The organism is Pseudoalteromonas sp. OFAV1 (assembly GCF_021532595.1).
In the GTDB taxonomy this organism is placed as follows: Bacteria; Pseudomonadota; Gammaproteobacteria; order Enterobacterales; family Alteromonadaceae; genus Pseudoalteromonas; species Pseudoalteromonas lipolytica_C.
The window spans coordinates 1-57,393 of the sequence record NZ_JAKGBG010000031.1 but is presented as its reverse complement, the minus strand read 5'-3'; the positions used below and the strand labels follow the sequence as shown (position 1 = coordinate 57,393).

Annotated in this window: 49 protein-coding genes; 18 read left to right on the top strand and 31 right to left on the bottom strand. The window is 36.6% G+C overall.

What is annotated here, in order from left to right:
• Positions 1–179: 179 nt before the first annotated feature.
• Complete coding sequence (locus L1267_RS15985) at positions 180–527, bottom strand: hypothetical protein (protein ID WP_235383412.1); 348 nt, start codon at positions 525–527, stop codon at positions 180–182.
• A gap of 124 nt (positions 528–651) precedes the next feature.
• Between L1267_RS15985 and sbcB the strand changes: the two genes are divergently transcribed.
• Complete coding sequence (sbcB, locus tag L1267_RS15980) at positions 652–2,358, top strand: exodeoxyribonuclease I (protein ID WP_235383411.1); 1,707 nt, start codon at positions 652–654, stop codon at positions 2,356–2,358.
• A gap of 96 nt (positions 2,359–2,454) precedes the next feature.
• On the top strand, positions 2,455–2,727 hold the full coding sequence (locus L1267_RS15975) for a hypothetical protein (protein WP_235383410.1): 273 nt from the start codon (positions 2,455–2,457) through the stop codon (positions 2,725–2,727).
• Positions 2,728–2,792: 65 nt separating this feature from the next.
• On the opposite strand, the gene L1267_RS15970 is transcribed toward L1267_RS15975, so the two are convergent.
• Genes L1267_RS15970 through L1267_RS15955 form a run of 4 tightly spaced genes read right to left on the bottom strand, consistent with a single transcriptional unit; the run spans position 2,793 to position 7,771 of the window.
• Complete coding sequence (locus tag L1267_RS15970) at positions 2,793–5,525, bottom strand: DotA/TraY family protein (RefSeq protein WP_235383409.1); 2,733 nt, start codon at positions 5,523–5,525, stop codon at positions 2,793–2,795.
• 13 nt (positions 5,526–5,538) lie between these two features.
• Positions 5,539–6,018: a hypothetical protein gene (locus tag L1267_RS15965; protein ID WP_235383408.1), complete on the bottom strand. Its 480-nt coding sequence runs from the start codon at positions 6,016–6,018 to the stop codon at positions 5,539–5,541.
• A gap of 9 nt (positions 6,019–6,027) precedes the next feature.
• Positions 6,028–6,621, bottom strand: a complete 594-nt coding sequence (locus L1267_RS15960) for a hypothetical protein (protein WP_235383407.1) — start codon at positions 6,619–6,621, stop codon at positions 6,028–6,030.
• Between the two features lies 1 nt (position 6,622).
• Positions 6,623–7,771 (bottom strand): hypothetical protein, encoded by a 1,149-nt coding sequence (locus L1267_RS15955; protein ID WP_235383406.1) that lies wholly within the window; start codon positions 7,769–7,771, stop codon positions 6,623–6,625.
• A 454-nt stretch (positions 7,772–8,225) separates the two neighbouring features.
• On the opposite strand from L1267_RS15955, the gene L1267_RS15950 reads away from it, so the two are divergent.
• The 6 genes from L1267_RS15950 to L1267_RS15925 all read left to right on the top strand — a co-directional run bounded on the left by L1267_RS15950 (position 8,226) and on the right by L1267_RS15925 (position 13,475).
• Positions 8,226–8,690: a hypothetical protein gene (locus L1267_RS15950; RefSeq protein WP_235383405.1), complete on the top strand. Its 465-nt coding sequence runs from the start codon at positions 8,226–8,228 to the stop codon at positions 8,688–8,690.
• Position 8,691: 1 nt separating this feature from the next.
• The gene (locus L1267_RS15945; protein ID WP_235383404.1) at positions 8,692–9,210 is read left to right on the top strand and encodes a hypothetical protein; all 519 of its coding nucleotides are present in this window, start codon (positions 8,692–8,694) and stop codon (positions 9,208–9,210) included.
• A gap of 7 nt (positions 9,211–9,217) precedes the next feature.
• Positions 9,218–10,675, top strand: coding sequence for a hypothetical protein (locus tag L1267_RS15940; protein ID WP_235383403.1), 1,458 nt, complete (start codon positions 9,218–9,220; stop codon positions 10,673–10,675).
• A 15-nt stretch (positions 10,676–10,690) separates the two neighbouring features.
• A complete protein-coding gene (locus L1267_RS15935) occupies positions 10,691–10,984 on the top strand; it encodes a hypothetical protein (protein WP_235383402.1) in 294 nt (97 codons plus the stop codon).
• A gap of 11 nt (positions 10,985–10,995) precedes the next feature.
• The gene (locus L1267_RS15930) at positions 10,996–11,988 is read left to right on the top strand and encodes a hypothetical protein (RefSeq protein ID WP_235383401.1); all 993 of its coding nucleotides are present in this window, start codon (positions 10,996–10,998) and stop codon (positions 11,986–11,988) included.
• Between the two features lie 197 nt (positions 11,989–12,185).
• Entirely contained in the window at positions 12,186–13,475 is a 1,290-nt protein-coding gene (locus L1267_RS15925) for a hypothetical protein (protein ID WP_235383400.1), read from the top strand.
• 34 nt (positions 13,476–13,509) lie between these two features.
• Here the strand turns inward: L1267_RS15925 and L1267_RS15920 are convergent, their stop codons facing one another.
• The 6 genes from L1267_RS15920 to L1267_RS15895 all read right to left on the bottom strand — a co-directional run bounded on the left by L1267_RS15920 (position 13,510) and on the right by L1267_RS15895 (position 23,612).
• Positions 13,510–14,466 (bottom strand): IS1595 family transposase, encoded by a 957-nt coding sequence (locus L1267_RS15920; RefSeq protein WP_235383399.1) that lies wholly within the window; start codon positions 14,464–14,466, stop codon positions 13,510–13,512.
• Between the two features lie 103 nt (positions 14,467–14,569).
• On the bottom strand, positions 14,570–15,529 hold the full coding sequence (locus L1267_RS15915; RefSeq protein WP_235383398.1) for an HrgA protein: 960 nt from the start codon (positions 15,527–15,529) through the stop codon (positions 14,570–14,572).
• Complete coding sequence (locus L1267_RS15910; protein WP_235383397.1) at positions 15,522–16,784, bottom strand: restriction endonuclease subunit S; 1,263 nt, start codon at positions 16,782–16,784, stop codon at positions 15,522–15,524. Before L1267_RS15910 ends, L1267_RS15915 begins: the two co-directional genes overlap by 8 nt.
• Positions 16,781–18,937, bottom strand: a complete 2,157-nt coding sequence (locus L1267_RS15905) for an HsdM family class I SAM-dependent methyltransferase (protein WP_235383396.1) — start codon at positions 18,935–18,937, stop codon at positions 16,781–16,783. The genes L1267_RS15910 and L1267_RS15905 overlap by 4 nt, the downstream gene beginning before the upstream one ends.
• A 129-nt stretch (positions 18,938–19,066) precedes the next feature.
• Positions 19,067–22,324, bottom strand: a complete 3,258-nt coding sequence (locus L1267_RS15900; protein ID WP_235383395.1) for a DEAD/DEAH box helicase family protein — start codon at positions 22,322–22,324, stop codon at positions 19,067–19,069.
• Between the two features lie 706 nt (positions 22,325–23,030).
• Positions 23,031–23,612, bottom strand: coding sequence for a hypothetical protein (locus L1267_RS15895; protein WP_235383394.1), 582 nt, complete (start codon positions 23,610–23,612; stop codon positions 23,031–23,033).
• Positions 23,613–23,982: 370 nt separating this feature from the next.
• Here L1267_RS15895 and L1267_RS15890 point away from each other — a divergent pair, with 370 nt between their 5' ends.
• On the top strand, positions 23,983–24,381 hold the full coding sequence (locus L1267_RS15890; RefSeq protein ID WP_235383393.1) for a hypothetical protein: 399 nt from the start codon (positions 23,983–23,985) through the stop codon (positions 24,379–24,381).
• 224 nt (positions 24,382–24,605) lie between these two features.
• Here the strand turns inward: L1267_RS15890 and L1267_RS15885 are convergent, their stop codons facing one another.
• The 14 genes from L1267_RS15885 to L1267_RS15820 all read right to left on the bottom strand — a co-directional run bounded on the left by L1267_RS15885 (position 24,606) and on the right by L1267_RS15820 (position 37,033).
• On the bottom strand, positions 24,606–24,785 hold the full coding sequence (locus L1267_RS15885) for a hypothetical protein (RefSeq protein WP_235383392.1): 180 nt from the start codon (positions 24,783–24,785) through the stop codon (positions 24,606–24,608).
• A gap of 41 nt (positions 24,786–24,826) precedes the next feature.
• The gene (locus tag L1267_RS15880) at positions 24,827–25,384 is read right to left on the bottom strand and encodes a hypothetical protein (RefSeq protein ID WP_235383391.1); all 558 of its coding nucleotides are present in this window, start codon (positions 25,382–25,384) and stop codon (positions 24,827–24,829) included.
• 44 nt (positions 25,385–25,428) lie between these two features.
• Positions 25,429–26,217 (bottom strand): hypothetical protein, encoded by a 789-nt coding sequence (locus L1267_RS15875; protein WP_235383390.1) that lies wholly within the window; start codon positions 26,215–26,217, stop codon positions 25,429–25,431.
• Between the two features lie 2 nt (positions 26,218–26,219).
• A complete protein-coding gene (locus tag L1267_RS15870; RefSeq protein ID WP_235383389.1) occupies positions 26,220–26,759 on the bottom strand; it encodes a hypothetical protein in 540 nt (179 codons plus the stop codon).
• 11 nt (positions 26,760–26,770) lie between these two features.
• Positions 26,771–27,949 carry a type II secretion system F family protein gene (locus tag L1267_RS15865; RefSeq protein WP_235383388.1) on the bottom strand — a complete coding sequence of 393 codons (1,179 nt, stop codon included), beginning with the start codon at positions 27,947–27,949 and terminating at the stop codon, positions 26,771–26,773.
• Positions 27,950–29,551 carry a GspE/PulE family protein gene (locus L1267_RS15860; RefSeq protein ID WP_235383387.1) on the bottom strand — a complete coding sequence of 534 codons (1,602 nt, stop codon included), beginning with the start codon at positions 29,549–29,551 and terminating at the stop codon, positions 27,950–27,952.
• A 15-nt stretch (positions 29,552–29,566) separates the two neighbouring features.
• Entirely contained in the window at positions 29,567–31,180 is a 1,614-nt protein-coding gene (locus tag L1267_RS15855; protein WP_235383386.1) for a hypothetical protein, read from the bottom strand.
• A 9-nt stretch (positions 31,181–31,189) separates the two neighbouring features.
• Positions 31,190–31,654, bottom strand: a complete 465-nt coding sequence (locus L1267_RS15850; RefSeq protein WP_235383385.1) for a hypothetical protein — start codon at positions 31,652–31,654, stop codon at positions 31,190–31,192.
• A 135-nt stretch (positions 31,655–31,789) separates the two neighbouring features.
• Positions 31,790–32,200, bottom strand: coding sequence for a hypothetical protein (locus L1267_RS15845; protein ID WP_235383384.1), 411 nt, complete (start codon positions 32,198–32,200; stop codon positions 31,790–31,792).
• A gap of 220 nt (positions 32,201–32,420) precedes the next feature.
• On the bottom strand, positions 32,421–32,939 hold the full coding sequence (locus L1267_RS15840) for a hypothetical protein (protein WP_235383383.1): 519 nt from the start codon (positions 32,937–32,939) through the stop codon (positions 32,421–32,423).
• A gap of 167 nt (positions 32,940–33,106) precedes the next feature.
• Positions 33,107–33,463, bottom strand: coding sequence for a hypothetical protein (locus tag L1267_RS15835; protein ID WP_235383382.1), 357 nt, complete (start codon positions 33,461–33,463; stop codon positions 33,107–33,109).
• Complete coding sequence (locus tag L1267_RS15830) at positions 33,456–34,079, bottom strand: hypothetical protein (protein ID WP_235383381.1); 624 nt, start codon at positions 34,077–34,079, stop codon at positions 33,456–33,458. The genes L1267_RS15835 and L1267_RS15830 overlap by 8 nt, the downstream gene beginning before the upstream one ends.
• Positions 34,080–34,088: 9 nt before the next feature.
• Complete coding sequence (locus L1267_RS15825; RefSeq protein ID WP_235383380.1) at positions 34,089–36,596, bottom strand: DNA topoisomerase; 2,508 nt, start codon at positions 36,594–36,596, stop codon at positions 34,089–34,091.
• 8 nt (positions 36,597–36,604) lie between these two features.
• The gene (locus L1267_RS15820) at positions 36,605–37,033 is read right to left on the bottom strand and encodes a lytic transglycosylase domain-containing protein (protein WP_235383379.1); all 429 of its coding nucleotides are present in this window, start codon (positions 37,031–37,033) and stop codon (positions 36,605–36,607) included.
• A gap of 85 nt (positions 37,034–37,118) precedes the next feature.
• On the opposite strand from L1267_RS15820, the gene L1267_RS15815 reads away from it, so the two are divergent.
• Both L1267_RS15815 and L1267_RS15810 read left to right on the top strand, forming a co-directional pair.
• A complete protein-coding gene (locus L1267_RS15815; RefSeq protein WP_235383378.1) occupies positions 37,119–39,257 on the top strand; it encodes an ATP-dependent helicase in 2,139 nt (712 codons plus the stop codon).
• 96 nt (positions 39,258–39,353) lie between these two features.
• Positions 39,354–39,527, top strand: coding sequence for a hypothetical protein (locus L1267_RS15810; RefSeq protein ID WP_235383377.1), 174 nt, complete (start codon positions 39,354–39,356; stop codon positions 39,525–39,527).
• Between the two features lie 51 nt (positions 39,528–39,578).
• On the opposite strand, the gene L1267_RS15805 is transcribed toward L1267_RS15810, so the two are convergent.
• Genes L1267_RS15805 through L1267_RS15790 form a run of 4 tightly spaced genes read right to left on the bottom strand, consistent with a single transcriptional unit; the run spans position 39,579 to position 43,894 of the window.
• Complete coding sequence (locus L1267_RS15805) at positions 39,579–40,814, bottom strand: hypothetical protein (RefSeq protein WP_235383376.1); 1,236 nt, start codon at positions 40,812–40,814, stop codon at positions 39,579–39,581.
• 50 nt (positions 40,815–40,864) lie between these two features.
• Entirely contained in the window at positions 40,865–42,118 is a 1,254-nt protein-coding gene (locus L1267_RS15800; protein WP_235383375.1) for a hypothetical protein, read from the bottom strand.
• The gene (locus tag L1267_RS15795; RefSeq protein ID WP_235383374.1) at positions 42,096–43,328 is read right to left on the bottom strand and encodes a hypothetical protein; all 1,233 of its coding nucleotides are present in this window, start codon (positions 43,326–43,328) and stop codon (positions 42,096–42,098) included. Before L1267_RS15795 ends, L1267_RS15800 begins: the two co-directional genes overlap by 23 nt.
• Before the next feature lie 17 nt (positions 43,329–43,345).
• Positions 43,346–43,894, bottom strand: coding sequence for a hypothetical protein (locus L1267_RS15790; RefSeq protein WP_235383373.1), 549 nt, complete (start codon positions 43,892–43,894; stop codon positions 43,346–43,348).
• Between the two features lie 79 nt (positions 43,895–43,973).
• Between L1267_RS15790 and L1267_RS15785 the strand changes: the two genes are divergently transcribed.
• From L1267_RS15785 to L1267_RS15770, 4 genes are all read left to right on the top strand, one after another.
• A complete protein-coding gene (locus tag L1267_RS15785; protein ID WP_235383372.1) occupies positions 43,974–44,444 on the top strand; it encodes a hypothetical protein in 471 nt (156 codons plus the stop codon).
• On the top strand, positions 44,432–44,800 hold the full coding sequence (locus L1267_RS15780) for a hypothetical protein (RefSeq protein WP_235383371.1): 369 nt from the start codon (positions 44,432–44,434) through the stop codon (positions 44,798–44,800). Before L1267_RS15785 ends, L1267_RS15780 begins: the two co-directional genes overlap by 13 nt.
• A 9-nt stretch (positions 44,801–44,809) precedes the next feature.
• Positions 44,810–47,008, top strand: coding sequence for a DEAD/DEAH box helicase (locus L1267_RS15775; protein WP_235383370.1), 2,199 nt, complete (start codon positions 44,810–44,812; stop codon positions 47,006–47,008).
• Positions 47,009–47,232: 224 nt separating this feature from the next.
• Positions 47,233–48,387 carry a hypothetical protein gene (locus L1267_RS15770; protein WP_235383369.1) on the top strand — a complete coding sequence of 385 codons (1,155 nt, stop codon included), beginning with the start codon at positions 47,233–47,235 and terminating at the stop codon, positions 48,385–48,387.
• A gap of 21 nt (positions 48,388–48,408) precedes the next feature.
• On the opposite strand, the gene L1267_RS15765 is transcribed toward L1267_RS15770, so the two are convergent.
• Complete coding sequence (locus L1267_RS15765; RefSeq protein WP_235383368.1) at positions 48,409–49,512, bottom strand: hypothetical protein; 1,104 nt, start codon at positions 49,510–49,512, stop codon at positions 48,409–48,411.
• A gap of 83 nt (positions 49,513–49,595) precedes the next feature.
• Between L1267_RS15765 and L1267_RS15760 the strand changes: the two genes are divergently transcribed.
• Positions 49,596–50,240 carry a hypothetical protein gene (locus tag L1267_RS15760; protein WP_235383367.1) on the top strand — a complete coding sequence of 215 codons (645 nt, stop codon included), beginning with the start codon at positions 49,596–49,598 and terminating at the stop codon, positions 50,238–50,240.
• A 39-nt stretch (positions 50,241–50,279) separates the two neighbouring features.
• On the opposite strand, the gene dnaE is transcribed toward L1267_RS15760, so the two are convergent.
• Complete coding sequence (gene dnaE, locus L1267_RS15755) at positions 50,280–53,909, bottom strand: DNA polymerase III subunit alpha (RefSeq protein WP_235383366.1); 3,630 nt, start codon at positions 53,907–53,909, stop codon at positions 50,280–50,282.
• 123 nt (positions 53,910–54,032) lie between these two features.
• On the opposite strand from dnaE, the gene L1267_RS15750 reads away from it, so the two are divergent.
• Together L1267_RS15750 and dnaQ are read left to right on the top strand one after the other, a co-directional pair.
• Positions 54,033–55,340 (top strand): replicative DNA helicase, encoded by a 1,308-nt coding sequence (locus tag L1267_RS15750; RefSeq protein ID WP_235383365.1) that lies wholly within the window; start codon positions 54,033–54,035, stop codon positions 55,338–55,340.
• Positions 55,341–55,377: 37 nt separating this feature from the next.
• Positions 55,378–56,112, top strand: coding sequence for a DNA polymerase III subunit epsilon (gene dnaQ, locus L1267_RS15745; protein WP_235383364.1), 735 nt, complete (start codon positions 55,378–55,380; stop codon positions 56,110–56,112).
• The last annotated feature ends 1,281 nt before the right edge of the window (positions 56,113–57,393 follow it).

Below are 57,393 nucleotides of genomic sequence, written 5' to 3'. Positions count from 1 at the left end.
AAACGAATACCGGTTAACAAATCGCCCTCTATTTAACTGTATGCATATACAGTACATAATAATTCCTACTTCATTAAAGTCAAGACCGTTCGCCTTGACTCGCAGCTAAAGCAGGCGAGAATGTGGCAAACATTTGTTCAAACATGAGGCCCATAAAACAATGTCGCTTGCTGATTTTTTTATTCGTAGAACAAATCAATCAACTCATCAAGAATATCTTCAGATGAATTAAACTCTTGGTCGTCTTTTTTAGGTAGAGTATTACTTGCATTCACACTTGTGTTAGCCATCAACTTTCTTTCCTTTACCATTTCACTAGCTACAAGCTCCAATGATTCACCAACCAAGTCGCGGCATATAGATTTAGCAACAACATATAACTTTTGCTTTGTCAGCCTACCATTAAGCTTTGATTGCAAAAATGAAAGAGACTTGTTTTTTAGAATAGACTCAGTAATTACAAGAATATCTTTACTGTTCAAGCTGTATTTGACTATAAGCTTCTCGTAACCAATATCTCTACTCATACTGATACCTTAATTTGATTTAATGATTAATTATCTTACCTAATACTACCACTTAGCAATTCTATTTTATGGGGAGTACAACAATTATTGTGATATAATTAACTCATAAAATATAAGGAAAATTATGACCAATCTTTATACAAATCCAGAAAGATACGTATTTTACGATATCGAAAGTTCGTCTCCTTATTCGAAGTCAACTCAAATACTTCAAATAGCGTTAATTGAAACGGACTCAGAACTTAATATTTTATTAGATGAGAATAACCAACCAAGGGAGACTATGTTTTATGTTCGAATGCGCCCTGACATGATACCTGAGCCCGGTGCATTCCTAGTACATAAAATAGATCCTGAACTCATTGGGAGTAAAAAAAGTAACTTAAACTATGTGCCTGATGGTCCTGTTCTTTCTGAGCTAGAAGCAAACCAAAAAATATCTCAGATTATGACAAGAACGCCAAATACTTGTATCGCTGGTTATAATAGTATTGCTTTTGATGACGAGGTAGTTCGTCATAGTTTTTACCGTAACATGTTGGAACCGTACAGGCATGAATGGGCCAACCAAAATCACAGAACGGATATTTTAAAGGCTGTTCAAATTGTCAGAATGTATGCGGAAAATACTTTAATATGGCCGATTGGCAATGATGGAAAGCCATCTTTAAAACTAGAAATGTTAAGTAAAGAAAATGGATTAGTTCATGAAAAAGCTCATGATGCATTAAGTGATATTTACGCCACGATACACTTGGCAAAATTAATTAAAGATCGAAAACCTCAAATATGGGATAAATTCAAAAATCTATCTGACAAAAGGCATGTCAATCGACTGTTAGAGTCTGAAATGCTTGCTGTTACACAGATGTTTATTTCTAAGGATAAGTATAGCACTTCGTTAGTTTTCCCTATTTGCAATGACACTAAGAATAAAAGCAAGTACTACGCTCTGGATTTGACTGGCAATATTTCTGAAATATTATCTATGAAAAATGAAGATATTTTAGACTACATGTATTCAAAAAAGGAGGACAAGCTTAAAAAGTACCCTAATTTGAACTTTGAAATAAGAACAATAACGGCGAATAAATTACCAATAATTTCATCAGGAATTGATGAAAGTAGTGTGTCGTTCGAAAAAATTTGTATGAAAATAGGCAGTAACCCAGACATTGTAAGGAGCAACTTAAATCTAATTAGAGAGCGTAGAAATGAATTTTTTCTTAAAGTTTCAGAGTTATTCAAAAATGAGAAAGAATATGAAAAAGACCCTGCTTACACTGGACTATATAACGAGTTCCTTGATAATCAAGAACAACGTACCAGAAGTAACTTTGCTATAGACTTGAGTAAAGGTGCTGATATTGACTGTTTTGACTTTGCTAATAAATGCATTAAGAACAAAGAAAAAAACTTAACATTGATGATAGTTATGAAATGGGGCAGTTATACCGGCAACTTTACTGATATTAATAAGCTTAGCCCAACCGACTCAAATGAATTAATCCTCTACCGCAACTTTGTCCACGATAATTTAATGGGAAATGGAATTGGAATGTCATTAGAGAGCTTTAAGATTGAGGTTAAATCACTACTAGATTCAAGGGACCTAGAGCATAAAGATAAGGTTATGCTTGAAAAGTTAAGGAATGAAGTTGATTTTATGGCCGAAAGATTTAGCAATCTCAATCGAATATTATCACCGCAGGTTAGACTAGAAGCTGAAACACATAGAAATGCTAACTTTTATAAGTACGAAGATTATAATTCTCTTTTTACAAATAAAACTGAGCCAGATATAAGTCAAAGTTGTGGCGTTGGTCTATAGGTAAATTAAATAAATGATCTAAAAAAAAGATCATTTATTTTTAAAATCTTCTTTTTTTGAACTATATACCTTATTATCACCAAAAAGGAGAAAGCCATGACATCAAAAGTTCACGCAGAAGATCTATATCTTCTTTATTTATTCATTTTTTTAGGCGTAGTTCTTAGTTTTAATGCGGAGATCAAGTCTGCTGTTTTATTTTTACTTTATGAACTACTACACATCCTTTCTTACTTAGAGATAAGCGGAAGGTCTACTATGGATGCAATCCAACACATTGAAAGGAAAGGTATAGATACTTATCTAGCTATTTTTTCTTTGGTTGTCTGTTTTTTCTTATTATTGAAAAGCAAAAGGATAGTTTTCTAAATATTTTGATGGCTTTCTCTTATCCCTATGTCAAGTTATTGACATAGGGATATTAATTTTAGCCTTTACTCTTTACCTTTAAGCTCTTGAGCTCTTCTTAAGTCATCCCTTCTTGATTTGGCTGCACTCATCATAGAGTTTGATGCTTGTTCCATACTAGTTCCGCTTTGCTCTACCGTAGAAGATAATGACTCAGTTCCTTTTTGTCCAAATTCACGGTCACCACCGCCACCAATCCAACCTAATATTGCTGATGGAAGTGTATCCATAACAATGATGCTTTTACTTAGTATTTGATGTAAAACAGTTATGAAAATGATAATAATAGCAAATGTAGAAAATAAGCCATCACCAACATAAGTCTCTGCCTGAGGCCAAAATAAAGATAAGAATATGACGTAAGTAATCTTTGATATGTATATCGATGCGAATAGTCCGATAATCATTAAAGACGGTCTAAGTAGTACTGATGCAAGCATTTTTATTGCTGCTTCCATTCTCTGACCGGATATACCTTCACCCTCAGGTGTTGCTGCCATAATAACTGCTAATGGAGTTGCTACAACAGCCTCAATAACGATTAATACATATGCTGATACTAGCGTCACCCAGAGAATTACAGGCATCATCGGCAAGTAATAAGCTAAGGTCCAAGCCATTGCAGTAATCATAGCAATTAGTGCATATAGAACAGGCAAGAAACTTGACAGAACACCATAGAGTAAGCCTGCTCCAATACCTGTTGCTGTGCCAGTAGGAACAAAGAAGTTCACGACGTTGTTACTTACAGAACCTTGAATATAGTCTGTTGTTTTTATCGTAACGTTCATTATTGTTGCAATCGTAAATGTGATTGTTCTTATGGTCATCATGCCATGACCTAGTGATACAGCATCCTGATAAGGTGTCACCATACCGATATTTACAGCATCTTGGTCAATTCTTGATATAGAGGCTCCAAAATCTAAGGCACTCACTATATTTAGAACTGACTGAGAAATCATATTACTTTGTCTTTTAACAAAACCATTTGGATCACCTGAAGAAAGAGTGTTATTTACTGAACTTAAAGCTGTATTTCTAGCTGTAGTAAATCTTGAGCTCAACTCTTTTTTATTCTCATCTCTGTCGATGTTATCTGTATAAAATTCGCGATATGCTGAATCATTTTCGTAAGCAACTTTGAAGTATTTATCTATTAAGGCAGCTGATGCTGTTAAAAACTTCTGTTCTATACATTGTGATGAATCTTCATCATCATCAGGATCACAGCCAGCTGATGGCATAGCAGGCGATGTAGAAGCTAAGCTTGCGAATGATGACGAACCCAATGAGATGTAGTCAGACATTTTAAAGAATGCACCCCCGGCCATTATCCAACCGCCCTTGGTTATTCTTTTATACTCTTCATCTGATGAACTAAAATTATTTTCAATTTCGGTAATCTCATCAAATTCATCTGAAATATCGATATCTTTACCTTCAAGCTTATCAACGCCTAATGAACTAACATAGACTTTTTCTACATTATCTAAGTATGAATTTATGAACACTTCGGTAAGAAGAAGGAAGTTATCTGAACTCCGATTATTGTATATTTTACGCCTTAGATTTTTAGTTACATTCGAGTTAGACATTGAACCTCCAACGTTAGTTGTTGAAGACTCTTGAATAAGCATAAGAATTATATCGTCAAATCCTTTTCTCATAGTAATGTTGGTTCCATTATTTAATGGATCATGACTTGTCATATTACTGTCATTTTCATCTTTCCAACTACCGGCTAAGTTCTGCGCATGGTTATACACGGCTGTAAAGTACTCTAAAATACTTTTTTGATTTTCGGCCATTAACTTACGACGCTGCTCATTCATTGCTAGCATACGGTCAAGAGCTTTTGTCTCTTCACCATCTTCAACTAAATCTTCTGGGATACTAAACTCAATGGCACCACATTTACCGTCAGCAAATTCAATTCGAGTTATTAAATTATCTTCTTTTACGCTAGATAGATTTGCAAAGTCAGATACATCAAGACCACCACGAGTAAATTCTCTAATTTGTGAGCTACTTTGATTACCTACATATCGACTATGACTATTTTGAATCCCATCTTCTTGGAATATTGTGATAAATGATTTTGTATCCGAGTCAGCATCATCCGCATGAGAACTAATATACAGGTAACCGGCTGAACAAAATGCCATTGAAGATATATCGTATGCTGATTTGTAAGGGTAACCAGCGGTAGATAGTACCTCTTGTTTATTGGGTACTGAGAACATGTCTCTTACAGTTGTTTCCCATAGAAAGGTGGCACATGTCGATGCTATTATGATTAACTTAATTACTAGTACTTGAGCAGTAGAAAGAGTATAGGCCCCTGCACTAGTAGGAATTATAAGACCATATGCGCCAGCTGTTCTTATTGGCAACCATGCAGCACTCCAACTCTTACCTAGAACTTCACCTGAAGTCGCAGAGTTAATTACAGATGCTAAAATAACGTATGAGGTTATTACAATACCAAAAATTATAGCTAGATAGTTCGCAAATCCAGCGGCCATACTGAGAGTAGTTACTTCATTTATATCTGAAGCATTATTTTCAAATATAAATGACCCCCACATATATTCTAGTATTGAGTGGAAGTAGTCATTATCGTTTTTATCTGTATTCAGCAAATCAACAACACTTGCAGCTGCCAAATCCACATCACTAGACGAACTAGCAGCAAAGCTTGACGAAGATAGTGCTAGTAACAAGACTAGAAAAAATGGTTTTAGTATATTGGCCATAACCTGACACCTTTTATAATTTTTTAATATCTTTATTTGGCATCAATATTCTTAAATTAGAAAATGACATCGCTATAAATTTTTTTATCGGGAAATCAACCCTTTCAAATCTGTTTTCCCAATTCTGGAAATACAACCTTGCTAAATAATTTTTATAACACATTGTAACATATGCGACTAAAAAGAAGCCCGAAAGGCTTAATGAGGTCAATATATTCATGAAACCATCTGACACTAGTGAAAAATAAAGAGAATATACAAAGAAAATTCCGATTATTACCTGATTAAGATATAAGTTTTCGAACCTACTTTTAAATTCATGCTTAGTTGTACTTTTTGCTACTGGTAGTTTTTCGACTTGAACTTCTTTATTTGTTAAATGATTAAAATCATTCTTTAGGCCAGAGTAGCTATCTTTACGTTCTTTGAATGTTCTTTTCAAAACATCAACTGGTTTTGATATTTCTGTAAAAACCTTACCTAGAATACCCATTTTATTCTCCTAAGGTGCGCAAAACAGTGTAGTGCCAAATGTATTGCCGACCAAGCAACCAAAGTCATTAATATTCATTGATATGTAACCGGCAACCATGAAAATTATTGCTGACTTCACAGGAGTCTTTCCCTGAGGGTTGGCAATATCACCTGCATCTTTTAGTAAATAAATACCTTTTGTGAATGCACCTACACCAATGAGATACATAAAGCCTATTACTAAAGCGGCCGACTTTGGCGGAATTAGTTGAGATGAGCCAATACCACCAGAACTAACGCTGATTCCATTTTCAACGATATCTGATAGCGCTGATTTATCCAGATAAAGGGTGCCAACACTTATATCTTTAATTTGGTTTGTATCGCGTAAATCTATGGTATTGTCCATCGCTTGGTACAAAGTACCTGAAATAATAAGAAGAGTGCCTGTTATAAATGTTGAAACATTTCGACCAAAAGGAAAGTTTTGAGGTGACTCAGTCTGTTTGTAAAACCCATATATACCAATACCTGTAAGGAAAATACCTACAACGGCACCACCTTCAATTATCAGCGCAACAAATGCGCTGAACTCGGTTAGTATATAATCAATACTGCTCATACTAGTTGACCTTATTAACTTCTAACGACAAGATAGCGGCTTGAAGCATCTCTTGTTTAAGCATCGACTTGTATTGTAGTACTGCCATATGAGCTAAAAAGCCATCGATTACTGCCGATTCGCGTAAAACTTGATCTGGATTTAAAGAATATTGTTTACCATCAGAATCAACTTTTCTTGGATCTGTATTTGATACTTTCTTAATCCATTCAGGACTTAAATATCGCTCTGTAATAAACATTTCTAACCTTTGCATTTCTGAAAGGTAGCCTGCGCCTGAATTGGTTCCGCCCGGTACGAAGTCGATTGGCTTTTTCATATTCATTGAGTCAGTCATAATTCTTTGGGCCATTCCCAATAAAAGATCTTTTCTGAATTCAATTAACAAAGACTTTTTACCATTAGCTGTAACAGACTCGAGGCTAGCTAATGGCCTTTTTCGTAGAACAGGTTCTGTAATTAATTGAATTTGCTGTCTTGCAGCTTGATACTGTTCTGAATCAAGACCTGAAATTGAATCTTGAACAAGCAAAGACGGATCACTACACCAACTAGCATCACTTAGATGCTTAGGGTTATTAATATTTTCATCTCTATCCAAATCACGCTTTAAAAGTAATTGGCATAACTCAATTTTTTGTTCAGCATCAGCTTGAATTGCAGTGTTTTGTGTCTGTATGTCAGAGTACATAACAGCTTTACGAGCAATGTTTTGGTTGTTGTCTGGATCCGCAACAGGATCAATACATGTGTCCGTTACACCTGTGGCACCATTAACAACTGCATTAACTCGGTTACTGATTGTTTCTGCAATATCAACATCAGCAACAGTATTACATGTATCAATTGGAGCCAATGAATTTGCCACTTCATGATTTCTTGCAGCTTCTTCTAAATCCTGCTCTGCCTTAATTTTTGTCATTTCTTTCGCAGATTCTGCATTCTCCGATTTAATGAACAATGCTTTTTCGAGCTGACGTTTCATCTCTTCTTGCAGAGCTTGCTCGATACGAGAAGTGATTGCTTCCATATTTTGTGTAATAGCTTCAGCTAAATTAAAACTATCAAATGTTGGGTATGTTGCTTTACTCGGAGCACTAAAAATCATTAAGGCTGTAGCTGTGCTTAAAAATATCTTTTTTAATTTCATAAAATCACCATAAATTATCGTGTGCGCCAGATTCGAACTCTGGATTTTCAAATCTTTCTAATCCGAGGCTCTGTTCTAAGCTAACGGATGTGTAATCATCTTCATAAACATTCGTATTAAAGTTACTAACTCCCAAGACAGAAACGGCCTTTAATCTATCTCTTATTGACGACAAAGTGCTTTCAGTTTTATTTGTGAAATTATTTTTAACGTAATTAAGATCAACAGCTCTAGTGGTATCAAAGTCCACGTAATGAGCGAAATTTGTGAATTGTCTTAGTTGAGTCATAAACATCTTTTTCTAATAAATTAGACATATACCTAGACTATCATTTTCAAAATCTCTCATTTGGGAAAAAAGTGGCAAAAATCTACATTTTTAAGAAAAACTAGAGAAATCACATATTCTGAGGTGATATGATAAATTTAATGTAAGTAAGGTAATTTATGTTTTATGAAACACTATTTTGATAAAGAAACTCAGAATATCTTTTGGGAGAACTTATCGCCAGATATTCGAACATTTCTTGATTCTCTAGAGGAAAGAGAAACTTGGACCTATCAAGTAAAAGAATTCGAGTCTTTGTTTCTTAGTATGGCGGGAGCTTTACCAAAAATTATTCAACTCCCATTGTCTGAAGAACATAAAAGCCTTGTTCAAAAACTTATACCAGTTTTAGTATCTATGCCGTTACGTCAATGTATATCAGCAATTGCCTATCTAGATAAGTACGGACAAAGTGACTCCAATCCTGTTGGCTGGGGAATTCTATGCTTCATTGAGGCCAAAAATATATCACAAAATGAAGACGATCCCCTTTACCCGTATTCTAGAAATTTGTGTGAAAGAATTAATACATTCACAAGAAACAGCATCTGTGTGGAATTGTTCGAACATATAAAAAGTGAAGGTCATTAAAATGAAAGCAAATAAATTCAATATTCTTGCGTTAGCTATCGCGCTCTCTACAGCAGGAATGCTTCACACACCATCAGCTGAAGCAAGTGTTTACTGTAATACCAAGAAAAAGCTACAAGGCACTAAGGACGTATTTAAGGATTACTGTAATAGTGAAGCGTTAGTAAATACAGATGCGCCAAATCCAGAAGCTGAAGAAGGTGATCCCGGTTGGACTAGTTGGTTTTTCGAAGTGCCTGAAGACCAGCGTTGTGACTTAGGGCTCCAGTTTCCTGATTTAAGTTTAGACCTCGACTTTGGCCTTGATAAATTAAATGTATGTAATGTCCTAAAAAAAGTCTCTGAAAATGCAGTAGGTCAAGTTAATGAAGAGTTTGATAAGATCGAACAGGGTATTGATGATTTTGAAGATGCTGCAAATGATGCTGGCACAATTGATATCGACAAACTATCAGATGAAGTTGACAGAGAATTTCAAGAATTTTTAAAAAACAACAAAAATAGCGGAAGCGGCGGCTAGTATCCTAATGGACAATACAGAAAAAAAAGTATTAGCAATCTATGAGTCTCCTAATAAGCACAACCTTTTTAAGAGACTTTTTAGAGAAGCCGGGATTTCGTGCGACTTTGCGTATACACAAGGTCGAATTTTTGATTTACCTGTTAATAAATTAGGCCTACACAAAGACGGTAATATGGATATCGTACCGGTAGATCAGAAAAGATTTAACTATCTTCAAAGTAAAATTAATGACTCAGACATAGTTCTTTGCTTAACAGATATGGATGAAGAAGGTGAGTGGATTGCAGATTCAATAAAACGTATCTGTTTTAACAGTCAAGATACGAACTTCTTACGATTAAAACTTAATGAATACACGAAAGATTCTTTAATTAATGCCTTAAAATCAAGTACAGAAAGCCTCAACCATGATGCAATCTCTGTTGCCCAAAGTAGAAGATATATCGATAGATTGATAGGATATGCTGATAATGATGATAAAGATTGTACACGAGGTCGAGTACTCTCCCCTTTTATTCAAAGTATATACGAAGACCCTATTCAATTAAGAAAGAAAGTCGAATTAAAAGCTGATAATACTTACATTTCATTTAAAACTGCATTGCCTGACAGTGTAGTTGTTGATGTTATTAGCACTAACTTACAAGAAATAAACAATAGTAACGCCATATCTGTTGAGCCTAGAAACTCATTGCCTAATACATACGAGTGTTTGCAGTATCAACTAACTCGATTGCAATCAAGTAATATAGATGATGCCGCTCATGAATTACAAGAACTATATGAACTCGGATTTGTATCTTATCCAAGAACTGAAAGCTCACGATACAAAGTCTACGAGGGGCAGCATAGCGGAATAAGGTCACTTGAACTTGAAGATGAATCCGACTCGGACGATTCTCTTTTAACATTTATAAAAAAGAGGACTTTATTTGCCAAAGAAAATAGGCACTCAATCAAAAGATTAGAAATAGATGCTGAAACTGAAATCAAGCTAAACAATTTAGGGATTTTTGAAGTCACTGCCTATATCGTTAATGGTACAGAAAAAGATAATGTGCTTAGTATAGTCTCTCCATATAGAATGATTAACAATGTTGGTAGCCCCCTATCCTCTAACGGCATTGAATTATATTCGTATCAATTAAGCTTAGAACAGCGATTACTTGAGCGGCTTCAAAACTCCAAACTAGCACAGCCTTCAACACTACACCTTCATGTAAGTAAAATGAAATCCTATGTACATGAAGATGGTAACGCCATCATGCTAAATACTCGTGGCGTTAAGGTTGCAGTACAAGGTGACTGGCTATCTAATATAGTAAAAAATATCGATAACGCGCATGAGATTAATGGCATCCTAAATAAAAATGGCCTAAGCGTTGACGATAAAATTGCTAAATGCTTAAATATTATTTATCAAAAAGATAAGTTCGTTGATGAAAATGATTTCCAAATATAATTTTGAGGTTTATATATGTTAAAATGTGTTTTTAGTACGTATACGGCTATCCGTAAGAAATTCGGTCAAACTATTGATCGTCATGTAGGTACAATCATTCGTCGCTGTTCAAAAGATGAGCTTAAAGCTGCATGCTTAGATAAAAACAAGGCTGAAGAATTAGCAGCAAAAGTGTATTTTCAATTGCCAGAGCATATTAAGAAGCATTTTAAAGCTGAAACAAAGGTTCAGTTTATTAACGACGTTGTTGAAAAATTAATGGCAGCAAAAGATACTAAAAAAGGTCAGAATTTAATTCTAGACAAGTAATTGGGTGGTTTATGAATAAGAAAGTTATTGCTGGTGGTGTTTTAGCGTTAGGAAGTCTTTATTTTTTAACAACAGGAAGTTCGAATGAAGTTGTTGAGCCAGTCGTTGCAAAGAAAGAAGCGCCTGAAGGTTACCTCTACAACCGTGATAACAAACTTATTCCTGTTGTAGAAGCTAAAACTTTGCTTAATCAGCAAAGTTTCTTTAACGATATGCGAGCTGGCGTAAAAAAAGGCCTAGACAATTATGGACTAGGTCTTGCTCAAGAACTTAATAATATTCGAGTTAGAGAAAGTGTTATTTCTGGAAAGCCTACTGTTCGTTTTGTTGATGAAAATGCTATTGGCACATCAAAAAACGTTGAGCTGGTCCCGCCGGGGTTATTATCCGGTCTGGTTTATACCGGTCGAAGTAACTTGAACAGAAAGAAGCTTGACGAACTTGCCTATGGCGCAATTAGTGAGTGGTTAGGTACTGAAGATCCAAGTGAAATTGGTGTAAAGTATTTTGGTGAAGGTTTTGATAATTTTTACGGGTTTAAGTTGGCCTTGCTTGATTTCCAAAGGCAGCTTGTCGTTTCAAAGTATCAGCTTAATACTGTAGGGTTCCCTTATCAGTCTGTGGTTGAAGAATATGTAAGAATTCAGAATACATATATCGAAAATGATATTGTTCCCCCTGACGAAGATCTGAAAATCTTTGAGGGTGTTGTAATGAATAATGTAAAAAATTTAGCAAATTTTTCGGGTGTTCATCTTAAAAAAATGCATAAATCTCAAGCAGATGAAGTTGCTTTAATGTTGATTGAGTTCTTTATTTATGACGACATTAGATTATTAAATTCACTAAAAACAAATATAAAGCTCGTTAAGCCAGCTCCTACTGAAAACAAGTTAGAAAGACGTATTCAGCGAGAGCAGGATGAAATTAAAGCGAGAGAGCGTGAGTTGGAAGAGCAACGAAGGCAAGAATTGCTCAATAAACGCCTTGGCCGAGGTTCATAGCTGCCAAACACCTTAAAGCTCTGTTTTAAGGTGTTTTTTTATTTAAAGTCAAAGTGTTTTTCATATGTTTTCTTATTTATTTATAAATAATTAACAATAAAAGATATGATAACTTCATAATAAAATGTTGATTTTTAGTTCAATAGCTATATATTAATAAGTAACAAACTCAACAACAATAATTGAGGCCTCTTATTATGAGCGCTATTACAGCTGATCAAATCTTACAAAACGATACTGTTGGACAGTCGTTTGATGAAAATTTCGTAAATAAAATTGTAGAAGGTTTACCTAGTATTCTTTCTATGGATGACGAAGCTCTTACCTTCGGTTCAATTTCTAAAGCGGTGAAGTTACCTCGACCAGAAGTAGGCAAATTCTTGATTGCTGCCAGCGAAATCGCAAACTGGCCTCTAGGTGTTATTAGTCGTAAGCCCTACAAAAAAGATTTATCTAAGGTTCAGGCCCCTAATTCATCAAGTAATGATGCCCAAGGTGACACTCAAAGCAAGGAAGAAGTTGCTGCTAAGATCATTTCAATCTTAAAAATGCCACCTGTTGATGATGTTATTGGCGTTAACTATGCTTCAATCCCACATCTGGTAGAAGAAACCGGTGCGTCTACAGAATTTGTTACTGAAGTAGTTAACTACTTAATTGACCACAAAATTGTTAAGCAGTTTGAAGGTGAAAACGACTTTGAAGAAGAGATCTTTACTTTAAATCACGAAGGTCTTGTGGAAAGTATCTCATCTGCGAAAGAGCAAGTTAAGACAAGCGCAACTCAAAACAGTGCAGTTGCAGATAAACAAGAGCAAGTTAAAGCGCCAAGCCAGCAAAAGCCTATGTCACCCCGAGAAAAAATCATTTCTGCTTCATCAGAAACTAACTCTAGAGATAAAGGCAAAACTAGAGGCGAGCTTTCAGTTAATAGAGATGAAATTAACCAGAAAACATTTGAAGCTGTTCGTCGAGCTCTTAAAGCTGATAAATACACTAAAAATGGTATCCTTAAGAAGGTATCTAAACCGGGAACTCACAAGCGCGACGATGTTCTAGCTGCGTTCACATATTTCGTTGAGAAAGGAATTGCACAACTTACAGAAAATGGTGGTGCTCGTAAGTACTATAAAATCAATGTTACACCTAGAGGTGCAAGTCAAGAAGCGGCAAGTAACCCTCCCGTTGAGGTTACGGTTGAAACAGTTAGTTCTGCGGCTGAAAAAGATGCCAAAGAGCCTGTAGTTGTAGCAGAGCCAGTTAAAGAAAAAGAAGTTAGCGAAACTACTGCTCCAGTTGAGAAAAAGGTTTCTGAACCTGCTGAGCGCTCATATTCTGCTGGTACTGAAGGTATCAAGCAACTTCTTAAAGCAAACTTCGAGAATATGGTAGATATGATTGAGTCAGGCGCCGAACTTGATGAGCTTAAGAAGAATATTAAATCAATTGAGTTAATGATTGAGGCTGCAAAGGTTCTTGAAAATTAAAACGCTTTCTAGTCATAAGTACAATTAACAAAGGCTATGTTCGGATTAACTGTTGTTGAATCGAACATAGCCTGTTTTCGTTAAGGTTTTCTGGAGTATCCATAAACCTGAACCAACCTAGGTAGTGTTCCAAGTATTTTGTGGCTACTCCGTGAAACCGTTTTATCCACGCTTTCAGACGGCTGTGATAGGCGTTAACATTTTGAATGTGAAAGACTTTATCTATCACCTTAACTCCTCCTGCCACATCTAAGCGCTTGTGTATTAAATCATTTTTCTCAGAAAGAGCTATGTAGGGCTTATAGCCATCACTACACAACACACTGTCTTTCTCTAATTTCCCTGCTAGCTCCTGATGCAGAGCTGCCGATGTAACACTTGGCACAACGGCTTCATACGTATTCTTAGCTCGGTCTCTGACCGTTAAAACTGGCACCCAATCATCCTTTGAACGCCCCCGTTTTTTCGCTTTCATCCCTCTTTTACGGGGCTGACGAGTCATCCGTTTTGAGCCTTTCTCTGAGTAGGGAAAAAGTGTTTCGTCTGCCTCGATAATGCCTTCTAATTTGCTCGCTTTCAGTGCTGATGGTAGCGCCAAGAATCGGTGCCGCCACCTGAACGATGTTTCAAGGTGGAGGCCACATTCTTCGGCACATTTACGCAATGGCTTACTGTCCAGCATACAGCGAATATATTCTAACCAAAGCTCTTTGTACCTCAGTCGAGCTAGCGGTGTCGCCGTTGTCGCTACAAAGGTTTTGCCGCAGTTCTTGCAGCGATAACGCTGCATCTTGTTTACCTTGCCGTGCCGATTGATCAGTGAGCTATGGCAGTGCGGACATTCAGGGTTTTCAACCATCCGCTCCTCAAGCTCTGTTATCAACTGTGAGACGCTATCAGTGCCTTTCAGCAGCTTCTCAACATAACGGGTTTGACTATCTGTTAAGTGTTCTAACTCGGCTATAAGCTTTGTAAATTGTGCTGGGAGCATGATCAACCCTTAACGACTGTATTCATATACAGTTTAGCAACAATTTAGCAGAACATAGCCATTCTAAAAAACTTCTATCCATTACTATAATCCTTTTTATGTATTAATCTAAATCAGACCAGTCTCTACGACGTATCCGGCTTGTCTTTAAATAATCCGAAATATTATTAACAAACTCATTAAAATCTTTGTTTTCCTGAGATAATCGGTTCACAGACTCCCAGTCGACTTGTTCTCTCTTTTTCGCAGGAAGCAATATCTCTGTGCCTTCGATATCATCAATATCCAATACAATTACGCCTATACCATGTAACGCATGAAGCATCTTGAGTTCTAACAGCGCCTCTTTGCTTTCAATAGATATTGCGACCAAATAGCCGTAATTAGCCCATGAGGAATTACTGACAGCTTGAAAGTAGTGCTTTCTAACATTACCTGTCGTCAATTGCTTTTTGACTTCAAAAGACCACAAATTAACGAGCTCGCCATTATTCATGTTTGCGCAATCCATGACATTGCCCATCCATTTTTTTGCAATAGGGTTTAGAGCGACAATATCAGGATGTAACCACTCATTACCACCGTTCCCTCTCCTGTTTTTAGAACGTTTTTCATCTATGCGTAAGGGATAAATATCCTGATATTCATAAAGATATTTATTAAATAAAGGATACAACGTCTCTTCGCGACCATCCCAACCATCATCGGGTGATTCACTGTCGTTAATATTATTAATCTCTGAATTATTGGCAGTATCTTCTTTTACATCTGGCAAAAAGTCATGATCACCATACCAATAGACACGTCGCTTTTTAGGTTCGTCGTGCCAATGTATATTTCTCTCTTTTTTCTTTAATATACTTTTTTGGGAACCAATTTCAGCAGCAAGCTGGGTAATGATATCAACTCGACCGCTTTCTTTAAGTAATCTATCTTTTTCTTGATAATCACTTCTATATTCATCAAACAACCTTACTGCTATTTCTTTAGCAGTAAACTTAATGTTTCTATTTGATTGCAATATAGAGATAATTCTATCTGCTTGAGACATCTTTTTAGACATTCACACCCCCACTCACCGCCTCATTGATGAGAGACTTTTTGTATTCAACAAGGAGGGCGATTTTTTTATTAATCTCCGATTTCATTTCACCTATTAAGCTTGTTTTTACAAGAAGATAATCAGAGATAGCAATTTGTTCATGCTTTGAAGGATTGCAGATTTCAAAATTCTTTACATCATCCTGTCCAATTGAATCCAACCCTGTTGTTTTTGTCATATCCTTAGCCATATCAAGTATTTTAAGCAAGAAAGTGAAATATTCAGAGGAAAGATCTTTTGAAGGTGAGAGTGCCATTATATGGGAAACAATATAACAATCTTCATTAACAAGGCATCTATGGTTTTTATAAACAGAGCCACTTTTAGGTATTAATATAGAACCTGCCTTTACCTTTGAGAAACCTAAGAACTTTGCTTGATCTTCAGTTAATAACTCGTCACTTTTAGGCATATTTAAAGTAAAGCTATTTTTACCCATAAATGCCATCCTATAAAAAGATATACCATTTTTATTTTCTTTCATATCAATATCATTAGGGGCTGCATAACCACCGATGACATTAAACATGTTTTTAATCTTACTCATACCCCACCCATCAGGAATATCCCCCATCCACTCAACCCCAGAGTCCTTCCATGTCATTTCTTCCGCTGGCGTCCCATCCAAAATCCTTTTATTATTTGCATCCAACCCCTTCGTCACCGCATTGTGGATTAGGGCGGTTTTGTATTCTTCGAGGTGGTGGAGTTTTTGAGTAAGGGAGGTGATTTGGGAGTTGATAGATTTCGTTTTTTCATTTAATAATGACACCACACGCTCTTGATCAATGCTTTCATCAAAAACGAATTCGCCAACAAATCTCGGACTAACTCTTTGATGACCTGTTGCACCTTTATAGTCGTGGATACCAGCGTTTATAAATTCTGGTGAGCTTAATAAGTAACCTAAAAATTCGGGGTTAATAGAAACAGGCTTTATTGGCATCAATTCACTAGAACCCATTCCAAACCCTGTTTCTAAACTAGAAATCAAAGCCCCTTTACCATTTTCAAAGCATGGCGATATTTTTGCCAGAAGGTAGTCGCCTTGCTGAAAATTATTTAATCCAGATGGTAATTGACCCTTCTTTTGTTTTTTCGTGGTATACTTTCCAGTCTCTGTAACTTCCTGCATAGGAAGGTAATCAACATATTCGCCAATTAAGCTTGATGGAGTAGTCGAGTTAATAACAGCCACTTCTTTAAGTCTAATCATCCCCACAACTCCCTCTCAAGACCGGCCAATTCCAAATCAATGTCCCTAATATCCGCTGCAATTTCAGCAGTAGTTCGAAGCACAACAGGCTTGTAGAAAATCTTGTTGAAATTGACCTCAACGCCCACCGAGTTTTCACCAAGGATGTACTCTTTGCGCACCCACTTATCAAGGAAGGCTTGAATAGATGCGTTATTATCATCTTCATTTGGCGCAAATGGGATAATCTCGTAATCACGCTCCATCAACGGCTTAACATCGACCGTTAGCTTTAACCCTGCATCGCGTTTTTTAGTCGCTTTTTGCCATATTAACTTCACATCAAGACTACCTGCTCCGCAAGGTCGTTCATTTCTAAATAACGATGGCAAGTAAGATTCACCTTCTTGGTGCCAATATTCCATCTTGACATGATCAACACGAATACGTGCATCTGACATCGACGCAATGGCGGCTTTAACATCACTCAACACTGAATCACCATCCCCTTCCTTGTAGATGATGTCTTCTGGATTACTTGCCCAGTATGCCATTGTGACCAAACCATCTTTGATATCAAAAATGAGGTCCGGCTTATCCGTGGACGGTTCTTGATGGTAATAAGTCACACGCTGAATATCTTTTAAAGGTACTTTAGTAGCTTTCGACACTGAACCGTCTTTTGCTTTTTTCTCAGGCAACTGATCATAGTATTTACCATTATCATCTTCAGGTAGCAGCGTCAGCTGTTGCTTATTATAGTAGAAGTCATATTTGGACAGCACTTTCACGTTGTCATCAATTTCTTCAAATTTAGTGAAGGCGTCGATAACCCATTCGCGATCTTCGGCACTCATTTCGTTCGTTTTCTTGCCCTTAGACTTCTTGAGCTTACGGAACTTATCTGCTGCGTTAATCAGCAATATTTTATCTTTTCGTGAAGCAGGCTTGTCTTTGTTAATAACCCAAAGGTAGGTGGTGATTTGGGTGTTAAAGAACTCTTCTTTAGGTAACTGGATCCATGCTTCAACATAGTCGTTATCTAAAAGCCACTTACGAGTATGTGACTCACCACTATTCACATCGCCGGAGAACATCGGCGAACCATTGGCTACAATGATGGCTTTGCCGTGCTCTTTAAGCTTACTGATACCATGAGTAAGGAATAACAGCTGCCCATCCGACATGGCAGGATAATACGGAAAGCGACCCGCTGTATCCGCTTTGACATCAGCTTCTGCGGATTTCCAGTCGACTCCATAGGGTGGATTCGCGACAACCACGTCTGCCTTCTTATCCGACAGATAATCATTACGAAGCGTATCGCCATACTCAATTTGTGAAGACTCTCTGAAGCGTGATTCAATCTTAGCGAGTGCGAACAACTGATCGTTAATTTCCTGACCCATAGTGCTGTAAGAGTGGCTGGCCATTGAAGGTTCTTTACGTAACGTATCTTCTACCCCATACAGCAAATTACCGCCACCAACTGCCATGTCATACAGCATGACATTGTTATCAAATTTCGCCCCCATTTGGCCATAGGCACCAATGAGCTGGCTAATTAACGAAATGACGTCTTCTGGGGTATAGTGTTCACCACTGGTACTTGCACTCATATCCGCCCAGCGACGCTTAATATGTTCTTCCAGTGTTGTGATGTCGCTATTGGTAAATGTTGATAAATCAATCTGCGCCCACTCTCGCGTGAACTCATGCAGGATCTTCTTGGCTCGTAAGTTTTTAATATAGGAATTTAGCCCCAAGAAACTTTCATCTGAGTTTTTATCAATCCCTAACAGAACACGGGTTTCATCATCGAAGGCATTCAGGTAGTCGGTAAAGTCAGCAAAAAAGTTAACGGAGCTTTTACACACATCGCGCAGACGTCTTCCCTGCTCTACGATGATGGCGTTATACCCACGCTTTTGGCCTTTTAACTCATCGATAACGTCTTTCTCAAGATCTTTTTTGTCATCTTCATCAAGCTCATCTTTGCTCTCAACACCCCAGCTATTCATAAGTTCGTCCTGAATCTTGTTGTACTCACGAACAAGGCGAGATTCCATCATAATGAGCGCAAAGAACGGCATCATTACATTAGGGATATTGGACTCTTTAACGTGCCCGCGAATAACATCACAAGATTTCCATATCTGGTTCTCGTAACTCATGACATTTTGATGCTGGTTAAAAATACTACACATAGACTGCTTCCATATAAACAACTTAATAACTAATTGCAGCCTATGATAAGTATTATTCGTTCTTTGTCATCTTTCAGAGCATTTTTTTTTAGAAACCTAAATACCTAACAAATAAAGATAATCTTGGTAGAATTTTCCAATAAAGACTTCCATCATTAAACTTAACTTACTGGTGTATTCTTTACCTCTCTCTTTACCGTACTTCGACTTGATTGGGCCTTTTGGTCCTTTATAGCGCCTAAACACAGACTCCAAATTGCTCTTAAATAAGTCAACATGATCACCGTAAGGGTTATCTTTGATGTTATTATTCATTTGGCGTGATAGATCTGACTCATAGAGTTTTTGAAGAAGATCAGCAACAATATCGGCGAACTCTAAAATCATCTCTTCAGAATACTCGTTCATTTCATTATGTTTACGAATGGCATCAATAAGAGAGTGTTTGCTTTCCCCTGACTTCTTTTTGTCCTTTTTTCCTTTCGCCGGACCTGACTTTGGCCCCTTGCTTTCATTGTCAATGAGCGCTTCGACATCTTCAACGGTAACGCCGCTAATGTCTAACACCTCAAATGGCAGTGAGGGGATGTCTTTTTGTCCGGACTTAAGAATTCTTCGAATACTTTTGAGGAACAACTCCAGCTTACTGGACTCGATATCTTGAATTAGCTTTTTATCCAGATGCACAATACCCCTCAATTTTTTGATAGCGCCAAACATCTCTTTAGCAATATCAAAGTAATCACGAATAGCGCTGGGATCTGTGGTATTCAGCTTGTCAACAAATTTAAAGTCGTCATCTATGTTCCCACACCCTCTGAAGAAATCATCAAAAAGTCTGTTATAAACATAATGGCTCTGTAATTTTTTGAAGTTTTTCCCTATCGTTCCTTCTTCAATAGCAAGATTCAGCGCACTGGTATTCATTCCTGCGTATTTCCTGAAAGCTTCTTCAGCATTAACTTCGTTGCGTGTTTTTAAGCCATCCTGACGAATGATAGAGAAATCCAGCACGAGACACTCTTTCTTATACTTATGCGTTCTGTTAACGCGACATAAGGTTTGTACCATTGTGACATCTTTACGCTCTGTATTAAGTATTAGCGTGTGTAAGGTCGGTTCATCAAAACCGGTCTGTAATTTGTCAACAACAATAATAATGGCGTTTTTATCTGCCTTGAATTGCTTAATGGCCGCGACTTCGGATAGACCATTGTTTAGCTCTTTAGCTGACTGTCGGCTACGCTGATCGTTACCGGTGGGTTTACTAAATACAATATACAGACCGGGCCTGTTATCAGCATCTCCGTAGAAATTATCCAACTCGTTTTTGAATAGATGGAAAGCAAGAATAGCAGCATCAATACTATGCCCTACGTACATCGCTTTGGCGATACTACCTTCACCCGGCTTTCTTATTCGGGTAAAGGTTACGGCACGGAGATATTCCATCGACTTCTTTACGACGCCTTTGATTTTAGTTTTATCGGTATAGAAGTCATCTGAAGTTGGTTTCCGGTAGTCCTGACCAATCCTGTCTTCATCAACGATATCGCTATCAATGATTATTGGCTGGTGGACCGGGAAAAACGCAGCCATTGGGTTAAGCACGAAGCCTGCATCGATGGCCTCCTGCATGGTGAAGCAATCGAAAGGCTGAAATACCATACCGCTAGATGTGTACCCAGAGATTTCTCCATAGCGCTGCAATGTTTTGTCTTTTGCAGTTGCAGTTAAGCCTACAATTAGATTTTTCTTAGCGGCATTCGCCGAAGAAAGTCCCTCAAACAGATCCATCATGTTGTCATTCTGTTTGCCGTCATTGGAACGGTGGATTTCATCAATAAGAAATGCCACGCGCATGGATGCTAACATTGCCTTATCCGCTTTAGATAAGTGCCTTTCTAACGATAAAAACTTTTGAATATTGACAGCAACAATACGACAGGTAGATGACCGTAGCGCATCCATGAACTCCTGTGTGTCTGAAGCAATATCCCATGCGCCTTTTTCAAGAATAGGCATTGCCCCTAATGTCTGACCCATCTGGTCACGTAAATCCAACCTGTCACTAACCAGCACGACCTTATCAAATAGGTAAGTTTTGCCATTGGGTGTATGCATATGGGTAAGCTCTACAGCCTCCCAACTCATCAATTTAGTTTTCCCAAATCCAGCGGCATATTGCTTGAGAATGGAGTAACAGCCTGTGTCATTGACAAGCTTCATACGGGTTTCAACTTCTTCAGAAACTTTCGCTTCCGGAACACCTAATCGGCGCAACCTAGCTGCATATTCATTTCTTATAAAGTCTGGGTTACTTTCATGCTTATACAACCACTTTACGCGTTCTATGGTTCGGTCACAACCATACTTTTGTTTCGGACGAGGGCTAATGAGAGGGCGCTTCTTATCACCTTCTACTTTCTCTCTGTAGTTATAAAAAAGGATTTCATTCTGAATAGCTTCTTTCCCGTAAACATCTCGCAGAACATCCTCATATCGAGAGACCAGACCGTGATCATCCGCTCCCTTATCTTGCTCGTGTCGTAGCGGATAAGGGAAAAAAGTACGCTTCATATCCTTCTCAAGATAAGCGCTACCCAAAGCGCCTTCCTCTTGGCAGAGACGACGATAGTCTCTGATATTTCTCATCATGGATAACGTCGCATGGTCCATGGAAACTACATGAACTGCCTTTTCGTACAATGAAAGTACACGATTCCTCTCGCGTATCTCATCTTCTGTATGCTCGGGCTTCTTGATGATTTCTGGATAATACCCTCTAACATAATCATTGTAGTTGGCTATTATTTTTACTACCCCCGCATCGGTATTAGAGCCTTGAAAGATATGCTTCAGCTCCAGTAGCGAAAAATATATACCGTTAACATAGAAAACCAAGTCAGGACGCCTTGACACCATGTTGAAGCGGTAATCTATTTGCGGCTTATACACCAATTCTTCGGCAATAGAGAATATGTTTTCATCAAACCTACTCTCTGTACCGGGACTTGGGCTTGGATAAAACAGCCACAGATCACGTCCTTTGAATTTTAAAGTTTGCTGCTGCAAAAACGTTGCACTGTTAACAAGAAGGTGGTCAGGCTTAGAGAAGTGTTCATAAATAATGAGATCTGATATCTCATCAATGGCCTTGTGCTCATCGCCAGCGAATTCATTAGACACGATGTCATCAAAAATGATAGCGTTTCGGGATGAGTTGAGGAAACGTAGTAAGTCGCTTTTTATAATCAAACCCTGAAATGCTGTCTCGCTGTTCTTTTCTTCATAACCCAGTTCATCCTCAAAAAACTGAATTATTTTTCTCTGAAAGTCTCTTTCCTTTGCCATATCTCATAAACCACTTTTACATAAATTGATAGACTTATACTACCAAATGTAAATTCTTAAATAAGACAGCAACTAAGAAAGTGTTAAAAACTAACCAGTATTTTTCAATTTGCAATATTTAAATGTTGATAACGGCGGAATTAACTATCTTTTTATTGTTAATTTATACAATCTCAGAAAGTGACAAAACCCGCAGCGCTGATGAATTAAAAATTTCAGAACCAGACAAAATAACTCAGGATTTGAGCGCCTTCTATGACATCGCATTTTTTGAGAAAGAGACGCTAAGGAATTAGGCATTTTGTTGCTTAGACAAATGAGATGGGCGATATCATCTTATGTTAAGAACATCGCTGGCAGCGTAAAACTCAATTATTTAGGAAATGGTGATATTCTCATATCGTTTGAGTGGATTGACTACCTTGTCGAACCTGACCAACTTAATGATTATCAATGAGCCTAGATGTTGCTCGAATATCGAGTAAATAATCTAACAACGCCTGCCTAAACAGATATAAATATGTTCAGGCAGGCTATATATACAAGATAAGGATACTTCAGCGAATCCTCTATGACACCCTACTTCATCAATAGATTATTAACGGGTGAACCTCAACTTTCTTTAAAGAGTTTATTACCACACCCAATACATCTATTGATGAATGTTCAGCAACCAATAAACGTTAATTGATCTGGTTTGTACTAACTACCATTCATAGACAATGCCACAACTCTTAAACATAACACCATAAGATTCTTCCTGAAAATCGTTGTTAAGATAGAATTTTTTTATTCTGGCGAGTGCAGTTTTAATCTCTGTTTCGCTCATTTTTTCAGAGTCTTTACTGAACACGCCTGTCTGCGCAGCAATTACCATATTCTCATGGTCTAGCTCAAGTCCCGTTAGATAATTCTCCAGTTCACTGAGATACTCACTGGCTAGCTTCTGACCTCTGTACTCAGCCTTAATCTCAATAGAGTCGATAATAACAACAACCCCATGATTCTCTAAAGTATGTTCAATTAAGATGTCGTTGGATGCATAAACATCATGAACGCTCTGGTCGACGCTATCGAAAATATCAAATAAATTGTCATCCACCATGTTCGCGGTGAGTATACGAACATGTACTTCGCCTACGACTTCAGCTTCGTCATGATCATCTACAAATGCATGTATTTCGTGTTTTTCAGTGCGCCAGCAGTCATCCGGACCATAATTTTCTTTTTGAACAAAAAACGACGTCTTAAAACCAAGATAACGAGCTGATGTAACGGGATTTGTCATAATGTACCTTAATGTTGTTTGTGATGTAACTTTATCATTATACTGATTTTAGGTGAATTATTCAATAAAAAGATAATCAAAAAACTTTAAAAAACGTAGCAATACACTCCAACTAGCATTTATCAATTTACAACATTTAAATGCTAACGAAACGGAACTGAGTATCTTTTTATTGTTAATTAATGTATAATTTAACCAATTATTCAACAGTATAGGTAGCACTATGTCAGACAACAACGATGAGTTTGCAATAATATTGGAATCAGACCAAGCGATTGAATTTCGATATGGGATAGTATAAGATATTACTAAATGCTCCAGCATAAGCATTCCCGTCTCTACACTTAAAGGTTTCGATCCTAAAATAAACATGGCTAGATTGATTGAAGCTGTGGGGTACATAATGCCGCTAGTACCTGAAGAAGCCGAAGAAAAAATCAAAAAACACAGAAAGATTTTAAAACTACTCAACTCTATTAAAAATGAGCCGAGAAGTATTTTGTCCGCTCATGAGTATATTGAGAAATTTGACTTTAAAAGCGGTGAGCACTATTTATACAGCGTAGATGATGAGTCCAATTCTGTATTCGTAGGCAATCACACTCATTACGCAAGGTATGAGGTTTCGAAGAACTCATTAACTTTATTCGAAGGAGAAGCTATTGAGATGACAAATGAGGAAGAAGCAAAGCTTCACTACGCCTCATTGATTGCCATCAGGACAGCGTCAGTAGTCTTGAGGCAGCGACTCTACGAGGTATTGCTGTAGCGCGACGTGACTTGCATACGGTAGTTGATGACTTTTACAGCGTGACTGGCATAAGTCAAACATAAAGCAGTCAAGCTAGAGTTCCGAACAGGTACTGTAAGATATCCTCTACTTGCGTAAATGATGGTTTAAGCAAGTAGAATACATTAAATAATAACTCTCAAACTCAAGCCTTATATCATTCCTAACGCCACCACCCCACTCTTTGCTCCCAAAGCCTTTGCTTACAAACTAAATCCAGCCGGAAACAAAAAGTAATAACCGTAGCGACCTTTGGCGAACTCAACTCCCTGCTCTTTCGCAAAGTCGGTTAAATGTAGCTTTCCCTTATTATCATATAAATATCCCGCCTCAACCAATTTGTCCTCAAAATCTTTTATCTTCAAACCAAGCTTTGCAGCCATCTTACCAGTTGTCTCTAAAGAGAATTACATTAATTTAAAATTCAGAGCCTATCAAGGTATTGATTGAATATTTTTGCTAATCTTGCTGGATCAACTTTCTTAGCGTGACCAGAAATTTTAACTGTGTTCACCATAAGTAGCTTTAGATCATCGATGTTGTCGTAGTCAACAGATTTAAGCTCGTGCTCAGCGATTAACATTTTTACAGCAAGGGGCTGTTTTTGAGCATTAACGCCGCATTCCTTCAGTGCCGCTAGCATTAATTCTAAAGCTCGTTCCTTCTTTTGTTCTTTGGTTAGCTCTTTTCTTGATTGGATATGATTAGAGTCGTTATTTTTTAATTTAAAATCAGTCTTACCGGTTTTTCGTAATTCTAAAATATATTCTTTCATCTTATCTTCATCTAAGTTTGACAAAAGAATTTCCATTACGATTTCTTGAGATGTAGGATCTATAATAACTAACCCGTTTTCTACCTGTAATCTAAAGCGCTGTTCTAAGTCTTCTATTGTTTCATGAGCAGCCAATTTGCCGCCGTTTCGATGGTTTTTAATTCGTTTTATAAAGTACTGAAACTCTGCAAAAATTGACTCTTTCATTTTATGTACTGCCTTTCCAAGTTTACAAGGATATCTTTATTTATCTATTTTAAAAGACATTTATTGGTTTCAAATATTATGAATTTAATAATATCATTTTCTGATGTCATCCAAATTCGACTTACAGTTGTCTGGCCATACAGCGTTTCTGTAGCACATATGTCGGTCACAATTAGTCCATTGTCAGCTAAAACATCATAACGATTACTTTTAAATCTTAAGTCATTTAATTTGTATGGAATGATGTAGTTGAAATTTTTGTTTACATAATCAAGCAATACCTTTTTAAAGCTACTTTCACTGTACTTAGCCATTTGATTAATACTTTGTGGTACAAACTCAGTAAAGATGCTACGTTGTTCATTGTATTCACTCCACCCTTCTTTACTTTTTGTATAGAGACTTTTGCGTTGATTAGAGTCAAAAATGTATTTGTCATTTTCGAGCTCACTAAGTAATTTAACGTGGTTGCTAATTCCATGAACTAATTTTCCCTTTGGTTCCTTCAGTTGAGTTAAACTTTTACGTTTATTAAAAAGGTTCTTCGCCCCTCTTGGATTTGGCATAAAGTCAACATCATTCGATGTTTTAGGTAATTCTTGCCAGAATTGCTCAACAGATTCGTGATTTCTATTCTGATTTTCGTGAATAAAGATATTTACAGGATCTCTTTTGTGAGTAATATCCTCTTTAGAGTCTCCATCCTTGCCTAGGTATGCTTTTGCACTGGCACGATAAGGTTTAGCGTCCTTATTAATGCTGGTACTTTCAGCTGCATTTGTAGTGGCTGATAAAATGCCTAATATTACAGCGCTGCAAAGATATAATTTCATATTCAACTATCACCCTTTCTATTACCATAAACATCATAAAAAGTTTTGTATCTCTTTACCCAGTATTCTGACGTATTTCCACCTAAAACGCACGATGTATTAGGATCAAATTGTTGCCCATAAATTTCATGTAATCTATTAGCTTGAGTTGCAGACATTTCATAATACTTATTGTCGGTATCATTTAATCGGCAGAGTCTGACATATTCATTGTCGTGACTTGATGTTGGGGCCTTGCCTGCTTTCAACAGTAGTTCATTTATTATTGGGTATTCTTGCCCCAATTGTTCATTCCAAACTGCATATTTCCTTTTTATTACAAGTTGAATATCGCGAGTATTATATTTTATACCCTCTAAAGAAAATAGGTTTTTCTGTGGGTAAACATCTGCACCGTTGGCTTGAATTGGTGTTGACCATAAATTAGAAAACTCTGGTGAATAAGAACTGATGTAATCTAAATCTAACTTTATGTCTTCACTAAAGCTTTGAAATGACGTAATTGATAAAGCTATGCTTAATGAAATGATGAACTTTTTCATAAACTTTGTCCTTATGATAAGCCAGATGCTGATATTTTTAGCATTGGTAAGATTGTTAAACCAAACATCGAGGCCCCAGAAAGTAATAAAAATATACCTGCTAGACCCTGAAGTATCGGAGCAGTAATTGCAATTCTTGAGGCAAAAATTGATTTATATTGTTCTGCGATAGCATTTAATGACTTCGCAATTTGTGTACGATCCTCAGATGTTGATAGAGCAGCTTTATCTGTAGGATGTAAGCCTTTCATGGCCATAGCCCATGGGTTACCAGTCCTTACAGCTTTGTGAGCATTTATAAAGTCGTCTTGAATTTGACCTTTTTTGGTAGCTTTTGCTGAAATTGCTAAAGCTTGCTCCATCGAAACTCCCGAATTTACGAGCATGGACAGGCCATAGAGAGCTGTATAGTTATTTCTAGCCAACACAAGATCTTTAATGATAGGTATTTTGGTAATAAATTTATCTGCGCTTGTAGGCATTACTAGTCGCCCTAGAGAGCTAACAAGCATAATGACAATAATAAATGAAATAACTAAATACAGCAGACCCATACTAATATCAGTCATCAGCATAAATGCATCTACGGTTTCACCAATTGTATCGGTAAACTTTTTCATAAAATCATTATCTAATGTTAATGGGGCGAAATAGTATTTAGTTCCAAGGAATAGACCAAGTGCGGCAAATATTCCGCCAATACCACTCCAGATGGCAAAACCAGCGCCTCTTTTTATTTGGCTCATTTCCATTTCGAAATCGGCAGCGTTTCTTAGAGCTCTTGCAGTATCTCCCCCTTTCTCACCCGCAGAGACTAGAGCAATGATTTGAGGTGTAAAGTTAGGTGCGCCAATTTTCTCCATAGCAAGACCTATACTGTGCCCGGTCTCTATAAGTTTCAGCATACGACCTGAAACATTTTTAATTGGGCCTGTGAAAGTATTTTCCATAATACTAAGTGCTTCACCAGTACCTACTTTTGAAGCAAGCATTGCTGCTAATCGCTGTAAGAATATTTGTCTATCAGCATTATCCATTGGAATGTCAAAAAATGAAAAGCCACCACGAACCAATGAAACTACCTTGCCATGTCCTCTGGCTAGTTTCATTGCCTCATCACGGCTATCAGCCTCAATGACTTTTTTTATTAATTTTCCTCTAATATTTATTCTGGCGACAAATCTTTTCATCTATCGAATCTCCTCAATATTAAGAATGCCTTTTGAGATTCTCTCGCGGTCGTATTCGTTAAATCCTTTATTAGTTATGATTTGTCTGGTGCTACTGCCGAAGATGCGATATAGCTCTTCGTAAGTGGTACGGTTATCAATGTATTTGTCGTATGCATCTTCAATCATTGTTTTCCAGAAAACATCTTCTGTTTCGAGTAATCTTCTTACTTCTTGATCTGTCTCGAAATAATGACATTCTGAAATTATAGTCCTTGCCGAGTAACCACCACCCATACAATCTGAGCAATGAGGATCGTTTCCATAGCAGCGTGTGCATAAAACTCGCATTAGTCTTTGAACCAGTATCCCTCTTAAGATATGTTTCATTTCATGGGCTTCTACCCCGATATCACGTAATCGTTCAATCGCTCCTTTGATTGATCCTGTATGTAATGTACCCATTACTAAATGCCCTGTTTCAGCGCCTTTAATGGCGTTCCTTGCTGTGTCTATGTCGCGGATTTCCCCGACTAAAATTAAATCGGGATCTGCCCTCATAAAGGCCCTTATTGCGCGGCTAAAGTCTAGCCCAACGGATTCATTAATATTTACTTGGTCAACATAAGGTATTGAGTATTCAACGGGATCTTCTGCTGTATAAATTGATTTATCGAATCGTGCTAAATCTTTCACTGTTGCATTCAACGTTGTAGTTTTACCAGACCCAGTTGGCCCACAAATTAATGCAATACCATCGGCACGAGATGTAGAGTTTCGCCACCCTTCTAAGTTTGATATACCAATATTGTCGATCTTTACATTTGCGGTCTGTGGATCGAGTATACGAATTGTAATTTTCTCACCTTCATTCATCGGAAGTGTTGCAACACGTAAGTCAACTATTCGACCATTAAAGTCAATTTTAAAACCACCATCTTGTGGAACTCGACGTTCTGCTAAGTCCATTTTTGACCGGTCTTTTATTCGCGCATTTAGTTGATTGTACTCTTCTAAAGTGCCTTCTTTAACTATTTTTCTAACACCTAAGTGTCTATAGAATACAGTATAAGATTCGTCTCGTGGTTGAATGTGAATATCAGAAACAGACGACATAATTGCTTTTCTGATAATATTTTCCATCACAGAAGATTCAGAATCATTTATCGTGGTGAGTTTATCTAAATAACTCTCAACATCATCAGGTTCTACGTTTATAAATTTTATTTCCCTGCCGTTAAAGTAAGGCTTTAGTAGGTATTCTACTTCATCTTCATCCCCTGTGGTGCCGAGATATACAGCATCAGGTGTTTGTGTTGAGATCTTTGTTTTAGTTTGAATTAAGATATCATGAGGTACATTAGGAAGAATTAGCTCTTCTTCCGATATAGATTCATCAGTTGTTTCTAGTAAAATTTCTATTAAGGTATCTTGTTGAAGGAAACCTAATTTAACTAAAATTGGACCGATAGATTCATTTGTCACGGAAGACTGAAATTTTGCTGCATTTAGTTCAGTTTGAGAGACATGATTTCTTGTTATCAATATATCTTCAATTAACGCATCTTTTTTTGATATTGATTTAGGAAAATCATTATCTTTATCAAGTGAAATAGAACTCATTATAAAAAACCTTAATTAATTTATTACACAAAGCCAATTTGACTTATTAACCGCTTGGTAGCTAGTACTGTAAGTTTGCGAGTACTCACCATCTTGACCTGATGTTCCTGAGAAAATATCACCTAACCAACACTCGTTAGTACTATAAATTGTTGAACTATTGCCACTAACGGACTTAGTTCCTCCAAAGTCTCTTACACCATATGTCGGCCGTACTGAACCATTTCCCAACACGCTGTTTGAAAGCGAGAGTTCGGCATCTACATCAAGAAGAATACCATTGTTGGAATGTGCAGACATTGAAATATCAGAATTTTTTATAATTATATTTCCCATAGAATATAGAATGGTATCCGTTACTGAACTGACACTAATACTTGAATCTGTAATGATCATGTCGGCATTGCTATTTAAGCTAAACAAGCTCAGTAATTCTTGACCTGAAGCGTAAAAAGTACCCTTTAATGTAAGCTCTGAAGATGTGTCGAGAACTACACCTACACCACCACTAGAATAATTTTGGAAAGTTGTATTCGAAAGTAGCATTTCACTATTAAGAAGTTCAACGCCGACTTGAGAATCTCTTTTAACGATGGTTGTATTTGAGTTTGAAAAGTCTACAAAACTATTTTTCACCAATACATCTTCAAAGCTATTTATAACTACTCCGCCTGAACCATAGACGGAAGAGTTTTTAAACGAAACTGAAGAAATATCAGCATCTTCCAAATAGACATCACTATTCTCAAAAGTGAGCTTAACGTCATCAGAAAATGAGATGTCTTTAATAGAAACAACTACGTTTTTGAAAGTTATAATCTCTGGCTGTGTTGCTGAAACAGTTGAAATGTTGTTACCTTCACCAATAAATGAAATCTGTTTATTTTTAATAGAAACAGGGTTATTAATGTTATGCGACTGTGTTTCATAAGTCCCGGCTTCAAAGTTTATTGTCATAACTTCTGGTAACGTTGATGACCATGACTCTAGCCGTTTATTAACGCCTGTAGCCGTTTCGGAAGAGTTAATATCACTTACAACAGCATGATTATTTCTTGAAATTGAATCTGCACGTATTACGTCTACTAAACCATTGTAATTAACTAAGTAGAATTCATTTGATTCTGAACTGTATCTTAAATCTTCACAACTAGGCAGTGTAGTACTTGGAATAGGAGATATTAATGTTGCTAAAATATTCATACCTGAAACAGAAGGATTCGCTGATTCATAGACATATTTTTTACCTTCAGAATTGTTAACTACATTAACTGAATAAGATGAACTAGCTGTAGGTATTTGTTCACTACCGGAGTTGGTTAACTCTTTTTGAGAGTATGGACAGTACATGTATCTGTAACCCCATGAATTAAGGTTATTTACTGTTATATTATTAGGCAATGTCATATAACCAGCATCAGATATATCACCAACTGGGGCCAAATAAGTTTGTCCTTCTCCCAGAGGGAGTAGAGCAGACTTAATATTGTTTTTTATAGAAATAACTTGCGCCCTTTCTTCAGCAGAGGAGAGCACCTGTTCAGTTTGGGTGCTAATTGATAGCATATTCATGCTAACTGTAGTAATCAGTGCCATAGTTAATATGGCAAGTATAATAATAGTTATCATGAACGTTCCTTACATGTAATAGAATTTGATATTATAACTTGTGCTAGTTGATGGAGAGATGGTATCCGTAGAGTCGGAGCATGATAAAACTGATAATATCTTTTCTTGTTTGTATCTATCATTTAATTGTTGAAATGCCTTTACATCAACTGGTTTAGGTTCATTTACTTTAAGACAAACATATCTTTTTGTTGAGCCATTATAAGTTTCAGTGCCTATAGCGCTAACAGAGTAGCTTTCTGAGAGGTTATCTATATTAGAAAATGCAGGAATGATCTGATCAGGTGAGTTTGGCTCAAATTTAATAAGGTTTTTGTATGAAATTATACCCAGACCGATATTTGAAATCGCAGTCTCAATCTTGGAACTCTCTTTTTTTGCTAAGAAACCATCTTCATTTATAAAAGTGTTGCCTGCTGAAAAAACAACGACAATTAAAGCAATAGATATAACAGTAACAATTAAGCTAAACATTCATAAAACCTTAGAGATAATAATTAGAAATTATACTAAATGTAGAATTCTTTAGGTTAATCATTTTTAGATTAAAATCACTAAAAATAAAAAAAGCTGCTTTAAAGCAGCTTTTTTTGATCGTTACTTAACTCATTAGAAAGTGTAAGTAACTGTGTTGGTGCCAGCATCAGAAAGACAAGAGATTTGGCTGTTCGAAACCTTAATATCTTTTTCGATAACTTCACAGACATCCGCTGATTCTACAGTTGCAGTTACACCTGCTGCATCAGCTTGAAGAGTCCAGTGACCTAAAGGTGCCGATAAGTATTGAACAGAACCGTCTTCGCTACCGTCCAAGTCTGTCATGCCAGTTGGAATTGCACTTTTGTTATCTACTTTGTACATAGTAACAGCAGCTTGAATTTGCTGAGCTTCGTTAACGTATTTTGCAGCTTCACCTTTTGCAGTACCTTTGTTAAATGCGTCGCCACCGTAGTAAAGTGAAGCACCAGCAAGAACGATAACAAGAGCGATTGCAATGATTGAGATAATTAATGAAAACATTATATAAACCTTCTTAGATTAGTTATTTTATAGTTATTATCTTCAAGGGAGTACCCCTTGGCGATGTGTGTATATTAGTTAATAATTTTTTCTAAAGAAACTTGCAAAATTAAAAGTTTGGTATAGTTTTCATAATAATTTTAATAAACATAATAATAATTGTTGTGGTGTTAAAAAAAAAGGCTGCAATTAGCAGCCTTTTCATAAAAATTATTACTACTTAACTTTCGTAGCAGCAAGGTACATCACTTGACAATGTTTCTGAACAGAGAGGAACATATTCGCCGGTTTCACCAATTTCATGCGCTGTTCCATCAATAGATGTCACACCAGCTTGATCTGTTGGGAAACCTTCAACACGGTTTGCTTCAAGGCAAACGTTATCAGCAACACCCGGCAAAATAATTAAGTTGTCCTTTACACCCCAGCGAATAGTCTCTTCACCCGTTGATTCGTTTTGAAATGACGAGGGAATTACAGTTAGATAACCGCCGTCAACTAAGTCGTCCCACCCAAATTCCCCATCAGGGTTTTGGTTGTTAGGGTGTTCAACAAATCCTCGCTGATCTACTTGGTAAGCTACCAATGCACCTGCGATTTGAGCAGCTTCCGTTTTGTACTTTGCAACCTCACCCTTCACAGTACCTTTGTTAAAGCCATCACCGCCATAATATAAAGCTGCACCTGCTAGAACAATCACTAACGCAATTGCAATAACCGAAATAATTAATGAAAACACATAAACCTCCAGACAGATTTTTTATAATTCTAAATTTCATATAGTAGTTTTATAGAAACAACAAATGTTATTTTTATACATAGTAAAAATATAATAACTATAATCTTTAGTCTATTAATTAGCCTGACTCTAGTAAAAACTACTCACTAATATATAAAATCCAAGCCTTATTTAGGAAGTAGCGTGAAATTAGTCCAATATCTTTTTGTGAAGATATTAAGCAATGACTTCTTGTTCATCATGAAAATCAATGCACCTAAATACATTACAAAAAGAGATAAAAATGCTATAGCGATAACTACTGTGTTATCAATTAGCTTTATAGGATGCCCATTGTAAAGTTGAATGGCTGCATTTTTAATTTCTAAAGTAACACTATCAACATTCATCATTACTGATGTATTGTAAATAACCCAGTCTATATAGCTGTAATACGTAACAACTAAGCTGAATACTGATAAACCTAATAGAAATAAAGAAACAGCAACTGTTCTTCTAATTGTTTTTGGGTTCAATTTAATCATAATTTAAACTACTCTCAATTTCTCGCGCTTCATCTCGGCTCATTACTTTATGTTTGTAATTACCCTGTTCGTAATTTATACCTTTCTCTTTTTCCATTGCACTTGTGCTTGGTCTAGATAATTCTTTTGCAGATTCATCTGCAACATAATCTAATAAATCTCGTGTAGCTGACATTGATTCTTCATCTGCAAAGTTTCTTACATCTTCAGTTGCATTTGCAATGACATCTAATGACCTTCTGTTAGGATTGCTAAGTACATTATCAGGCAGATCCGAGTACTCGCCTTGTAAATGTAAATCCTTTGCTATGCCATTTAATATCAATTCTTTGAGCTCACCGTATTTACCTGATACAGATAATTCAATCAGCTTATCATTATTCTCTTGACCAAAAAGCTTAACTTTTTCCATAAATGAAATAGCGTTATCGTTAACCCAACTTTTTAATGGATCATGACCATCTGAGGTATTCAAATAATCTTTTAGCTCTTCAACCATAGTATCAAGCCTAACTAAACCATCATTGTTACGATCTTTAAATGTTGAAGCAAATAATTTTGTTAGAGATTTTATTAGCTTCGCAAAGGGTGAATCATCACTAAATTTATTTTCCATATGAAGACCTTATTTATTCTTATTTATAAACTCTGAGCACAGATAAGAATGTTTTCTTACATCTTCTGGAACATTCGTACCCACTGGAAGCTTTGCAATGATTGAATCTAGAAATTTTAGTTGGTTACTTGTTGGAGGTAAGTACTTTTTATAGTCATCAATAAACTTTTTGCATTTATTACGATCTTCTAAAATACCATCATCGAATTCGATATCGTCAGGTAAAGCTGCTGCTATATCTTTAACAAATTTAATTGTTCCTTCAGTAGGCGCATTACTACCACCTGACTGTTGTCTTTCACCAATATTTTCTTGGATAAAGGCATTTGCTAAGTATGGATCATTTAGGGTTCCGCGAGGTGCCTTGATACCTTTAATTTCCTCTAGTTTTTTAATTAAAGATTTCATTTTTGGAGTAACATTCTTACCCACTTGAGTAGATTTTTCCCCAAGATTACCTAAGAACTTATCATTCATATAGCGTATCATATCTTCAATTTTTTCGATTTGTTTAGATACGAAGTTATCACGCATTTGACAAGCTTTCTGATCATCTGTTTGAGATTCAATTTTATTTAAGTAGTCTTCCCAAAGTGCCGATGTCTCAGGAGTTGATAACCATTTTGGGACAAACTTTATTAAATCTATACCCTTTTGAGTGGCATGAAACTCTTCATCTTTACATAAGGCATATCGTCTTTTTAATACAGTTTCGATTGCTGAAGATCGCGTTGCTGGTCTACCAATACCCTCAGCATTAGCTAATAACTTCCTTAACTTTGGATCGGCAACATTCTTGCCAACCAATTCCAATTCTTTTGGTAAACTAACTGAATTATATCGTGATGGTGGTCTAGTTCTGCTTTTCTTTGTTTTAATAGCTTCAAGAGTACCTCTTTCATCTTTAGACATACGAGGAAGTACAGTCTCTTTAGATGAACTTTTCGGGAAAGCTTGGCGCCAGCCCTGTTTCAGGATAGTCCTACCCTTCGCTTTAAATACTGATTCAGTGTTACCTAGAATATCTCTTACTGGGACATTTATCTGAACAGATTGAACGGCAAACTCAGCTTGAGGGTAAAACAATTGGACGTATCGTTTGGCGATGGCTTCATAAGCAATTCTCATTTGGTCCGCAGTATGTAAGACACTCTTACCGCTTTTCTTTCTTGGAGATAAAGTTGATAATTTGGCAACAGACATTGGCTGTTGAGTGGGAATCATGCCGTAGTGTTCCATAGCCTTCGTTACAAAAGCTCTTGGTTTAAATGGCTGTTCATCCGAAAGCTTACCATCATGTAAATCTTTAACATAAGCAGCCTCTTTTGCTACAAATGGAAGAGATTGCAAATTGCCTAGAATTACATTTCGTTCTGCTGGATCATATAAATTTAGAGGCAATTCGGACTTGCTCGTTCTCGCATAACTGATCCATCCCTGCTCATATAAATCTTCTAGGATAACTTGAGTTAAGGTTGCATTGGTGCCACATAATTTACCAATTTCTTTCTGCGCATCTGTTAGTGAGTATGCATTTGGAGGACTTTCTTTCTCGATAGACTCATTATAAGAATACACATAAGATTCACTAGCTTTAGCCAGCAATGATTTTTTGTAATTCTCAACTATTTCTTTATCAGTAAACAAAGGTTTGTCTAAAGGGGTATTACCGTCTTTGACTTTTTGAGGTTCCCATGTAACTCCCGGAGGTTGATCAGAAATTAGGGTTTCTGTCACTTTTGGTGAAAAACTCGCATTGAATGACTCACCTTGAAAATTAAAGTCAGCACTTAATGTATAGTGATTTTTGGATACAAAGTTTTTAATCTCACTTTCTCTTTGTACTATCATTGACACAATTACTGTTTGTAATCTACCAACAGACATTACACCTTCAGAACCCTTACCCTGTCCCAAATATGAACCAAATTTTCCATATTTAGAGTAGAAGGTATAGGCTCTTACTAAATACTGATAAGCCCAATCCGAACGTCCTCTAGCTTCAGCTGCACGGTGCCAACCAATTGTGTCAAATTCACCTTTTAAGTTGGCCATTGCGGATGTAAGCGACTTTTTATCCAAACCAGCAGCGAGCCAAGCTCTTTTTATTTTTCCTTTAAAATTTGATTCTTTAATAATATTCCTACCGATTGCTTCCCCTTCTCTATCGGCATCTGTAGCAATGATAATTTCATCAACATACCTCAGTCTTTTTGTAATATTATTAAATAGAAATGATGCTTGAATTGGTTTCGGCAGAGAAGGGTTATCGATAAGACGTATTTTGAAGTCTCGAGGTATTGGGAGTAATTTAGTTGGTTCGTCGGACCATTTTAGTGTGGTATCAATTTCGTCAGGAGCGATTAGTGTATGAAGATGCCCACTTGCCCATACGCATTCTACAGGCTTGCCATTAAACGTACCTTCGAAACAGTTAGAACCCTTTGTCCAGCCCATTGCATCTGCTAGTTTTTCTGATTGGTCTCTTTTTTCATTAATTATTAGAGTTTTTTTCATATGATGACCTATCTAGTTAAAGTTGTAATTGATGAAGTTATCTTTTCTAGGTATTTATCATGATACTTTGGCGTTTTAGAGTGGTAATTACCTATCCCTTTCCAAATATCATCGACTTCATTAATTCGTTTACTTAAAATCCAAGTGCCAAGAGTGATATTCAAACACGGCCTACATGCAATATCTTTAATTGTAGCTTCAGGATATTGTTCCTTGATGCTACTCATGTGTATTGTGTTAATTTGCATAGGGCCTAAGTCGTAACTTCCATTACTGTTTTTAGATACTGTACACATTTTACCGCCTTCCACATCTAAAATGGCCTTGATAGCAAGCTCAGGAACACCAAAGTGCTGGCTATTAAACTTTACACAGTTCTCAATAATTTCGACGGGGGTAGGTTCCGGGTTAGGAATGTCTGGCGGAAGTTCAATCATAGACCTATCAAATATCTTAATACATGTTATAATAACCGGACATAATAAGGTTTTTATATCTTAGAGCAATCAATACAGTGATTATATGAGTAATAACACACAAAAATCGTTAGATGATCTTTTAAAGGGTAAGAACCCTGAACAATGTGAAGCCATTAAGAATGTCACAGGCCCGATGCTTATTACCGCCAGTGCTGGTTCAGGTAAAACAACCGTTCTAATAAACAGGATTGGACATCTCCTCCTACTCGATGTTAATCCAACTAGTATTTTTGTAATTACATTCACAAATAAAGCAGCAAACGAAATTAAAGACAGGCTCCGTGATGAAATTGGTGAAAAAGCCGATTATGTAAATATCGGTACTTTCCACTCTATGTTCCGAGAACATATCTTGATGAAGTATAGTGATCATCATTTTTTCACTGATATTGGCCTTGATATGTCATCAGTTGTAATTCTTGACGACAAAGATTCTGATAAGATTTATAAAGATGCTTATGACATTTTACCTCTTCGTATCAGAGAAAAGATTGATGATGGACGATTAACAATGTCCACTCTCCATAACAATATTTCACTTGGCAAAGCGAATGGTTACGATGTAGAAGACTATATTCAAACATTTAATACCCAAGACGGCGACTTTGAGGAAAAAGAAGCGACAGCGCTACTCTGGAAGAATTATCGCGACCTTTGCTATGAGCAGAATCAAATAGACTTCGATGATATGCTGGTACTTTCTCATAAGTTCCTACATAATCATCCTGAAGTAGCAACCGAGTTAGGTTCAAGATTTAAGTTTGTCATGGTTGATGAGTATCAGGATACGTCGAGAGTACAGATGTATATCACTGATGCTATAGCGATGGTACACAACAATATTTGTGTTGTAGGTGACGAAAAGCAATCTATTTATGGATGGCGCGGTTCAGATATTACCGTAATACTTGATTTCAAAAAACGATACGAAAATGTTCAGATACTTTCAATGTTTCGTAATTATCGTTCAGAAAGGAACATTATTAACGTTGCTAATGCTGTAGCTGACGCAATGACAGAGCGATTGACTGATGGGCAACTATTAGTTCCTGAAACAAAGCAAGATACATCACCTTTAAAATATGTAACTTTCCCCGATGTTGAAACTGAAGCAGCGTACATTACAAAAGCTATTAAACGCGACATACAAAAAGGTATACCCGGCAGTGAAATTGCAATCATTTATCGCAATAAAAATATTAAGAATGAGCTAGAAAAGAACCTTGTTTCTGAGCAAGTACCATACACGTTGATCGGCGATACGTCATTTTTCCAAAGAAAAGAAGTTAAAGACGCTGTATCCATGATTAGATTCATATTTCAACCTTGGGACTCTCAAGCTGGTCTTAGATTTCTTGATGCAACAAGCTTCGGCGTAAGTTCTGCTTCTGCCAGAAAAGCAATGAAATCAGATAAATTGCCAGTATTCCAGTATTTGATAAAAAAATCTGAAGAGATGAGAGGTAATGGAACTCCAACAAAAGTTGCTGAAAAAACAAAAGCATTAATTGATGTCATTAACCGGCTTAAATCAGCACAGGAACTGGGCGCTAGTCATGAAGTTTTAGGTGAGTACTTAAGTAACTTCTGGGACCTTTACCTTAAAGGAAAACATCAAGTCGCTGCAAAGAAAAGCACAAGTAATGAGGCCCAGAGCGGGTACGAATCCAAATTATTGAATGTAGAAGAAGTCATCAAGCAATTTGTTATTCAATATGCACAGTCATACGACATAAAAAAAACGATTGATGAAATGACATTACGAATTTCAAATATCCCAGAGCTTGATAGTGAGCGGGATAAGAAAATTCAGTTACTAACAATACATGCTAGTAAAGGTCTTGAGTTTGACACGTTATATTTCATGGGCGTGGATAATGAATCTTTCTTAGGGACCGCTAAAAATGTGGACAAAAGCGAGCAAGAGGAATCTAGACGCTTATTTTATGTCGGCATTACTCGTGGCAAAAATAAAGTCGTTTTCACTAAACCTCAGCAGCGTATGCAATTTGGTGAGACTCTATCTTTAACAGAGCTTTCATTCATCAATGAAATTAGGGAGCGACAAATAGAAAACGGGATCCCTTTAGTTGAAGAAATTGAAATAGCTGAATCTGTGTTAAAAGATAAGTATCGCAATAATCACTATAATTATCGTGGCAATTACGCTAATAGTAGGTGAACTACCCAGCGACATCGCTTCGCTCTGATCACAGGGTTTTCTCGACGATTTTCGATAAATGGCTACGTCGATGGTTATGACAGTGGCGTTGAATACATGCAAGCTAAAGTGGATAAGGCAGAAGAAGACAAGCTTGCCTTAGAAAGTGAACTCAATGATAAAGAAAATCAACTTGAACTTTTAAATGAGATTAATTCTAATTTAAGTAGTGCAGTTGATACAATGGCTTCATGCGCAGGTAAAGCCCTTCAGGCTGCAAAAGGACATTAAAATATTGAGTGACTTGGTTGGCAGTACTTAGCAACCAAGTCACACAATAATCTAACTGGGTTCAAAGCTTGTAGCTTCTTTACCTTTAGACATTAAACCTTTAAAAAATTCCTTGATTGACTCCATAAACTTCTTAATAGCTTCTTGAGCTTTTGTTGCTGCTTCTAAAGCCGCACCCTTGAACTCTTTATCTGAAGCTTTTCTATCGGGCAGCTCTTTTACTCGGTCTAATTCTTCAGACATTTTTGATGCTTGCTTATGAAGTTCAATACGTTCCTTTTTAGGTAGAGATTCATTTTCAGCAACCTCAGCCCCGTTCTGAAGGTTTTTATTTACCTTTTCGATAATTTCCATAGTCTCTTTCTGGATCTCAGCACGTTCTTTAGGAGTCGCTTTCTCGCCATCTTCATACTTTCCTGAAATAAGAATGTTTAAATTATCATTAAGAACAAAGTGATCATGTTTCATTTCTTCAAGAACAACTTTCGCTTCATTTCTAGCGATCTCAGCTGCCGGTTTAGTTACGTTCTTTGCAAATTCGCGCTCTTCTTTCCTAATAGCGCTCGAAAAGCGATGACGCTCTAATGCTCTCGCAGCTGCACTAAAGCCCTTAGAAAGCAAACTAGGACCCTTTACAACCCCATTTCCATTCTGAACAAGCTCATCGTTTTCGGGATCTTTATTATGCTCAGGCGAATTCTTTCGGTTCTGATACTGCTGAGTTAATTTAACTACTTCGTCTCTTGTAAGGTTTCGACCAGTGGCTTTTTCAAAACGATTCTTTACGGATTGGTAGTGTGTTGGATTTTCATCAAAGATCTTTTCAATTGACTCTTTATCCATTAGCTTATTACTTAAATCGCCTTTATCTGAAGCCGGAGATTTAGTCGAGGGATCTGACATGGTGTTGTCAGAGCTTGCAGCTTTTTTAGCGGGATCTAACCGACCTAGTTCTTTTTCAACACTTTCAGTTAAGAACTGCTCTGCGCCCTCTACTTTAGTGTGAATCGCAAGAGCTTTAATTTCATCACCAGAAAGGCCTTGAGTTTCAAGCTTTGCATCAGTAATGCGCTTAATAAAGTCATGAGTAACAAGAATTTCGAAATCTTCTTTAGCAATCTCAAATAATTTTGATGATGCTGCTGAGCCCGTCATAGAAACGTGTTGGCCATCAGGAACAAACTCTTTTAAGAATGTCATGATGATTTTATCAGCCTGTTTACGTTGATTTTCACGCGCTTCTTTGGCAACTTGAGCAGCTTTATCTTGTTCTACTTCTTCACTCATTATAAAATACCTTTAAATAGTTCAATGATGTAATTATATCATATTCATAGCTAAATTTTCTTAACTAACCTTACTGCGAGCAACCTCTCTCGCTCTAACATGCGCTTATAACGTTCAAGCTCCGTATAAGCTTTAAATGCCTTTGCTATAAGTTTTTCTCTAGATACTTGCTCAGGAAGGTAATTATTACCACTAACCTTTCTGAGGTATTCTTTGTTTGCATAATACTCACCGGTTAATGTAATTTCGGATAGTTTTGAAGGAGCCCCTTCAGTTGTGGAAAGTTTTTCTTCAGCCTGACGTCTAAAGATCATATATGGCATCGCTTTTATTATGCTACTATGAGCTTTCAAAGCTGAGTCCCGATATGTATAGCTAGGAGGTGTCTTGTTTGACATTTGAGCTTTGAGCATAAGCTTGATGTAATCAAGTGATTCGTTGAATTGTTCCTCATCTAATTCTGTATTATCTGGGTGCATAAGCATTTGGATATGGCTGTATAAGTCACCTCCCCTCTCTTGCCCGACTTCACTTTGCAAGTCTGAAATTACAGACTTAGGTATTGAGGGATCATTGATGGAGCCATCTAAAATACCAAACAAGTGTGCCATAACTTGCTTTTCACCTGCGGTCCTTCCTAATTTAGAACGGATCCTAGATTTTAGAGACTCTATTTTACTATTCACATCTTTAACATTCTGCGCCACTTCAAGTGCTAACTGTTCATTTTTAGCTTGTGTATCCGGCGATGGCTGGCCTAAATTAACTCCATCAGATGAGCTTTCATAAGCTGACAGAGATTTTTCATCCTCTAGTGCTCTATCAGACTTAATTTTATTGTCTGCAAAGCTTTCGTCACATGCGACATTTTTTCTATAAAATGCATATGCGGCCATTGCAGAGTCTATAAGATCAGAATCAGAGCTAGCAGCGGCATCTACTACTGTGCCAGTATTGCATCCCGGTATATCACTAGGGGCCATTTCCAAAGAGACTTTATGATTCATTGAACTTGTCTTCAAATCTTGATCACTTTTGATTTTGGCCGAATTAGATTTCCCTGAGCTATCTAACATTGTTTTCGCTTGGCTTTTAACCAAATCTTGCAAAGCTTCAAAGTCTTGGAGTTCCTGCATGCGAGATTCAATAATCTCCATATTCAGCGCAATATTCTCACCTAGTCCTAACGGATCAAATACTGGCCCACCAGTAAACCACCATGATGCATTTGCATTGAAACTACAAAATGAAACAGTGACTAATGTAGCTAATATCTTTTTTTTACATTTTCTTAAATACAGCATCACTTACACCCCAATACCGTGAAAAGTTGTCTCTGATGTTATTCTCTAATGACTTCCAATCTATATCCACAATAAAATACTTATCATAAACGTATTCACACTCTTTAGTTATCATTTCAAAGAATAGATCGGTATTTATCAGATTGTTATTGTCCTTAAGGTAACGTTGCTTTTCATCGTTACTTTTGTTTTTGAATGATTTTACTTCTATTTCGCAAAACTCAAGCCATCTTTCGTACAACCTCTCTGAAACAATTAGCTTAACCATTTCTTTTGGGAACAGCTTTCTGTGATTCCAATACAAAGATATTTTCAAGTCTAGAGTTGCTGAAATATGAGAATCAATCTTATCGAAGAGAGCTTTCTTTTCTTGTGGAAAGTCGTTATATCCGCCATCCATTTGACTAACTGATGCAAAAATATCTTTGTTCTCAAAGCTATGTCTTTTTATGTTTGATTCAATTAATTCATCAAGATACGCTTCAGTTCTCTGCATGCAGAAGCGAGCGATAATTGGCAGTATCACCGTAAATACAACTGCATTACTGACATTCGAGCTTTGCTTATTCCATTTCGTTGCAACATCTCTCGCCATACTTACAATCATCAAAACGAACTTTTGCAAGTCGGTCTTATGCTGTTTAGTAGCTTTCTTTATGAATGATTCATAGTAAAGCGCATAAGGTAATATCGCGCTTTTTAATTGAAGAGATATATCATTAGTGCTTAATTCATCTTCTAATAAGATTGAGTCGTTATCACTCATGCTCGCGAGTTCTCTAAGTACTTCATTGCCAGTATCTTTTAATAACTGGTTAAATGAAGCGCCGCCTTCACGTGCGCTACTTTCTATGTATGAAACCTGTCTAAGAAGAATATTGAAATAATAGAGATCATTTAAATCGCTCTTATCAAAACCTATATACTCAGCTATTAAGTTCGCTGTTTCATTATTCGTGTCGATAATATCTTTAATTGAAGTAAAATCACATGGTTTAGCAAGACGACCATAGAAGTTGTATTCCATGATTTGAAGAGATGAAATAAAATTAAATAAGTCTTTTTTGTTATTGGCTTCATTAGTGTTTCCGCCAAGAAAAACTTTTTCAAACTCTTCATCGTTATCTAGCTCACCAACTTCATTCTCAATATTGGTATTAAGCCATTCAAAGTCGTCATCCCAATCATTTTTTTCGTCACTGACAGACATATTATCACCGAAATTTGTTATGGCTGAATATCGAGCTCAGTACGAGTCAACTCAAGCGTTTTCTTATGCGCTTTAGCAAGTCTAGATAACCTATCTTCCCACATGCTTGCCACTAGGCCCACATCTGGTTCTAATGGTCTCAGGTACTCATCATTTTCCATATGATGGTACATACCAAGTTGTTCTCTTAATTGATAACCTTCTGGATGTGAGTTAAGTGATTCCTTAAGAGAGTATCTTACCAACCTCTTTAAAATTGATGACTCCAACTCAACAGGAAACAAAGTATAGCCATACTTTGATTTGATAGCCGGTTCAGGTTCTTCGAGTGAAAAACCAGAAGCGTTGTCTTTATCGAGTTTATAGAGAACGTCGAAACAAGGCGCCTTAAAAATAAATTCTGAGACTTCATTTGCCTTTAAAACAAACTTTGGTAGCCATAAAGACTCATTGGCCATTGTAAAAAGAGTTACATCTTTAATAACATCACCATTTTCATCGAGAACTGGTGAGTCTTTGATTCCTAAACGTTCCATTTCTTCTCTAAATAGAGCTTTTGGTGACATATATATCTCACTTTTATATCTTATCGTTTTTACAGTTTCATCATTTTTTATATCATGTATTAACGATAGAAAATGTAATTTGGCTAATTATACTATGGCGAGCAAAACTAACAAATACGTATTTGAATTTTTACGAGAAATCTCACCGTCTCTTGTAGCGTTGAACAGAAAAAGTAAACTGAAATACACTTTTTTAGCGTCACCTTATCTATCATCGAGTATGGCGGTTGATGTTTTTAATGATCGACTTCACCTTGGTGTGCCGGAACATATATTCAATTCGATGTATAAGTTAAGAATTTTCTCTTTATCATATATAAAGGGAAAGTCATCAATATTCATTGTTTTTGAAGTAGAGACTTTTGGGAATGAAAAGACTCACCCCTTTGCATTGAGATTTTATATTAGAAATGAATTGATAGACATCATAGACAAATACCAAAAGATTGATATTGTAAAAATGAATGTAGATGGAACATTCTCGAAGCGAAAAGGTTCATCTTTTACGATATTAACAAGAGAAGTCGAGGAACTAGAATGGGAAGATTAATATCATTAGCACTAACCGCAACATTAATGATTACAATACCTGCAAAAGCGAATGAAAGCGTTGCTAATTTGCAAGAAAGAATGAAAATATCAGACCGTAAAATGGGGGATTTTGTATCGAAATCTTATAAAACATTTCAGGACCGGCAGGATGTAAAGCTTTGTTTCCCGTTGCTGAAGTCTGGTGATAAATACGGATTAAATGCTTTATATACCGTTTTACTCTATAATTTTGTTTCAGATGCAGCATATAAATACAAGAATGAAAAGTCGTTAAAAATGTATTCATACAAAAAAGAGATAGCTGCCGACTATGTTTCTGCAATTAACTATTGCACTTTACAAAGTAGCCGTTAGACTAAACTTATGCAAAATGAACACCTTCTCCGAATCATATCTGATATAAAGGCCATGGGCTTCACTGAGCCTGAGGACATATTGCTATACCTTCCAATTAAATACCACGACTTCACTGAGACTGTTGAGCGCATGCGCGATGGCATCGGTCGAGAGGATACTGTGTTTATGCGATTGAGAACCAAAGCTAACCCGGACATTACTGCGCCTAATCGCCAAAACAAAGTAGGTCGAGCAACCATTAAAGTAACAGACGGCTTTGAAACCGGTATCATCAATGTTTTTGGGGCTACGTTTGATTGGCAGGATGTTGTTGCAGGGCAAGATATTTATGTTACAGGTAAAGTTACTGAATGGAACGGCATACCTAACATTAAAAGCGCTAAACTAGTTCCATTCTCAAAAGTAAACTCAGTAATGGCCCAATACAAAGCCAAGTCAGCGATTATTGACAACAAAAAAAGAGAGTTCAGTTCTGAATATATCTGTCGATGCATTAGTATTGCATTTGAATCATTAATTAATAAAGCGGTAATGAAAGTCTGCAACTTCTCTGAAACACCTGAAGGTGACTTATTACAAAAGCTTAATAACAACTTTTGTAGCATCAGGGATCTTATTAGAGCGCTTCATTTCCCAGCTTCACTAAATGAAGTTGATAGCGCTACAGAAACGATTAGGAAGATACATGGCTATAAAATATTAAACGATGTCGCAACTGTTAGGTCTGAATATAGTGAAAAGTCACAGATAGATTTACCTATTTCACTTGTTTCTGAATTAATTAAAGTGGTCCCTTTTACTCTTAGTGAAGAACAAAAAAGAGCCATTTGGCATGTGATCCAATCTTTCAATAGACCTGTTGTGACACAACACTTAATATCTGGCGATGTAGGATGTGGTAAAACAATTGTTTACGGCATTATAGCAGCCGCTTCTTACCTTCAAGGAAAGCAGGTTACCGTTTTATTGCCAAACCTCCCTTTAGCCGCCCAAGTAGCTAAAGAGTTAAAAGATACGTGGCCACAAATTGATCTTGAGTTAATTCAAGAAGGCGCTAAGTATGAATATGATAATAAAAACAAAAAAATTATCGTTGGAACTACAGCAATCTTAGGTTGGGCAAAGAGAAATAAAGAGTTCTCAACAGATGTATTTATTGTTGATGAACAGCAAAAAGTTGGCACTAAGCAAAAGAATGCATTAATTAAAGACCACACAAATATCATTGAGGCTACGGCTACAGCATTACCTAGAACGACTATGCTTGCCCTTACAGGAGCCTACACTATTTCCAAGATAGAAACACCACCTGTAAAAAAAGATATTGATTCAATGATCATTTATAGAGAAGATAAAGCTTCTTTGTTTAATATGGTAAAGCAGACTGTTGCAAATGGTAATCAGGTAGCTATCCTGTATCCACTAAAAGGCGAATCATCATCAATAACATTACACATACAAACTCTTGGAATTGTGCAATTTAAAATCAAATTTCTTAAAAACTATATTGAATATATAAAAAGAATTAACCTACAAGGTGAAGATGGCATCATAACTATCTCAGCGAAAAAGTATTTTGCAAAAAATAGCAATCACCTTAATTACCCTGTAACGAGTATTGATTTTAGTCGCGATGTTCTTTCAACGAATGTTGTTGAGGCGTTCAATTTACAAAATATCATAATAAAGATTGAAGATAGAATTACTGATGTAACACGCGCTAAGGACTCATGGGAAGAACATTTTCCTAATCAAACAGTAATGATGCACGGTGGCCTTAAAGATGAAGAAAAGCTTGAAGCAGTGGAACTTGCGAAACACAATAAAAAGCCAATAATTATCTCTTCATCAATGATTGAAATAGGTTTAACTTTTCCTAAATTAACTTTATTGATTGTTATAGACCCACAAAACATGGGTGTCAGCACTCTTCATCAAATCAGGGGAAGATTGGTTCGTCATGGAGGTAAAGGAAACTTCTATATGTTTCTTAATAAATTCAAGAATGATGTAAGTGAAGAGGAAATTCAAAGACTGCAACTTCTTGAAAGGTTCAACAAAGGTTCTGACCTTGCAGAACATGATATGTTAATTCGGGGATTTGGTGACATATCTAAAGTTGGCATCTCGCAATCTGGTATGAGTAAATCTGTATTTATTGGTACTAAAATCCTACCAGAAGATTTATTAAGTGTTGTAAATTAACTTAATATGAATTGGTATTATAATAAGTCATAAATATTTAAAATTTTCGCCAAGTATTGAGATTCGTGTCAATTTCACTGTGAATAGATACAGCTGTTCGGAATCTGAACTATTTTATTGACTTTTAAATAATACTTGGTATATTAATAAACATACAGCAAGCGCTGAATAAACACATAAGACATCTAGTAACAACAACAACTAAGATATAGAGGACATTCCTCATGAGTATTGACACTACCAATGTTGATAGCTTAACTCATGTTAAGCCTGAAGAAATCAATAAATTAAAAAGAAGTGTATTTAACAAACATAAATCAATTTTATCTGTTAGACATGAACTAGCAAATCTTGCTGTTATTGGAAAGTATGATGAAAATGACTTCTATGCGACTTTAAGTTTAGACGGTGATTCTCAAGAAATTCGAGATGTAATTTCTGTACTTGAGAAACGATTTAATGCTGCCTCAGACTTGGAAGCACTTCTTTCTAGAAAATCTAGACTGGTCAAACTCAAAAACAAGCCAAACTATAAGCTTACTAGAATTCAAGAAGAAGCTCTTGATGACGTAATGACTAAAATCTCAGAAGCAAGTAAAGTACTTAGCTCTCTACCTGATGCAGGTTGTACCGAAGAAGAGTGGAAAGAGCTAGATGTCAAGCGTATAGGAAAGCCACCTCGAGCGTTAGAGCAAGACCTTATCCGTGAAAAACTAGATATGGATAATGCACTAGGTGAGTTAAATCGTATTGAAATCCACCTTGGAATGCAGCCTAGTAACATTTCTTCTCTTAGTAAAGAAGAGAGTACGTTTAGCTTAAATGCAGGCCGCAGGTCTCTTCCCCCTTCTGTTCAGGAAGTGGAAGACTTAGATCAAGAGTACAGACGTATTCAGGGACTTTATCGTCAAGACGAAGCGAAACCAGAATCAGCTTTCGTAAGTGGAAAAGTTGGACGTAAGTCAAAATCTAAGCAGGAAAGGCTAGAAGCCTATCAAGATAGACTTGATTCTCTTAATAACGAAATCGCAAAGAAAGAAGCAGGCCTCAAGGGTGTTGATTTAATTGAGCGCAAAAAGAAAGTTATTGAAAGAGAAAAGCGATATGCTAAATCTGAATCACGCAAAGCTGATTACAACAGATTTACCCATATTGCGAAGAGTCTGAAAGAATTACAAATGAGCATGCAGGATGAACTGAATTCAGGTTCAATGAACGAAAATGAAGTTCATGACTACACAATTTCTGCCCTTAATTCAATCATGGAAGGTGATTTGTTTGAGAGAAAAGTGATCGAATCTCAACCAAACAATTCTCTTGATGAGCAAGCAAATATTGATGACATCATGAGCAAGGTTCTATCTGCGATGGATATTTAAGGGGGGGGCTCCCCCCCCCTCTTAAACACTAGTGTTCATGCTAAGAATAGAGTATTGCCCTCTTTTCTTTTTTATCACTAATGGTGATTTCAATAGAAACTTGCTTAAAGAATGCTTCATGTCCGGGCGTTCACTAAGCAAGTTTTCTCTGATATGTGATACAGAAGATGTTCCGTTTTTTAATTTTAGATGATTGATCATAAAGACATCTATATCTGTTTGCTTGTAGGTATCAGCCATACAAGATTTCACATGACCATTCTCTTCTTTAGCTATGCCGTTAATTTCGGCTAACTCTATAACGATATCAATTGGAGGAACAACTGCGTAATACTCAAAGTCATCATCCATAGTCTTTATTTTTCTGTTTTCAAATGCTGCCTTTTTTTCAACTAAATTTTCATTTTCTATCGACCTTAACAGCGCTTCTGACAGCACATCCTTTGGGAGAGCTTTATAAAAGCTAAATATCTTTTTTAGTTTATTTAACATTCGATTTGGTATTGTATCAACAAAATAGTAGTGTTCATTTGAAAGTGTTCGTATGTTCGACATGGCCATTAAAATGCTTTTTAGTCGGCTACGATCTGTAGTAATAAGTTTGAATCGACTCTCCACTTCTATTAACGAAACAGTACCATTATGCGTTGCTCTTCTTAAGGCCCAACTTTGAATACATGAAACCATATCTTCATTACTTGGAGATTCAAAGCAACCAAGCTGATTAACGTAAGATAGTTTTAGAAGCTTATCTAATTTTGAATAAATGTTAAACAAAGATAAAATCGAATCATTAGCAATATATCCTTTAGACTTAAAATACTGATTAGCATACGATAATGATACCGGTGTTAATTCATTGAGTTCATAAATTAGCTTATGAAGTTCTTCTCTAAGTTCACTATTTTTATTTACAATATTGCAAATACGCATCATGTTTTGTCGAGCCGCTTCAGTTGAAATGCCAAGTGTCTGAGCTATTTCACCTATCTTTGCAGGAGTATCAGTTGAGTTCATTGGAAAGCAAGATTTTAGAATGAAATTATGTTTTTCCCTATCATACCTTCGATTCGAGTGTTCACCTTTTGTGATATAATCGAATAATTTAATATCTATATGATGCATAACATAAACCTCTTATCTTATAATATATTTCTACTCTGCGTAGTTAGCTGAAATATACAACTGAGGGAGATCTTAGACAAGCAATGAGAGAAAAAGATTATAGAAAGCTAAAAGGCACTTGGAAACAAATGTTTGACCTCACTTGTGCTAAAAAAGATAATAATGGTGACCTGAATGAGTTCAAACTTGAGTTCAATCAAAATCTTCTTAATGCGACATTAAAAGATCAAAAACAGAAGATTTCTAGAGGGATGTCATCGATGTCTGAACTTGCTAATGAAATTTTCATTCAAACTGAAAGGTCGTATTATTCTAATAACACTGATGAGTTTGACTTTGATAGGGTTCTCGATTGTGTTAATCAAGCTGATTACATACACTTTAACCATAGTAAGGAAGTGGGCAAGCGAAATGAATTTTTCATAATAATTAAGTTAATTTGCCCAGCAATTAGATTGTCTAGTTCGGAAAAAGAATTTGTTCAGGTAAACATGAATACTTCAATCGATACTGAAATATCAACTATGACACTCTCGGTAGCAACATTACCGATTATTAAAAAGGTCATTGACCATGAAAAATTAGAACTCTGGACTAAAGATGTTGTAGTGTCACATCTAATCGAGTGTTATAAAAGGTTTAATCCCGACTACGAACCAGAGAAACTGGACTGGAAATCCAAACTTGAAAAGTTCAAAAGAAACTTTTATGCTCGACAATTAATATAATTGGCGTGTACGCTCCATACACGCCAATTTTAGGGGTTTTTAAGTCAATGCCATACCCATAGTTGCAGCAGCCCTCTTTAATGCCTTATCTAAGCTCTTGAGTTCTTCATGAAGCAAATCTTCATCAACTTCATCCATATTTATACCCACATCTTTTGTAACACCGTTTTCGGTATTAAATATGAACTCAATAGCATCATCTGTTTCACATATAGCACGAATATTTTCAATCGACTGTTCACTAAGTAAGCGACCATTTCTTATCCGCATAGGTGCTTCATCTGGTTTTGAAGTGTTGTTTACTAACAGCTTGTATGCGCCAATACTCATCGAAGAAAGTTCATTTTTCAACTTCTGCTTTTTAATTGGATTTTCAAGGTCAATATTTATAATGACTTCTTTTGTTAACCGTTGTCTTAACTGGCTAATATCATCACACTCATAAACATTTATATATTTTCTTTCTGATTGTGGATTATAGCTTATGCCTACTTTAAAACATAATACATTATCTTTTTCTAAAAGATGATGAACGGTACTATAAAGCCTATTTTGAAGTCTTAACTTTACTTGCGATGTGCCATCATCAACAGTTATCTGAGCGCTATGCCCTTTTTTATTGTGTGAAACCACAATATCAGTAACAGCTCCAATTATCGTGTGAGCATTACCTTGACCGCCATTTTTTTTATTTTCAAGAATTGTGTTTCCATCAATTTCATTAAAGTCTGAAAGTTTAGAGGCACCTATTGCACTGACTTCATTTTCATATGGCTTCATAGGGTGTGATGAAAGGTAAAATCCTAAACGTTTACGTTCTTCAATGATCAGCTCGCTAGGTGTTATTGGCGGCGATAGTTTAGTAGGCTCATTACCACTTACTAACTGTTCCCATTTTTCCATGTACATTTTTATATTCGCTTCAGCTTCTAAGAATGCCATTTGTGGATTGCTGTTGGCCTTCAATACATTTTTCTTGCGATCTTCTTTATATGATTTGAATAAATCATTAGCTGCAATAAAAACTCTATGAAGAAATTCTCTAGGAGTGCCTAAGTTATCAAATGCTCCAGAATATATAAGCGCTTGTGTAACGGTCTTTGTAGGGTTTACTCTGATCATGAAATCAAACATGTCTTTAAATGGGCCATCTTCGTTTCTTGAGCGAATAATGTTCTCTTGAACTGATTCACCCACACCCTTTATTGCATCAAGACCAAATAAAATTTGATTATCATTAAGTATAGAGAATTTTGTGTCAGATTTATTGATGTCAGGACTAACAACGTTTACGCCATTTGCTTTGGCATCATTAATATCGCCAACTAATTTTTCGACTTTGCCAGAATCATGTGACATTACACTCGTAAAAAACTCAACAGTATGATGAGATTTTAAGTATGCAGTTATCACTGAAATTAATGCATATGCAGCACTATGGCTTTTATTAAATCCATAACCTGCGAAAGTTTCCATAAGGTTAAATACTTTACCTGCATGGTCTGCGTCCAGTCCATTTTTTACAGAACCTTCAACAAACATTTTTCGTTGTTTGGCCATTTCCTCAGGTAGCTTCTTACCCATAGCTTTGCGTAATAAATCCGCTTGACCAAGGCTGTATCCACCCATTACTTGTGCAGCTTTCATTACCTGTTCTTGATAAACAAAAACACCATATGTAACGTCTAGAACAGGTTCTAGAAGAGGATCAGGGTAATGAACCTCTTCGATACCTTTTTTACAGTTAATGTAAGTATCAACCATTCCAGAATCTAAAGGTCCCGGTCTGAACAAAGCAACTAACGCAATCACCTCTTCGAAGTTACTTGGTTCTAATCTTTTAATTAGGCTTTTCATACCAGCAGATTCTAGTTGAAATACACCTGTAGTATTCGCATCTAAAATTACTTTATAAGTGTCTGGATCATCGATTGGGATATCATAAATTGTAAAGTCCGGGTAACCCCTTCCTCGAGCTAATTTAATTGCATCCTGTACGACTGTCATCGTTTTTAGACCTAAAAAGTCAAACTTTACTAGTCCGACAGATTCAACGTCATTTTTGTCGAATTGTGATACTGGAGGTGAATCTGCCGATTCTTTATATATAGGCGAGAAATCATATATTGTCGATGGAGAGATAAGTACGCCACCTGCGTGTTTGCCGACTTGTCTCACTGTCCCTTCTAGCTTTAAAGCGTGTTTCATTACTTCAGCTACTTGGGGATCATCATCCATTCTCATACGAAGTGCTGGTACTTGGTCAATTGCTTCTTGAAGCTTTATGCCCGGTTTATTTGGTATTAGCTTTGATAAACTATCACCAAACATATAAGGGTGATCTAAAGCCCTAGCAACATCTTTAATAACCATTTTTGCTGCCATGGTCCCGAAAGTTACAATTTGAGATACCGCATCTTTGCCATAAAGTTCTGCCACGTGCTGAATAACTCGTTCTCGGCCATGCGTACAAAAATCTATATCAAAATCAGGCATTGAGACACGTTCAGGATTCAGAAATCGTTCAAAAATAAGACCAAATTCAATAGGATCTAAATCTGTAATTTGTAGCGCGTAAGCAACTAGTGAACCGGCACCAGATCCCCTACCCGGCCCTACCGGAATATCATTTTCTTTACACCATTGCACGAATTCCATCACGATTAAAAAGTAACCCGGAAATCCCATATTATTGATCTGAGTTAACTCATACTCTAATCGCTCTTCATACTCAGGTGCTTTTTGCTTGCGTAAGGTATCATCTGGGAATAATTGTTTTAATCTAGTTTCCAAACCTGTTCTTGCTTTTTCCACCAAATAAGTACTTGCAACATGCCCATCGGCAACTGGAAAGTCCGGCAAGTATTCCTTACCTAGCTCAATCTCAACATTACAGCTACGTGCGATATAATCTGTATTAGAGATCGCAGAAGGTATGTCAGCAAATAAACTCTCCATTTGTTCGGATGTTTTTAAATATTGCTCTGGAGAATATTTATTAGAGTTTTGCCTTAAGTAAAATAACTTATTGCCTTCAGCTATCGCTTCACGAATTTCATGTGTCTCATAATCCTCCTTATGGAGGAATCTTACGTTATTTGTGGCTACTACAGGGATATCTTTTGCTGATGCTATCTTAACAGCACTTTCAATGTATTGATTTTCATAATCAAACCCAAGCCTTTGTAGTTCTATAAAGTACCCTGCACTAAATATAGAGTTACACTCATCTACATAACTCAGAGCTTTACGGTCTTTTTCAAGTATTAATTGTTGTAAAAGGCTATTATTACCACCTGACAATGCAAATAAATCGCCACTATATTTTCTCAATTCTTCCCACGGAACTGTAGGTTCAGAATCTTTATGTTCTTTACCTTCAAAACCAATAGATATTAATTTCATCAGATTCTTATAACCTGAATTTGATTTTGACAACAAGACTAAAGTATCTTGGCCATATGGAGTAGTAACATTAATCTCACTACCAATTATTGGTTTCTTAGAGCTTTTCCTGCTACCAGAATAGAATTTGATAGCTCCAAACAAGTTGTTGTCATCAGTTATGGCAAAACATTTGTGCTCTTTACTTTCTGTTAAATGTTTAACGTTAAGTATGCTATCGTTTAATGAGTAGTCGGTGTGTAGACGTAGATGAATAAAAGACATAATAAACCTTAATATGTTATCTATTAATTATTATATCATCTATTATCTTTTTTGGAAGGCTAACTTGCTGTTGACATCCTAAATCTATTACGTTTAAATTGAATTTCTAATATGAGGTTTATAATGATCAGCAACATTCAACTTTCTCTTTTTTCAGCAGCTTTACATGATGAGTCTGCTCTTTGTACTTTATTTCAAAAATGTAGTAGCAATGCTTTCAACGGCGAATCTAAAACTGTATTTAATGTTTTAAGAGCTTATTTTGATAACAATAAGACTATTGACACCAACCTATTTATCTATGAATGTGAGAATGCAGGCATAAATAGCCAACTAGCAGTTGATATTGTTAATGCACGATATAACTTAGATAATATCGACGATTACATTAATAAGGTATTATTTGAAGCAACAAAATTTCAGGTTTCACAATTTCATTCGAAATTACATTCTAAAATAGAAAAGTCGAATTCTAGAGATGAAATTCTTGCTAACGTTGAAGAGTTATATCAAAAATCACTTTTGAATGATGATTTCAATTCTACCTCAGAAACCGTAAATATTGCTGAAAGAATGGATTCATACCTTGAGTACCTTGCAGAAAACTCTAAAAATAAAGATGGCATCATAGGTATTAAAACTAAGTTTGACGGTTTAAATAAATTATTACGAGGACTAGTTCCTAAAGATCTTATTGTATTGGCTGGCCGACCATCTATGGGTAAAACAGCCCTTGCGTTATCACTATTCGAACTATCTCTAATGTCCGGTCAAGGAGGGCTTGGCTTCACTCTAGAAATGCCTTGGGAGCAGATTATCAGTAGGTTTATAAGTAGTTCCGCTACAATAAAGCAAGATAATCTTAGGACGGGCTCTTTAACTCATAGTGAGCAAATCTCTTTCGAAAATATCCATTCAATGATTAGAGATAAAGAAATTAATTTTGAAATTAATGATAAGGGAGGCATCACTTTAAGTGAAATAAAACGTGAAGCTTACAGAGTCCATAAGAAATTTCAATCTATTGGCGGCTTAAAATTTATTTTTATAGATTACCTTCAGTTAATGGGTGATAGTGATGTTTCTGGCGATACACGTGCTGAACGGTTAGGTAAAATTACTGGGGGGCTTAAAAGCTTAGCTAAAGAGCTTAATATTCCCATTCTCTTATTGTCACAATTATCACGAAATCTCGAGAGCAGACAAGATAAACGACCTATCAATTCCGATCTTCGAGAAAGTGGAGCAATTGAGCAAGACGCTGACGTAATTATGTTTATTTACAGAGATGAAGTTTATAACGAAAAAACTAATGAACCCGGAATAGGTGAAATTATCATTGGCAAGCAAAGAAATGGCCCTCTTGGTGTGGTAAAAACACAATTTCAAGGTCAATATGCTCGTTACTCAAATATACCAATAAATTCTTGATTTGGTTTAAAAGTTAATATTTAGGAAAAGGTTTAAAATGTCAGATGTAGCTTTAGATAGTGATTTTTGGGTTTTGGATACTGAAACTACAGGTTTCGAACCAAGAGCGGGACATAAATTAATAGAAATTGCAGGGGTAAAAGTATCTTCTGGGATGATTACCGGTGAAAACTTCCAGTTTTATGTAGACCCTTTACGAGAAATTCCAAGTGAAGCTGTCGAGGTCCATAACCTCACAAGAGAAGATGTTATTGAATTAGGGAATGGAAAAATATTTAAAGATGTTGCAGATGACATAATTCACCTACTTTCTGGGCAAACGATCGTTTTTCATAATGCACCGTTTGACATGAATTTTCTAGATTATGAGCTCGAAGCCGTAGACTTACCAAAGTTATCTGATGTTGCTGGCACTATAATTGACAGTCTTCAATATGCCAAAACTATCCATCCTTCTAAAAAGAATAATTTAGACGCGCTTGCCAAAAGATACGGTGTTGATAGCTCTAACCGTGATTATCATGGAGCATTACTAGATTCTGAAATTTTAGCTAATACCTTCTTAGCCATGACTAAAGCACAGTCACATTTATCGGTCTCACAAATAACTAAGAGTATGAAATCAAAAAGAAGAGAGGTTTCATTATCGGATATAGTAAAACCAATTCCAAAAGATCTAAGTGTTAAGCTGAAAGCTTTATCTGTAGACGATAATACAAAAGAAGAGCACATGAAGTATTTAAAGTCTATTGATGAACAACTTGGATGGTAAGAGGTCATAAACATCACAACCTAAAAATTGGAGCTTATTGCTCCTTTTTTGTTTAAATCGTTATCCCGCCCTACCCTCTTGATTATTATGGTTAATTAATCTGTCAATCATCTGAACACAATGCTCCGGTCAAATCCATTACAACAAGCGGAGCATTATGCTCTGGTCAAGCAACCTGCTAAGCATCGGAGCACAATGCTCCGATCAAATCCATTACAACTAGCGGAGCACAATGCTCCGTTCAAACTCATGACTACCATCAGAGCACAATGCTCCGGTTAAATACATCACAGCCATCGGAGAACAATGTTCCGGTCAAACTCATGACTACCATTGGAGCAAATGCTCTGGTCAAGTAACCTGCTAACCATCGGATCACAATGTTCCGGTCAAACTCATGACTACCATCGGAACACAATGCTCCGGTTAAATAACCTGCTAACCATCGGAGCACGATACCGATCAAACAATGTGCTAAGCATCGGATCACAATGCTCTGGTCAAGCAACCTGCTAACCATCGCAGCACGATGCTCCGAACAAACAATGTGCTAAGCATCGGAGCACAATGCTCCGACCAAATCCATTACAACTAGCGGAGCACAATGCTCCGGTTAAATAACCTGCTAACCATCGGAGCACAATGCTCCGGTTAAATAACCTGCTAACCATCGGAGCACGATGCCGATCAAACAATGTGCTAGGCATCGGAGCACAATGCTCCGACCAAATCCATTACAACTAGCGGAGCACAATGCTCCGGTCAAACTCATGACTACCACCGGAGCACAATGCTCTGGTCAAACTCATGACTACCATCGGAGCACAATGCTCCGGTTAAATAACCTGCTAAGCATCGGAGCACAATGCTCCGGTTAAATAACTTGCTAACCATCGGAGAACAATGCTCTGGTCAAGCAACCTGCTAAGCATCGGAGCACAATGCTCCGGTTAAATAACCTGCTAACCATCGGAGCACGATGCCGATCAAACAATGTGCTAAGCATCGGATCACAATGCTCTGGTCAAGCAACCTGCTAACCATCGCAGCACGATGCTCCGAACAAACAATGTGCTAAGCATCGGAGCACAATGCTCCGACCAAATCCATTACAACTAGCGGAGCACAATGCTCCGGTTAAATAACCTGCTAACCATCGGAGCACAATGCTCCGGTTAAATAACCTGCTAACCATCGGAGCACGATGCCGATCAAACAATGTGCTAAGCATCGGATCACAATGCTCTGGTCAAGCAACCTGCTAACCATCGGAGCACGATG

Excerpts from the sequence above, each read along its gene's own strand:
- sbcB (WP_235383411.1), top strand. The coding sequence starts at position 652 with ATGACCAATCTTTATACAAATCCAGAAAGATACGTATTTTACGATATC.
- L1267_RS15770 (WP_235383369.1), top strand. The coding sequence starts at position 47,233 with ATGAGTATTGACACTACCAATGTTGATAGCTTAACTCATGTTAAGCCT.
- L1267_RS15815 (WP_235383378.1), top strand. The coding sequence starts at position 37,119 with ATGAGTAATAACACACAAAAATCGTTAGATGATCTTTTAAAGGGTAAG.
- L1267_RS15820 (WP_235383379.1), bottom strand. The coding sequence starts at position 37,033 with ATGATTGAACTTCCGCCAGACATTCCTAACCCGGAACCTACCCCCGTC.
- L1267_RS15925 (WP_235383400.1), top strand. The coding sequence starts at position 12,186 with ATGAGCGCTATTACAGCTGATCAAATCTTACAAAACGATACTGTTGGA.
- L1267_RS15985 (WP_235383412.1), bottom strand. The coding sequence starts at position 527 with ATGAGTAGAGATATTGGTTACGAGAAGCTTATAGTCAAATACAGCTTG.
- L1267_RS15915 (WP_235383398.1), bottom strand. The coding sequence starts at position 15,529 with ATGTCTAAAAAGATGTCTCAAGCAGATAGAATTATCTCTATATTGCAA.
- L1267_RS15775 (WP_235383370.1), top strand. The coding sequence starts at position 44,810 with ATGCAAAATGAACACCTTCTCCGAATCATATCTGATATAAAGGCCATG.
- L1267_RS15880 (WP_235383391.1), bottom strand. The coding sequence starts at position 25,384 with ATGAAAGAGTCAATTTTTGCAGAGTTTCAGTACTTTATAAAACGAATT.
- L1267_RS15800 (WP_235383375.1), bottom strand. The coding sequence starts at position 42,118 with ATGCTGTATTTAAGAAAATGTAAAAAAAAGATATTAGCTACATTAGTC.
- dnaE (WP_235383366.1), bottom strand. The coding sequence starts at position 53,909 with ATGTCTTTTATTCATCTACGTCTACACACCGACTACTCATTAAACGAT.
- L1267_RS15955 (WP_235383406.1), bottom strand. The coding sequence starts at position 7,771 with ATGAAATTAAAAAAGATATTTTTAAGCACAGCTACAGCCTTAATGATT.
- L1267_RS15790 (WP_235383373.1), bottom strand. The coding sequence starts at position 43,894 with ATGTCACCAAAAGCTCTATTTAGAGAAGAAATGGAACGTTTAGGAATC.
- L1267_RS15765 (WP_235383368.1), bottom strand. The coding sequence starts at position 49,512 with ATGCATCATATAGATATTAAATTATTCGATTATATCACAAAAGGTGAA.
- L1267_RS15760 (WP_235383367.1), top strand. The coding sequence starts at position 49,596 with ATGAGAGAAAAAGATTATAGAAAGCTAAAAGGCACTTGGAAACAAATG.
- L1267_RS15870 (WP_235383389.1), bottom strand. The coding sequence starts at position 26,759 with ATGAAAAAGTTCATCATTTCATTAAGCATAGCTTTATCAATTACGTCA.
- L1267_RS15805 (WP_235383376.1), bottom strand. The coding sequence starts at position 40,814 with ATGAGTGAAGAAGTAGAACAAGATAAAGCTGCTCAAGTTGCCAAAGAA.
- L1267_RS15850 (WP_235383385.1), bottom strand. The coding sequence starts at position 31,654 with ATGTTTAGCTTAATTGTTACTGTTATATCTATTGCTTTAATTGTCGTT.
- L1267_RS15825 (WP_235383380.1), bottom strand. The coding sequence starts at position 36,596 with ATGAAAAAAACTCTAATAATTAATGAAAAAAGAGACCAATCAGAAAAA.
- L1267_RS15795 (WP_235383374.1), bottom strand. The coding sequence starts at position 43,328 with ATGTCTGTCAGTGACGAAAAAAATGATTGGGATGACGACTTTGAATGG.
- L1267_RS15895 (WP_235383394.1), bottom strand. The coding sequence starts at position 23,612 with ATGACAAATCCCGTTACATCAGCTCGTTATCTTGGTTTTAAGACGTCG.
- L1267_RS15950 (WP_235383405.1), top strand. The coding sequence starts at position 8,226 with ATGAAACACTATTTTGATAAAGAAACTCAGAATATCTTTTGGGAGAAC.
- L1267_RS15845 (WP_235383384.1), bottom strand. The coding sequence starts at position 32,200 with ATGTTTTCATTAATTATCTCAATCATTGCAATCGCTCTTGTTATCGTT.
- L1267_RS15960 (WP_235383407.1), bottom strand. The coding sequence starts at position 6,621 with ATGAGCAGTATTGATTATATACTAACCGAGTTCAGCGCATTTGTTGCG.
- L1267_RS15945 (WP_235383404.1), top strand. The coding sequence starts at position 8,692 with ATGAAAGCAAATAAATTCAATATTCTTGCGTTAGCTATCGCGCTCTCT.
- L1267_RS15860 (WP_235383387.1), bottom strand. The coding sequence starts at position 29,551 with ATGAGTTCTATTTCACTTGATAAAGATAATGATTTTCCTAAATCAATA.
- L1267_RS15975 (WP_235383410.1), top strand. The coding sequence starts at position 2,455 with ATGACATCAAAAGTTCACGCAGAAGATCTATATCTTCTTTATTTATTC.
- L1267_RS15900 (WP_235383395.1), bottom strand. The coding sequence starts at position 22,324 with ATGGCAAAGGAAAGAGACTTTCAGAGAAAAATAATTCAGTTTTTTGAG.
- L1267_RS15835 (WP_235383382.1), bottom strand. The coding sequence starts at position 33,463 with ATGATTAAATTGAACCCAAAAACAATTAGAAGAACAGTTGCTGTTTCT.
- L1267_RS15890 (WP_235383393.1), top strand. The coding sequence starts at position 23,983 with ATGGCTAGATTGATTGAAGCTGTGGGGTACATAATGCCGCTAGTACCT.
- dnaQ (WP_235383364.1), top strand. The coding sequence starts at position 55,378 with ATGTCAGATGTAGCTTTAGATAGTGATTTTTGGGTTTTGGATACTGAA.
- L1267_RS15910 (WP_235383397.1), bottom strand. The coding sequence starts at position 16,784 with ATGATTAGACTTAAAGAAGTGGCTGTTATTAACTCGACTACTCCATCA.
- L1267_RS15810 (WP_235383377.1), top strand. The coding sequence starts at position 39,354 with ATGCAAGCTAAAGTGGATAAGGCAGAAGAAGACAAGCTTGCCTTAGAA.
- L1267_RS15940 (WP_235383403.1), top strand. The coding sequence starts at position 9,218 with ATGGACAATACAGAAAAAAAAGTATTAGCAATCTATGAGTCTCCTAAT.
- L1267_RS15875 (WP_235383390.1), bottom strand. The coding sequence starts at position 26,217 with ATGAAATTATATCTTTGCAGCGCTGTAATATTAGGCATTTTATCAGCC.
- L1267_RS15965 (WP_235383408.1), bottom strand. The coding sequence starts at position 6,018 with ATGGGTATTCTAGGTAAGGTTTTTACAGAAATATCAAAACCAGTTGAT.
- L1267_RS15970 (WP_235383409.1), bottom strand. The coding sequence starts at position 5,525 with ATGGCCAATATACTAAAACCATTTTTTCTAGTCTTGTTACTAGCACTA.
- L1267_RS15865 (WP_235383388.1), bottom strand. The coding sequence starts at position 27,949 with ATGAAAAGATTTGTCGCCAGAATAAATATTAGAGGAAAATTAATAAAA.
- L1267_RS15930 (WP_235383401.1), top strand. The coding sequence starts at position 10,996 with ATGAATAAGAAAGTTATTGCTGGTGGTGTTTTAGCGTTAGGAAGTCTT.
- L1267_RS15830 (WP_235383381.1), bottom strand. The coding sequence starts at position 34,079 with ATGGAAAATAAATTTAGTGATGATTCACCCTTTGCGAAGCTAATAAAA.
- L1267_RS15905 (WP_235383396.1), bottom strand. The coding sequence starts at position 18,937 with ATGAGTTACGAGAACCAGATATGGAAATCTTGTGATGTTATTCGCGGG.
- L1267_RS15780 (WP_235383371.1), top strand. The coding sequence starts at position 44,432 with ATGGGAAGATTAATATCATTAGCACTAACCGCAACATTAATGATTACA.
- L1267_RS15750 (WP_235383365.1), top strand. The coding sequence starts at position 54,033 with ATGATCAGCAACATTCAACTTTCTCTTTTTTCAGCAGCTTTACATGAT.
- L1267_RS15855 (WP_235383386.1), bottom strand. The coding sequence starts at position 31,180 with ATGATAACTATTATTATACTTGCCATATTAACTATGGCACTGATTACT.
- L1267_RS15885 (WP_235383392.1), bottom strand. The coding sequence starts at position 24,785 with ATGGCTGCAAAGCTTGGTTTGAAGATAAAAGATTTTGAGGACAAATTG.
- L1267_RS15920 (WP_235383399.1), bottom strand. The coding sequence starts at position 14,466 with ATGCTCCCAGCACAATTTACAAAGCTTATAGCCGAGTTAGAACACTTA.
- L1267_RS15935 (WP_235383402.1), top strand. The coding sequence starts at position 10,691 with ATGTTAAAATGTGTTTTTAGTACGTATACGGCTATCCGTAAGAAATTC.